Origin of the sequence: Chryseobacterium sp. CBSDS_008 (genome assembly GCF_049959325.1) — a bacterium.
Lineage (GTDB): Bacteria > Bacteroidota > Bacteroidia > Flavobacteriales > Weeksellaceae > Chryseobacterium.
This window is the reverse complement of record NZ_CP188202.1, coordinates 3,460,041-3,517,711: the sequence shown is the minus strand read 5'-3', so window position 1 is coordinate 3,517,711 and position 57,671 is coordinate 3,460,041. Positions and strand designations below refer to the sequence as shown.

At 37.9% G+C, this 57,671-nt stretch carries 49 protein-coding genes (2 of these 49 cut by a window edge); 22 read left to right on the top strand and 27 right to left on the bottom strand.

The window, feature by feature from the left end:
- The 3 genes from ACP3T3_RS15920 to ACP3T3_RS15910 all read left to right on the top strand — a co-directional run.
- Positions 1–665: the end of a S9 family peptidase gene (locus tag ACP3T3_RS15920; RefSeq protein WP_426476797.1), read on the top strand. Its footprint begins 1,381 nt before the window's first position; the window shows 665 of its 2,046 coding nt (coding positions 1,382–2,046); its start codon lies off the left edge, out of view; it ends in the stop codon at positions 663–665.
- 152 nt (positions 666–817) lie between these two features.
- A complete protein-coding gene (locus tag ACP3T3_RS15915; RefSeq protein WP_426476796.1) occupies positions 818–1,036 on the top strand; it encodes a four helix bundle protein in 219 nt (72 codons plus the stop codon).
- A 41-nt stretch (positions 1,037–1,077) separates the two neighbouring features.
- The gene (locus ACP3T3_RS15910) at positions 1,078–1,416 is read left to right on the top strand and encodes a hypothetical protein (protein ID WP_129038643.1); all 339 of its coding nucleotides are present in this window, start codon (positions 1,078–1,080) and stop codon (positions 1,414–1,416) included.
- 132 nt (positions 1,417–1,548) lie between these two features.
- Here the strand turns inward: ACP3T3_RS15910 and ACP3T3_RS15905 are convergent, their stop codons facing one another.
- Positions 1,549–2,040, bottom strand: a complete 492-nt coding sequence (locus ACP3T3_RS15905) for an SRPBCC family protein (protein WP_426476795.1) — start codon at positions 2,038–2,040, stop codon at positions 1,549–1,551.
- Positions 2,041–2,241: 201 nt separating this feature from the next.
- Between ACP3T3_RS15905 and ACP3T3_RS15900 the strand changes: the two genes are divergently transcribed.
- The 5 genes from ACP3T3_RS15900 to ACP3T3_RS15880 all read left to right on the top strand — a co-directional run bounded on the left by ACP3T3_RS15900 (position 2,242) and on the right by ACP3T3_RS15880 (position 8,514).
- Positions 2,242–3,786, top strand: a complete 1,545-nt coding sequence (locus tag ACP3T3_RS15900) for a sensor histidine kinase (protein WP_426476794.1) — start codon at positions 2,242–2,244, stop codon at positions 3,784–3,786.
- A 159-nt stretch (positions 3,787–3,945) separates the two neighbouring features.
- Positions 3,946–4,632, top strand: coding sequence for a response regulator transcription factor (locus ACP3T3_RS15895; RefSeq protein WP_002982671.1), 687 nt, complete (start codon positions 3,946–3,948; stop codon positions 4,630–4,632).
- A gap of 72 nt (positions 4,633–4,704) precedes the next feature.
- A complete protein-coding gene (locus ACP3T3_RS15890) occupies positions 4,705–5,358 on the top strand; it encodes a hypothetical protein (RefSeq protein ID WP_426476793.1) in 654 nt (217 codons plus the stop codon).
- A 19-nt stretch (positions 5,359–5,377) separates the two neighbouring features.
- Positions 5,378–5,740: a hypothetical protein gene (locus tag ACP3T3_RS15885; RefSeq protein ID WP_426476792.1), complete on the top strand. Its 363-nt coding sequence runs from the start codon at positions 5,378–5,380 to the stop codon at positions 5,738–5,740.
- 68 nt (positions 5,741–5,808) lie between these two features.
- Positions 5,809–8,514, top strand: a complete 2,706-nt coding sequence (locus ACP3T3_RS15880; RefSeq protein ID WP_426476791.1) for a TonB-dependent receptor domain-containing protein — start codon at positions 5,809–5,811, stop codon at positions 8,512–8,514.
- A 669-nt stretch (positions 8,515–9,183) separates the two neighbouring features.
- Here the strand turns inward: ACP3T3_RS15880 and ACP3T3_RS15875 are convergent.
- The 13 genes from ACP3T3_RS15875 to ACP3T3_RS15815 form a co-directional block, all read right to left on the bottom strand.
- Positions 9,184–9,681 (bottom strand): phosphoheptose isomerase, encoded by a 498-nt coding sequence (locus tag ACP3T3_RS15875; RefSeq protein WP_407848533.1) that lies wholly within the window; start codon positions 9,679–9,681, stop codon positions 9,184–9,186.
- A 25-nt stretch (positions 9,682–9,706) separates the two neighbouring features.
- Complete coding sequence (locus ACP3T3_RS15870; RefSeq protein WP_426476790.1) at positions 9,707–11,989, bottom strand: GH92 family glycosyl hydrolase; 2,283 nt, start codon at positions 11,987–11,989, stop codon at positions 9,707–9,709.
- Between the two features lie 16 nt (positions 11,990–12,005).
- Entirely contained in the window at positions 12,006–12,872 is an 867-nt protein-coding gene (locus ACP3T3_RS15865; RefSeq protein WP_426476789.1) for an ROK family protein, read from the bottom strand.
- Positions 12,873–13,003: 131 nt separating this feature from the next.
- A complete protein-coding gene (locus ACP3T3_RS15860; protein WP_426476788.1) occupies positions 13,004–14,773 on the bottom strand; it encodes a LamG-like jellyroll fold domain-containing protein in 1,770 nt (589 codons plus the stop codon).
- Complete coding sequence (locus tag ACP3T3_RS15855) at positions 14,746–15,411, bottom strand: glycosyl hydrolase family 18 protein (RefSeq protein ID WP_426476787.1); 666 nt, start codon at positions 15,409–15,411, stop codon at positions 14,746–14,748. Before ACP3T3_RS15855 ends, ACP3T3_RS15860 begins: the two co-directional genes overlap by 28 nt.
- Positions 15,412–15,466: 55 nt before the next feature.
- Positions 15,467–17,617, bottom strand: coding sequence for an endo-beta-N-acetylglucosaminidase H (locus tag ACP3T3_RS15850; RefSeq protein ID WP_426476786.1), 2,151 nt, complete (start codon positions 17,615–17,617; stop codon positions 15,467–15,469).
- Positions 17,618–17,726: 109 nt separating this feature from the next.
- Positions 17,727–19,154 (bottom strand): glycoside hydrolase family 125 protein, encoded by a 1,428-nt coding sequence (locus ACP3T3_RS15845; RefSeq protein ID WP_426476785.1) that lies wholly within the window; start codon positions 19,152–19,154, stop codon positions 17,727–17,729.
- 31 nt (positions 19,155–19,185) lie between these two features.
- Entirely contained in the window at positions 19,186–21,420 is a 2,235-nt protein-coding gene (locus ACP3T3_RS15840) for a GH92 family glycosyl hydrolase (protein WP_426476784.1), read from the bottom strand.
- A 128-nt stretch (positions 21,421–21,548) separates the two neighbouring features.
- On the bottom strand, positions 21,549–22,520 hold the full coding sequence (locus ACP3T3_RS15835) for a glycoside hydrolase family 130 protein (RefSeq protein WP_426476783.1): 972 nt from the start codon (positions 22,518–22,520) through the stop codon (positions 21,549–21,551).
- Between the two features lie 35 nt (positions 22,521–22,555).
- Positions 22,556–23,854, bottom strand: a complete 1,299-nt coding sequence (locus tag ACP3T3_RS15830; RefSeq protein ID WP_426476782.1) for an MFS transporter — start codon at positions 23,852–23,854, stop codon at positions 22,556–22,558.
- Between the two features lie 169 nt (positions 23,855–24,023).
- Positions 24,024–25,649 carry a SusD/RagB family nutrient-binding outer membrane lipoprotein gene (locus tag ACP3T3_RS15825; protein ID WP_426476781.1) on the bottom strand — a complete coding sequence of 542 codons (1,626 nt, stop codon included), beginning with the start codon at positions 25,647–25,649 and terminating at the stop codon, positions 24,024–24,026.
- A gap of 10 nt (positions 25,650–25,659) precedes the next feature.
- Positions 25,660–28,557: a SusC/RagA family TonB-linked outer membrane protein gene (locus ACP3T3_RS15820; protein WP_426476780.1), complete on the bottom strand. Its 2,898-nt coding sequence runs from the start codon at positions 28,555–28,557 to the stop codon at positions 25,660–25,662.
- A 379-nt stretch (positions 28,558–28,936) separates the two neighbouring features.
- Positions 28,937–29,815, bottom strand: a complete 879-nt coding sequence (locus ACP3T3_RS15815) for an AraC family transcriptional regulator (RefSeq protein ID WP_426476779.1) — start codon at positions 29,813–29,815, stop codon at positions 28,937–28,939.
- Between the two features lie 420 nt (positions 29,816–30,235).
- Here ACP3T3_RS15815 and ACP3T3_RS15810 point away from each other — a divergent pair, with 420 nt between their 5' ends.
- The 5 genes from ACP3T3_RS15810 to fabF all read left to right on the top strand — a co-directional run bounded on the left by ACP3T3_RS15810 (position 30,236) and on the right by fabF (position 34,392).
- Entirely contained in the window at positions 30,236–30,655 is a 420-nt protein-coding gene (locus ACP3T3_RS15810; RefSeq protein WP_047376298.1) for an OsmC family protein, read from the top strand.
- Positions 30,656–30,827: 172 nt separating this feature from the next.
- The gene (locus tag ACP3T3_RS15805) at positions 30,828–31,433 is read left to right on the top strand and encodes a TetR/AcrR family transcriptional regulator (protein WP_426476778.1); all 606 of its coding nucleotides are present in this window, start codon (positions 30,828–30,830) and stop codon (positions 31,431–31,433) included.
- Positions 31,434–31,443: 10 nt separating this feature from the next.
- Positions 31,444–32,712 (top strand): acetyl-CoA C-acetyltransferase, encoded by a 1,269-nt coding sequence (locus ACP3T3_RS15800; RefSeq protein ID WP_426476777.1) that lies wholly within the window; start codon positions 31,444–31,446, stop codon positions 32,710–32,712.
- Between the two features lie 10 nt (positions 32,713–32,722).
- Positions 32,723–33,148 carry a PaaI family thioesterase gene (locus ACP3T3_RS15795; RefSeq protein WP_426476776.1) on the top strand — a complete coding sequence of 142 codons (426 nt, stop codon included), beginning with the start codon at positions 32,723–32,725 and terminating at the stop codon, positions 33,146–33,148.
- Positions 33,149–33,150: 2 nt separating this feature from the next.
- Entirely contained in the window at positions 33,151–34,392 is a 1,242-nt protein-coding gene (gene fabF / locus ACP3T3_RS15790; protein ID WP_426476775.1) for a beta-ketoacyl-ACP synthase II, read from the top strand.
- Positions 34,393–34,462: 70 nt separating this feature from the next.
- Here the strand turns inward: fabF and ACP3T3_RS15785 are convergent, their stop codons facing one another.
- The 3 genes from ACP3T3_RS15785 to msrB form a co-directional block, all read right to left on the bottom strand.
- A complete protein-coding gene (locus ACP3T3_RS15785) occupies positions 34,463–34,894 on the bottom strand; it encodes a hypothetical protein (RefSeq protein WP_426476774.1) in 432 nt (143 codons plus the stop codon).
- Positions 34,895–35,002: 108 nt separating this feature from the next.
- Positions 35,003–35,758 carry a murein L,D-transpeptidase catalytic domain family protein gene (locus tag ACP3T3_RS15780; RefSeq protein WP_426476773.1) on the bottom strand — a complete coding sequence of 252 codons (756 nt, stop codon included), beginning with the start codon at positions 35,756–35,758 and terminating at the stop codon, positions 35,003–35,005.
- A gap of 127 nt (positions 35,759–35,885) precedes the next feature.
- Positions 35,886–36,332 carry a peptide-methionine (R)-S-oxide reductase MsrB gene (gene msrB, locus ACP3T3_RS15775; protein WP_426476772.1) on the bottom strand — a complete coding sequence of 149 codons (447 nt, stop codon included), beginning with the start codon at positions 36,330–36,332 and terminating at the stop codon, positions 35,886–35,888.
- Positions 36,333–36,508: 176 nt separating this feature from the next.
- Here msrB and ACP3T3_RS15770 point away from each other — a divergent pair, with 176 nt between their 5' ends.
- Together ACP3T3_RS15770 and ACP3T3_RS15765 are read left to right on the top strand one after the other, a co-directional pair.
- Positions 36,509–37,753, top strand: coding sequence for a DUF445 domain-containing protein (locus ACP3T3_RS15770; protein ID WP_426476771.1), 1,245 nt, complete (start codon positions 36,509–36,511; stop codon positions 37,751–37,753).
- A gap of 26 nt (positions 37,754–37,779) precedes the next feature.
- Positions 37,780–38,667 carry a hypothetical protein gene (locus ACP3T3_RS15765; RefSeq protein ID WP_426476770.1) on the top strand — a complete coding sequence of 296 codons (888 nt, stop codon included), beginning with the start codon at positions 37,780–37,782 and terminating at the stop codon, positions 38,665–38,667.
- A 40-nt stretch (positions 38,668–38,707) separates the two neighbouring features.
- Here the strand turns inward: ACP3T3_RS15765 and ACP3T3_RS15760 are convergent, their stop codons facing one another.
- The 3 genes from ACP3T3_RS15760 to ACP3T3_RS15750 all read right to left on the bottom strand — a co-directional run bounded on the left by ACP3T3_RS15760 (position 38,708) and on the right by ACP3T3_RS15750 (position 41,388).
- Positions 38,708–38,923, bottom strand: a complete 216-nt coding sequence (locus ACP3T3_RS15760; protein ID WP_426476769.1) for a hypothetical protein — start codon at positions 38,921–38,923, stop codon at positions 38,708–38,710.
- A gap of 1 nt (position 38,924) precedes the next feature.
- Positions 38,925–39,962, bottom strand: a complete 1,038-nt coding sequence (locus ACP3T3_RS15755) for a quinone-dependent dihydroorotate dehydrogenase (RefSeq protein ID WP_426476768.1) — start codon at positions 39,960–39,962, stop codon at positions 38,925–38,927.
- 730 nt (positions 39,963–40,692) lie between these two features.
- Positions 40,693–41,388: a pseudouridine synthase gene (locus tag ACP3T3_RS15750; protein WP_426476767.1), complete on the bottom strand. Its 696-nt coding sequence runs from the start codon at positions 41,386–41,388 to the stop codon at positions 40,693–40,695.
- Between the two features lie 296 nt (positions 41,389–41,684).
- Here ACP3T3_RS15750 and ACP3T3_RS15745 point away from each other — a divergent pair, with 296 nt between their 5' ends.
- Both ACP3T3_RS15745 and ACP3T3_RS15740 read left to right on the top strand, forming a co-directional pair.
- Positions 41,685–43,226, top strand: a complete 1,542-nt coding sequence (locus ACP3T3_RS15745; protein ID WP_426476766.1) for a glycine--tRNA ligase — start codon at positions 41,685–41,687, stop codon at positions 43,224–43,226.
- An 83-nt stretch (positions 43,227–43,309) separates the two neighbouring features.
- A complete protein-coding gene (locus ACP3T3_RS15740) occupies positions 43,310–44,839 on the top strand; it encodes a hypothetical protein (RefSeq protein WP_426476765.1) in 1,530 nt (509 codons plus the stop codon).
- 261 nt (positions 44,840–45,100) lie between these two features.
- Here the strand turns inward: ACP3T3_RS15740 and ACP3T3_RS15735 are convergent, their stop codons facing one another.
- Positions 45,101–46,429: a M48 family metalloprotease gene (locus ACP3T3_RS15735; protein ID WP_426476764.1), complete on the bottom strand. Its 1,329-nt coding sequence runs from the start codon at positions 46,427–46,429 to the stop codon at positions 45,101–45,103.
- Positions 46,430–46,528: 99 nt separating this feature from the next.
- Here ACP3T3_RS15735 and ACP3T3_RS15730 point away from each other — a divergent pair, with 99 nt between their 5' ends.
- The 3 genes from ACP3T3_RS15730 to ACP3T3_RS15720 are packed head-to-tail and all read left to right on the top strand — an operon-like array spanning position 46,529 to position 49,850.
- A complete protein-coding gene (locus ACP3T3_RS15730; RefSeq protein ID WP_426476763.1) occupies positions 46,529–47,662 on the top strand; it encodes a serine hydrolase domain-containing protein in 1,134 nt (377 codons plus the stop codon).
- 5 nt (positions 47,663–47,667) lie between these two features.
- Positions 47,668–48,279 (top strand): YdeI/OmpD-associated family protein, encoded by a 612-nt coding sequence (locus ACP3T3_RS15725; protein WP_426476762.1) that lies wholly within the window; start codon positions 47,668–47,670, stop codon positions 48,277–48,279.
- Between the two features lie 11 nt (positions 48,280–48,290).
- Positions 48,291–49,850 (top strand): helix-turn-helix domain-containing protein, encoded by a 1,560-nt coding sequence (locus tag ACP3T3_RS15720; RefSeq protein WP_426476761.1) that lies wholly within the window; start codon positions 48,291–48,293, stop codon positions 49,848–49,850.
- Here the strand turns inward: ACP3T3_RS15720 and ACP3T3_RS15715 are convergent, their stop codons facing one another.
- The 6 genes from ACP3T3_RS15715 to ACP3T3_RS15690 all read right to left on the bottom strand — a co-directional run bounded on the left by ACP3T3_RS15715 (position 49,851) and on the right by ACP3T3_RS15690 (position 55,729).
- Positions 49,851–50,765: a hypothetical protein gene (locus tag ACP3T3_RS15715; protein WP_426476760.1), complete on the bottom strand. Its 915-nt coding sequence runs from the start codon at positions 50,763–50,765 to the stop codon at positions 49,851–49,853.
- 8 nt (positions 50,766–50,773) lie between these two features.
- Positions 50,774–51,586: a hypothetical protein gene (locus ACP3T3_RS15710; protein WP_426476759.1), complete on the bottom strand. Its 813-nt coding sequence runs from the start codon at positions 51,584–51,586 to the stop codon at positions 50,774–50,776.
- An 11-nt stretch (positions 51,587–51,597) separates the two neighbouring features.
- Entirely contained in the window at positions 51,598–52,458 is an 861-nt protein-coding gene (locus ACP3T3_RS15705; RefSeq protein WP_426476758.1) for a hypothetical protein, read from the bottom strand.
- Positions 52,459–52,691: 233 nt separating this feature from the next.
- Positions 52,692–53,963, bottom strand: a complete 1,272-nt coding sequence (locus ACP3T3_RS15700; RefSeq protein WP_426476757.1) for a DUF4113 domain-containing protein — start codon at positions 53,961–53,963, stop codon at positions 52,692–52,694.
- Between the two features lie 183 nt (positions 53,964–54,146).
- The gene (locus tag ACP3T3_RS15695) at positions 54,147–54,515 is read right to left on the bottom strand and encodes a hypothetical protein (protein ID WP_426476756.1); all 369 of its coding nucleotides are present in this window, start codon (positions 54,513–54,515) and stop codon (positions 54,147–54,149) included.
- Entirely contained in the window at positions 54,503–55,729 is a 1,227-nt protein-coding gene (locus ACP3T3_RS15690; RefSeq protein ID WP_426476755.1) for a cation:proton antiporter, read from the bottom strand. Before ACP3T3_RS15690 ends, ACP3T3_RS15695 begins: the two co-directional genes overlap by 13 nt.
- A gap of 240 nt (positions 55,730–55,969) precedes the next feature.
- Between ACP3T3_RS15690 and ACP3T3_RS15685 the strand changes: the two genes are divergently transcribed.
- Positions 55,970–56,470 carry a M15 family metallopeptidase gene (locus tag ACP3T3_RS15685; RefSeq protein WP_426476754.1) on the top strand — a complete coding sequence of 167 codons (501 nt, stop codon included), beginning with the start codon at positions 55,970–55,972 and terminating at the stop codon, positions 56,468–56,470.
- Between the two features lie 189 nt (positions 56,471–56,659).
- Positions 56,660–57,671: the 5' portion of a patatin-like phospholipase family protein gene (locus ACP3T3_RS15680; protein ID WP_426476753.1), read on the top strand. 26 nt of this gene lie beyond the right edge of the window; only the first 1,012 of its 1,038 coding nucleotides appear in the window; its start codon is at positions 56,660–56,662; its stop codon lies off the right edge, out of view.

The window sequence follows — 57,671 nt, the reverse complement described above, 5'->3', positions numbered from 1 at the left end:
TAGATGCCAGCTTTTCAAATGTAAGGCTATCGATTCTGGACAGGGGATTTATTTATGCAATCGCTCATATCCGCGGTGGAGAATATCTGGGAAGGGAATGGTATGAAGACGGAAAAATGTTATTCAAGAAAAATACATTCTTCGATTTCATTGATGCCGGAAAATATTTAATCAAGGAAAATTATACTTCATCCAAACATATGTATGCGATGGGTGGAAGTGCCGGCGGACTGTTGGTGGGTGCTGTGGTTAATTACGAGCCTCAGTTATTCAACGGAATTGTAGCGCAGGTTCCTTTCGTGGATGTTGTTACAACGATGTTAGACGATACAATCCCGTTAACTACCGGAGAATATGACGAATGGGGAAATCCAAATGACGAGGAATATTATCATTATATGAAAGACTACTCTCCATATGATAATGTGGAAGCTAAAGATTATCCGCACATGTTGATCACTACAGGGTTTCATGATTCCCAGGTACAGTATTGGGAGCCAGCAAAATGGACCGCAAAACTGAGAGAATTAAAAACAGACGATAATATTTTAGTCTTCAAAACAGATATGAGCTCCGGACATGGAGGCGCAAGCGGAAGATTTGAATCCCTAAAAGAAGATGCGCTGGAATATGCGTTTCTTTTAAAGATAAATGATAATTCATAAATGATAAATGATGGATAGCCCGGATTATAATACAATTTTCGCTTTTAAAACAAAGCAGCTAGCCATCATGATCATTAAAGAATTTTCTAAACTTCCGCATAATGAAGCTTTTTCTGTAAATCAGAAAACAAATATTCCGGTCTTCTACTTCTATGGCTGCTAATTATAGAGCTATGTGCAGAGCAAGATCAAAAGCTGAACGATTTTCTAAAATATCTATCGTGATTGAAGAAACTGATGAAACTTTGTTTTGGCTTGAAATGTTAGAGGAACTGGAATATGTTCAAAAAGAAATTGTAACAGATATAAAAACAAAAACCGAAGAAATACTGAAAGTAACTTCTTCCTATAGAAAAATGCTAAAGAGCTAACTTTATCATTTATCAATTATCAATCATCATTTATCAATTATATGAACGAGTCCGAATACTGGAAAAAAATAGAACAGTTCTTCGAAGACAATTTTCAGACAGAGAAGAACCCGCCCATTGAGACCCTTTTATTCCTGATAGGGTTACAGGAGCTGGGAAGCGGCCAGCAAAAATATACGAAGGAAGACAAGGTAAACCTGATTCACATTGCAGTCTGCAGATTGCTGGAACCTTTTGGGTATTATAAATTTACCCACTATGAAGACGGATGGCCACAGTTTGAAAGCCTGGAAGAACTTCCAGAATTAAAACCTAATGAGCAGACTTTGCTGATGAAAAAGGCAATTATCCAGTACTTTCAGGAGGAAGAGCTTATATAGGCTGGAAGCAGGGAGATTGAGGCTGGAAGTCAATCACCGACGAGCTAATCTTCAATATGGAATAAAGAATCCAGATCTTTCCTTGGAAAGATCCGGATTCTTTTATTAATCGTTTATTTTATAATTTCAGATTTATCCAATGAGTTCCTCCAATTGGGTTAATCCCATTTTAAATCCTTCTTCAAATCCCATATCCATGAGCTTTTTCATCACTTCAGGAGAATGGTAATGGATATTAATGGTTACTTTTGTTCCCTCTTCTACTCCTGTAAAACCGATAAGCCATTTTGACCTTGGAAAATCTTCATTGATATTTCCATTTTCATCGCAGAAGCCACTCATCCATTCGAGACTTCTGTGTTCTGTAATTTCTCCATACTGAGTCTGGGCATACATAGGTCCTTTTTCACCGTTTGGGCCTACCATGGTATACATCCATATTCCTCCCTCCCTAAAATCCTGACTTATCGTTTCGCATTTCCATGGCTTGGGACCCCACCACTGATCCAATAACCCGGCCTGGGTAAAATGGTTCCACACTGTTGAAACATCAGCCTTATAAATCTTCATGACATATGTGCTGGGAGCGTCAAAATCTTTGTTGAAAATAATACTAGATTCCATATATATTTATTTTTAATAAAGTTAGCACTTTAATTTGTTGAAAGGACTTTTCATATGACAAGTAAAGGATAATTCATAAATAATTGTTAAAAAACACTCTTTTAAGATAAAAAAAACAATTTTTTGGCTCGTTTTTTGTTTATGAAGTCTTAAAACAATTAATTTTAACATTCATTTTTTCAAAACATATATAATTAAATAATGAATAACAAATTCATCCCAATAATTTCAGTGTTTATGACGATCTCACTGATTGTCTTCGTGACGCTCCAATTTTATTGGTTGAAAGGCTATTACGGTGTACTGGAACAGGATTTTTCTAATAAAGTATATGCTGTTTTGGAAAGTACTTCAAAAAGTATTGAAGAAATTGAGGCCGATAAATATCTGAACCAGGATTATAAGGATTTCAGAAAAAATATTATCGCCAACAGCAAGCAGCCGTCTTTAACTACGATTCAGCAGGTTGAGGACTCTGGTACCCAAAGACAGATTATTTATTCCAAAAACATTATTGAGAAGACACAGCTCCCGATTTCCCAAAAAGGAGATTCTATTAAGCTGACCACTTTATATACAGACGAGGCTGCTTATAAAATAAAAAGAGATACCACCAACCGTGAACTTCTTACCACAGACATTAATCAGGAGATTGAAACGGGAGATTACTCCATGAAAGAGTTTGTTAAAGTATATGGAAACAACCTTCCTATCACCAAAAGGGTGGATCCGAAAACGCTTGATTCTGTTATCGCCAAAGAACTTAAAATAAGAGGAATAACTGCCAAGTTCGGATATGGAGTTCTGGACAGAAATAACAAGCTTACAAGCATTGCCAATAAGGCTTACAAAGAAAAGAAAGACAGCAATACGTACAGCTTTCCTCTTTTTGCAGATAAGAAAAATACATTATACAGTCTTGCCCTTGTTTTCCCTAAAAAAGAATATTCTCTGGCGATGAATAACTGGCCGATGCTTTTAGGAACATTTCTTTCTCTGCTTACGATTCTTGGGATTTATATCATTTCCATCAATTATATGATGAGGCAGAAGAAACTTGCTGAAGTAAAAACAGACTTCATCAACAATATGTCCCATGAGTTTAAAACACCACTGGCAACCATTTCTGTAGCAACAGATTCATTGGCCAATGACAAAATTGCCACCAATCCGGATAAAGTAAAATATTATTCTGAACTGATAAAACAGGAGAATTTAAGGATGAAAAAGCAGGTGGAAAATGTTCTTAATATGTCTAAACTTGAAAGAAATGAGGTAGAACTGTTTTTAAGAGAAGCCAATGTAAGGGAATTAATCAAAAGAACTACAGAATCTTTCAACCTGATTGTACAGCAGAGAAACGGAACGCTTACGCAGAAGTTCAATGCTACCCATTATAATTTTAAGATAGACGAATTCCACATTTCGAATATGCTGGTCAATTTACTGGATAATGCGAATAAATATTCTCCTGAAGCACCGGAAATACATGTGGAAACAAGAAATGAAGGAAACTGGTATGTCATAGAAATTTCCGATAAAGGAATGGGAATGGATACCCAGAATAAAACCAAAATTTTCGAAAAATTCTTCAGGGAAGAAACCGGAAATATTCACAACGTAAAAGGACAGGGATTAGGCCTCTCCTACGTTAAGAAAATTGTAGAACTCCATAAAGGACAAATTATCGTAGATTCCCATAAAGGAACAGGAAGTACATTCACGATAAAACTCCCGATGGGCTAGAAAAATAAATGACAGATGATAAGTGATCAATGATAAAAAGATGTCTTTCAAATCAACTATCATTTATCATTCATCAATGATAAAGTTTAACCAAATATCAAAATAGAAGATAGAGTGAGGAAGTTCATTCTTAATTGTTAATTATTAATTATTAAAATTATGAGCAACAGAATATTATTAGTAGAGGACGATCAGAGTTTCGGGGCGGTGCTTAAAGATTATTTGACCATCAATAATTTTGAAGTAACTCTTGCCACTGACGGAGAGCAGGGACTTAAAGAATTTACAGAAAATGAATTTGACATCTGCATATTTGACGTAATGATGCCTAAAAAAGATGGATTTTCGTTAGCTGAAGATGTAAAAAAGATTGATAAAAATACACCGATCATATTTCTTACCGCAAGAAATATGAGAGAAGATATTTTGAAAGGATATCAGTTAGGAGCTGATGACTATATCACAAAACCATTTGATACTGAGCTGCTTTTATACAAAATCAAGGCTATTCTTCAGAGAAGTTCTACCTTGGAAAATGAAGAGCAGGAGCAGTTCAAGATCAGCAATATTTTCTTCGACTCTATGCTGAGACAGTTGAAAGTAGGAGATAAAGAATACAAACTTTCTCCTAAAGAAAATGAATTGTTAAAACTTCTTTGCATCCACAGAAATGATTTCATGCCGAGAGATCTTGCGTTAAGAAAGATCTGGAAAAAAGAAAATTACTTTACCGCAAGAAGTATGGACGTTTATATTGCGAAGCTTCGTAAGTTATTAAAAGACGACGAAGGATTGGAAATTATCAACGTTCACGGAGAAGGATTTAGACTTTTGGTAAAAAATTAATCCAAAAATCAAATTATAAGTATAAAATTAGCAAAACAATTGAAAATGTTTTGCTAATTTTGTTTCATACCCATGGATATGAAGAATACATTTATAGGTTTAATCACCGTATCACTATTAGCTGTATCCTGTAAAAAGGATGAAAGAGCGACTTATTTAAAAGAAGAAGCCAACGCCGGACAGCCCAACGTAGCCCTCAATACACCCTCAAAAACAGCACTGATGGACCAGGCAGGTATTCCATCTACCTCCACTCCTACTCCAATGGCAGCAGCTCCGGGAATGAATCCCCCACACGGACAACCGGGACACCGATGCGATATTCCCGTAGGACAACCTCTGAATGGCGCTGCTGCAACGGCAGCTACTCCTGCGTCACAAAATGTAAATGTGAGTGGAGGGAATACGATCCAGATTGATCCGAATGCCGTATCACCTGGGAAAATTACTCTTGACAACAATGGAAAACAGGTAAAAACAGCTCCGGGAATGAACCCTCCACACGGGCAGCCAGGACACCGATGCGATATTCCCGTAGGACAACCCTTAAACAGTAAGCCAGCTCCGGCATCACAGCCAGCACAAAATATAGTTCAGGCAACTCCAAGTCCTTCTCCTGCACCCGTTGCACAGAATCTGGCAATGGGAGAAAAGCCAAAGCTAAACCCGGCACATGGTGAACCCTGGCACAGCTGTTCTCTGAAAGTTGGTGATCCTTTACCATAAATTTTGTATTTTTGCAGATATGAAGCTGTTTCACCTACTTGCAATAGTGTTTTGCCTGGGAGTTTTTTTAATTCCCAAGGACAATTTCTATGGGCAGGTAATGCAGGAAACATGCTGCAAAGCAGAATCGTCCAAAAAAATGGACTGCTGTAAAAATCATTCTTCAAAAAAAGACAGCAAACATGATAACACAAAATCATGTAATGATGACTGCTGTTCATCATGTGCTGCCTGCTACACTTTTATTGAAACTCCTTTCTCAAAAAATCTACGCCTGGAACTGTCTTATTACAAAGCGAATAAGAATGCTCAGTTCCGATATTCAGATCCTTATCTTTCAGACCGTTTAAAGGAAATCTGGCAGCCGCCCAAGATAGGTTAATTAAAATACCCTGAGTTCATTATACTACGTAATGGACTGTTTTTTAATTAATTTAAACTTTTAAACAAATGAAATTACCTATTTCCAGGTTGATACTTGGTGCATTATTCCTATTTACACAATTTATATCTGCTCAAACACTTTCAAAAAACCAGTTCAAGGTAAAAGGGAACTGTGAAATGTGCAAAACAAGAATTGAAAGTGCCGCGAAAAAAGCTGGCGCAAAAACAGCAGTTTATTCTATTGATCTTCAAACACTAACCTTAGAAACAGACAAAGTATCTTCTGATGATATCCTGAAAAAGATTGCAGAAGCAGGTCATGATAATGAGAAGTTCAAAGCAACTGATACAACGTATGAAGGACTTCCGGGATGCTGTCATTACGACAGAGATGCAAAGACTTCACAAGCAGAAACCAATCATGAGCATCATGTAAGCGCTCCTACTTCTGCTAAAAAAGAAAATGAATTCTACGTAAGAGGAAACTGTGCTTCATGTAAAGCCAGAATTGAAAAAGCGTCAAAAGAAGCCGGTGCCAATACTGCAGAATGGAATGCAGAAAAACAAACGGTTACTTTAAATTTTGATCCTTCAAAAACCTCATCAGATAAGATTTTAAAGGCTATTGCTGATGCCGGACATGATAATGAAAAATATAAAGCAACAGATGCAGTTTACAATGGGCTTCCGGGATGCTGCCTCTATGACAGGGATTTTACTTTTGGCGAACCCAATCCAAAAGTACATTACGAAGAAGGAGCAAAGCATGAAGTCCATAAAGACAATGACATCTCTGTAACTAAAGAAAATCATTCCCAGCATGAAAAAAACATCGACGGAGTTGTTGTAACAGGTTCTAAGGCAGCAACAGCTTTAAGCAAAAAAGAAGCCGGACTTGTTTTTAATATTGACAAAAAAGAGCTGCTAAAGGCGGCTTGCTGTAATCTTTCTGAAAGTTTTGAAACCAATGCAACGGTAGATGTTTCCTTCAGCAATGCGGTTACAGGAACAAAACAGCTGAAAATGCTTGGTCTGGATCAGAAATATACCAGCTTAACGAAGGAACAGTTACCAGAAATCAGAGGGTTGGCTTCTGCTTATGGATTAAACTTTATTCCGGGAAGATGGATTGAAAGTATTCAGCTTACCAAAGGAGGAAGCACGGTAACAAATGGTTATGAAAGCATCACAGGACAGATCAATACTGAACTTTTGAAGAATGCAAAGACTCCTGAAACGTCACTGAACCTTTTTTCTGACTTTAATGGAAGAGCAGAAATAAATATTACCAATGTTTCTCCTATCAACGATAAATGGTCACAGACTTTCCTTCTTCACGGAAACGGAACGTTTGGAAACACAGATATGAACCATGACGGTTTTCTGGACAGACCGAAAGGAACACAAATTAATGCTGCTTATTTGTTGAATTATAACGACCTTGAAAAATCAGGATTTGGGTCTCACTTTGGAATTAATTTTATCCGAGATGAAAGAACGGCAGGACAGATTGGTTTTGATAAAAAACTGGGTCAGGATAAACAACCTTTTTATGGGGTAGGAATCGATATTTCAAGATTTCAGGTTTGGAATAAAACAGGGTACGTTTTTAAAGGAAAACCTTACCAGAGTATCGGATGGATGAACCAGTATGTGTATCACCAACAGGACAGCTTTTTCGGATTGAGAAATTATTCCGGGCAGCAGCATACGTATTATTCCAATTTAATTTTTGAAAGTATCATCGGAAATACCAACCACAAGTATAAGGCCGGTGCAAGTTTCTTATATGACGGTTATAAGGAAACCTATTTGCTGGATGATATGAGAAGAAACGAAATTGTACCTGGGATTTTTGCTGAATATACTTTAACAGGGTTAAAATATACTTTAGTAGCGGGTTCCAGAGTAGATTTCCACAATCTGGCAGGAACTCAGTTTACACCGAGACTTAATTTCAAGTATGATTTCACCCCTCAGACTATTTTAAGACTTTCTGCGGGAAGAGGATTCAGAACAGCAAATGTTTTTGCGGAAAGCCAGCAGTATTTTGCTTCCAACAGAGCGATTAATATTTTACCTAACGGAGGAAATATTTATGGATTAAGACCTGAAATTGCATGGAATTATGGAGCAAGTTTACAACAGGAATTCAAATTATTCGGAAGAAAATCGAGCATTATCGCTGATTTCTTCAGAACCGATTTCCAGAACCAGGTATTGGTAGATTTGGATAAGTCTCCTCAGCAGCTGACTTTCTATAATCTGGATGGAAAGTCTTTTGCGAATTCATTCCAGACCCAATGGGATTTTATGCCTGTCAAAAATCTTGAAGTAAGATTGGCTTATAAGTATTATGATGTACAGGCGGATTATATCGGTGGAAGAAGAGAAGTTCCTTTTATGGCGAAACACAGAGGGTTTGTGAACTTGGCTTATTCAACCAATAAAACAGATAAAGGAGGATTCTGGAGTTTTGACACCACTTTAAACTGGGTCGGAAAACAGAGACTTCCCGATACGTCAACGAATCCGGCGGAGTTTCAGTTACCGACTTATTCAGAATCTTATGCAGTTCTTAATGCTCAAATCTCAAGAAATTTCAATAAAAAGATCAGAGCTTATGTAGGGGGAGAAAACCTTACTTCTTACTATCAGAAAAATGCGATTGTAGATTTTAAAAATCCATTCGGAAATTATTTTGACGGCGGAATGGTATACGCTCCGATTATGAAGGCGAACTTTTATGTGGGACTGGATGTGACGTTTTAAAAGCTGGAAGCTGGAAGAATGAAGCTGGAGTGCTATTAGCCTATAAAGTTCTTATATGGGATAAACTACTGGTAAACTCTGAATAAGAGACAACGTTTTAAAGGCGGGAAGCTGGAAGAATGAAGCTGGGAGTGCTATTAGCCTATAAAGTTCTTATTATGGGATAAACTACTGGTAAACTCTGAATAAGAGACAACGTTTTAAAGGCGGGAAGCTGGAAGAATGAAGCTGGGAGCGCTATTAGCCTATAAAGTTCTTATATGGGATAAACCACTGGTAAACTCTGAATAAGAGACAACGTTTTAAAGGCGGGAAGCTGGAAGAATGAAGCTGGGAGTGCTATTAGCCTATAAAGTTCTTATATGGGATAAACTACTGGTAAACTCTGAATAAGAGACAACCTTTTAAGGCGGAAGCTGGAAGAATAAAGTTGAAAGTGCCTACAACTGAGTAAAATTTATCTTATTGAGGATAAAATCTGAATACCCAAAAACCTTATAGGTTTCAGAAACCTATAAGGTTTGATTTTTACCATAAGCAGGTAAATTCGCCACTCATAACGGAGGAAATCCAAGAGTTATGAAAACCTCAAGTAACTCCCATCTTCCAGCCTCAAGCTCCCTTACTTAATAAAAAAATCGGCTTTAATATTAAAGCCGATTTTTTTATTTATCTTCCAAAGTCATCCTGTACTCTTACAATATCATCTTCATCTGAAGGATTGGATGCATCGGTATGCTGCCAGATTTCAGCTACAATTCCCCAGCCTGCAAGACCAATTAATCTGTGTCTTTCTCCCTGTTGAAGTTTTACCTGATCTTTCGGACCGTATTCTCCCAATTCTCCTTCTTCATCGGTATTGCTTCTTTTGATTCCAACCGTTCCTTCCACTACCTGCCAGATTTCGGCTCTTCTGTGGTGGTACTGCCAGCTTAATCTTGCTTCCGGAGCTACGATAAGGATTTTCGGGCTTAGCTTTCCTCCTATTCTCAGATTATCTACATCAATACCATCAAAATACTGGTTGGCAAAATCCTGTGCCTGTGTTTCATCAATCACAAAGAAACCTCCCCATGGTCTTGTATCGTCTTTTGCTGCAATGTTAAAACCTTGTGTCTGCAGCATGCCTTCTACTCTATCGAATATTTCTTTTTTTTCTGTACTCATACAGCTTATATTTTTAATTTAAAAATTATTTATTTGATTCTTCTTTTGACATTGAATAAGGAAAATCTTTTTCCTGTGAGCCTCTTTCTTTGTTGGGTTTGCTGTCCATTTTAAAGTCTAAAACCGCTCCCTTCATCAGCTCTTTATGGCTCAGCCAGTTTTTGGAATAAGTCTGCTGGTTTACATTCAATGATTTTACATATAAATTTTCTGCATTGTTTTCCGGAGCTTTTATTTCAATTTTCTTACCATTCTCCAAATGGATGGTAGCTTCTTTAAACAACGGTGCTCCTAATACATACTGATCTGTTGCAGGCGTTACCGGATAAAAACCAAGGGCTGAAAAGATATACCACGCAGAAGTCTGCCCGTTATCTTCGTCACCACAATATCCGTCCGGAGTCGCATGATAAAGCTTGTCCATTACCTGTCTTGCCCAATATTGAGTTTTGTAAGGTGCTCCTGCATAATTATAAAGGTAAATCATGTGCTGAATAGGCTGGTTTCCGTGGGCGTACTGGCCCATGTTCATGATCTGCATTTCTCTGATCTCGTGAATTACTCCGCCATAATAGCTGTCGTCAAAAACCGGTGGCAATGAGAATACCTCATCTAATTTTGCTTCAAATTTCTTCTTTCCTCCCATCAGTTCTGCTAGACCGTCAATATCCTGGAAAACAGACCATGTGTAATGCCAGCTGTTTCCTTCTGTAAACGCATCTCCCCATTTGAAAGGATTGAACGGTTTCTGAAAGTTACCATCTTTATTTTTACCACGCATTAAACCTGTTTCCTTGTCAAATACATTTTTGTAATTGTAGGCTCTTTTCTTATAAATATCAATTTCAGAAGCAGGTTTCCCCAAGGCTTTTCCTAACTGATAAATTGAAAAATCGTCATAAGCGTACTCCAATGTTCTTGCTGCATTTTCATTGATTTTTACATCGTAAGGAACATAACCTAATCTATTGTAATATTCTACGCCTGCACGGCCTACCGCTTCTATAGGACCTTCATTATTTGCTCCATGTTTTACGGCCTGCCAAAGAGCTTCCGTATCATATCCGCGAAGTCCTTTGATGTAAGCATCTGCCACTACAGATGCGGAGTTGTTTCCAATCATAATATCAGAATATCCCGGACTGCTCCACTCTGGTAAGAAACCTCCTTCTTTGTAAGCATTGGCCAGCCCTTCCTGCATTTCCACATTGATACTAGGGTAAACAAGATTCAGGAAAGGATATAGAGCACGGAAGGTATCCCAGAAACCGGTTCCTGCAAACATTCTTCCGTCAACAATTTTACCATTGTAAGGACTCCAGTGTTTTATTTTATTCTGAGCATCCACTTCATATAATTTCTGTGGAAAGAATAAAGTTCTGTACAAAGAGGAATAAAAGGTTCTCATCTGCTGATCTGTTCCTCCTTTTACGTCTAATTTTCCTAATGTTTTGTTCCAGATATTTTTAGCATCGGTTTTTACCTGTTCAAAGTTTCTGGTTCCTATTTCTCTTTTCAGATTCAGTTCTGCCTGTTCAAAGCTGATGAATGAAGAGGCTACTTTTGCATACACCGTTTCTTTATTTTTAAGTTTAAAACCTACGACAGCTCCTGTATGATCGCTGGTAATTTCTAATTGGTCATTAACCAGTTTATCATCTTTCCAGGTTTTTGTCAGTTCAAAATCTTTATCAAACTGAACGACGAAATAGTTTTTAAAATTATCATATTTCCCGGTAGAGTATTTTGTGGTATACCCAATAATTTTTCTTTCTTTTGGTAAAATTTTGATGTAAGAACCTTTATTCAGAGCATCAACCACTATGTAAGCGCTGTCTGTTTTGGGAAAATCAAATTTAAAATAAGAAGCTCTTTCTGTAGGCGTAAATTCTGTTGTTACATTGATGTCGGCCAGATAAACACTATAGAAATAAGGGGTAGATACCTCAGCTTTATGGCTGAACCAGCTTGCTCTTTCGTCTTCTTTAAACTTTACTTTTCCTACTCCCGGCATGATGGCAAATGCGCCGTAATCATTCATCCACGGAGATGGTTGGTGTGTTTGTTTGAATCCTTTTATTTTATCTGCATCGTAGGTATAAGCCCATCCATCGCCCATTTTACCAGTTTGTGGTGTCCAGATATTCATTCCCCATGGAAGCCCTACTGCGGGATAAGTATTTCCATTGGATAATGAAGGTTTGGACTGTGTTCCCATCAAAGGATTCACGTAATCTACGGGAGATATGTTCTGCCCCAATGCCCAGGCCTGTAACAACAGTAAGCAAGTAGAAAATATAAACTTCATTGTATCTTTTCGTTTGTTAATTTATATACGCTTTTTTTAATGCATAACTGGCAGCTCCAAGAATGGCCGCATCTTCAAATATAGCCGAAATTTTAACCTGCAAGTTAATATTATTCTTTGTTAAATTCTGAATAAGTTGTTGTTCAAAATAAGGATATGCTTTGGCAATATTTCCTCCTATAACTAAAACTTCCGGTTTGTAATGATCTACATATCTGACAATAAATTCTGAGAATGAGTCTGCATATTCATCAAACATTCTGGTTTGTATTTCTGTGGGTTTGTCCAACAAATCTTTGGTTCCTGAGATTTCTTCTCCGGTGAGTTCTTTATAACGATTTACAAACCATCGTGTTGCCAGATAATCTTCACAGATAGAATCTCTGAATGGAGAATCCCATAAATCTTCATCAGCGGCAAATTCCCCGTTAAAGAAAGTCGTTCCTAATCCGGTACCGAGAGTCACTCCAAAAATCCTGCTGAATCCCTTGGCACAGCCTCCGAATACTTCTCCTTCCATGAAGGCTGCGGCATCATTCACAAAATGAATCTGATCCTGGGAAATATCCAGTCTTTTTGCCAGTTCTTCTTTAATATTTACCTGATAGATATCAATAAATTTTCCCTGCTGCATAAGGGATATTCCATTTTCATAATCGAAAGGACCCGGCATTGCGATACCGATTAAAAGGTCTTCTTTCACAAGATCATGAGCCACTTTTTCAATGGCGAAAACCCAAGCACTGAAAATAACTTCTTTATTTTCGAATGCATCTACATGCTCTCTTACATAGGTTGATGAAATGATTTCACGTTTTTCCGGATCTACCTGAGCCAACGTAATGTGTGAACCTCCGATATCGATTCCTACTATATTCTGCATTATTTTTTATTTTAAATTCAAGACCTCCTGTGACTGAAAAAACAGACAAACAGAAATAAGCTCCTGTCTGTCTGCTTTATATTTCAGACTTTATTTTATTGTTTTCCGATAACTATTTCATTATCTGAAATTTACTTCACGATAATTTTACCGGTTGATATTACTTTCCCGTTCGCAGATGTAATCTTGTAAATATAAGTACCACTGATTAAATCCTGCGTATTCACTGCATTATTATTTTGATTAATATTCTGTTTTTTGAACAGTTTTCCTGAAGCATCATACAATGCCACTTCACTGACAGAGCTGTCGCTGATGGCAAAATGAATGTCATTTCCTCTTTTCACAGGGTTCGGGTAAACTGCACTGTTGTCTTTTACGGATTCTATATCTTTTACGGCAAGAGATGCTGCACAGGCAACGTCTGTTCTCCAGTTCGCATCTGTCATATTGACCAGCGTGGCAAAATGAGTATTTGCCGTAGCATCTAATGCTCCTACACCGCTTCCTTCATCCATTTTCCAGTTGGCTTCAAGACCAGTAGAATTGGCAGGAACATTACAGCTGTTGCTCAATATTTCCTGTGGTGTCAACGCTTTTTTCCATACTCTGAATTCATCAAGAAAACCATTGATTGTACGGGAATTGTCATAATTTCTTCCCAGATAAAGAATTCCGTTTGCTGTAAAGTTACCCGTTACTGCAAAAGTAGCATCAAGATTACCATTGACATAAATTTTCATGGCTGCTCCATCATAAGTAGCCGCAATATGATACCATGTATTGGTATTGAATGCTGTATTGGTATTCAATTTCACCTGTGATGAACCGAAGCTCAATATAAACTGAAGTTTGTTATTCGCCAGGTTTCCGTCTCCGAAGCGAAGCATTGCCGAGTTATTATCTCCCACTTCAATACCCATCACTGATGAAATGTAAGGGAAAGCGGTTTTAAATGAGTTTACTTTTACCCATCCTTCAAAGCTCATTGCATTTCCGCTCAGGTTAAATTGGCCTGCGTTAAGATAGTGCGTGCTTCCATTGAAAGCAAGAGATCTTGCACCCGGACTTGTAACCGGAGCAAAACCGCTGTTGAATGTTCCTTCTCCGGAATAGGTACTTGTAGTTCCTCCCGCACATGAAGCCTGTACTTTCCATACATAGTTTGTATTCGGAGTCAGGTTTTGTAGTGAATAGGAATTGGTTGTAATGTTCGGGATTTCAGACCATGTTGTTGCTGCGGTAGTTTTATACTGTAGTGTATATGAAGTGGCGTTGCCTGCATCCCATGACAGCTGAGTGGTATTACCAAGGAAACTTCCGGAAGTCAATCCTGATGGCGTAGTGCAGCCACTTCCGGAGTTGAACCTTGGTGCAAAAATATAAGTACTTGTTAATGTCGGTGAGCAGTTAGACTGTATTCTCCAATCATAATCTGTATTCAGGGTAAGGTTATTGATGACAATATTATTTCCTGAATAATTATTGGCCACATTTGTCCAAACTGTTGAATTGGCTGGTTTGTAATCAATATTATAAGACTGTGAAGCATTGGAAGTCCAGTTCAGTTTTGCTGAAGTTCCTGTCACATTGGAAACATCAAGTCCCAATGGCGGATCGCAGGTTTGTCCCTGAGACCAGGAATATAATTGTCCGCTTAACAATGTATTTTCATTATAAAGAATATTCGACCCTGTACTCAAGTAGCTGGCTACATTGGTTCCTGCCAGATCATACCACATGAATACACCATATTGATCATTCATTGTGCTGGTCGCTAAGCTTGCCAGTGTAGTGGCAGACGTTGAACTTGGATTTGAGTTTTGAATCCATGTAGCAGCTGCTGAGATTTTGGATTTATTAAGAGGAGGAACTACAGGAGCATTGTATGTACTGTACATCGCATTCCAGGTGTAGTCGATATAATTCCCGGCCAGATCTCCATTATAAGTCTGTCTTGTAGAGCGGGTCCGTAATAATAGAATGTAATCAGTTTATCCGGCATTGCTGCTTTCAATTCCTGCAAAAGCATGACAAAAGAGCTGTTATTAGGCTGCCCTGTTCCGTTGTTTCCGTATCCTGCATATTCGTCATCAAGGTCTACTCCATCCAGACCGTAGGTGTAAACGGTATGAGCAACCTGCAGAGCGAAATCTTTTGCAGCCTCACGGTTAGGAAAATTAGAAATTCCGGCTCCCTGGTGGTTTCCTAAAAGATCGAGTAATACTTTTATTCCTTTTTGCTGTAAGGGTTTTACGTAGGTATTAACATCATTCAGAACTTTAGTAACGTTGTTATTGTTTGAAATATAAGCACGGCTCTTAGAAACATCGTAGTTGATATTCGCTGCAAAAATAATGGCTACATCAAAAAGCTGTCTGTTGGTATTCTGCAAAGTATATGAACCCGCATTCAACGGATTATTGTTATTCACTTCCACATAGCAGACTCCCAAAGGATTAAGCTGCTGCGCTTTGAGCAATGGGGCTGCCTGAAGCATCAGGGCCATTAAGGGAATAAAAAAGGATTTTTTTCTCATAGTATATTAATTTGTAGTAGAAAATCATTGGGCCGAAGCCCAATGACTGGTTTTGTTATTTTACAATTAGTTTTTCGGATTGTTTTAAACTTCCATCATGAGATTCAAACTGGACGATATAGTTCCCTGCAGGAATTCTATTTAATTCGTATTGATTGTCTCCAGAGTTCAGTGATTTTGTGTCTACAATTCTTCCGTTAAAATCATAAACCGTTAATTTTCCTTTGCTGTATTCATCCGGAACAGAAACTGTCAGTGATGAAGATTTGCTTACCGGATTAGGATATAATTTTATTTGAGTTTTAATGCTTGTCTCTCCCGCATTGATCGCCTTTTGGCCCGCAGTTCTTGCTAATGCTGAACTTCCTGTTGTACATGGTACATCTGTTCCCCAATTGGAAGCATCAACACCCGTTAACGTTAAAGTCACTCCGTTTCCTGAAGTATCCTGAACGGTAGAGCCGCTGCCTTCGTTAAATTTCCAATAAGCGGCCAATGAAGTTGCCGGAACGGATACATTACACATATTCTGACTGATTTCTGTCTGACTCAATGCACGTTTCCAAACTCTTACCTCATCTATTTTTCCATTGAAATTTCTAGAAGTATTATATAAATATCCTACGTTGAATGCGCCTGTTGAATTCACACTTCCGGTTTGTGCTTTGGTTGCATCCAGAGTACCATTGATATAAATTTTCATATTGGCACCATCGTAAGTAGCTGCTACATGATACCAGGTATTGGCATTCAGAGCCGTTGCAGAAGCCAGTTTTTGCTGAACGTTATTGATACTTACCACAAACTGAAGTTTATTATTCGCCAGACCGGCATCTCCCAATCGTAAGAATGCAGAATTGCTGTCGCTTACTTCCGTACCCATGATGGAGGAAATATTTGGAGACGCTGATTTGAATGACGAAGGTTTGATCCATCCTTCAAAAGATAGGGCAGAACCGCTTAGATTCATACTTCCGGCCGCTCCTGATTCAGTGCTTCCATCCAAAGACAGAGCATAAGAACCTGTAGGTATTGTTCCTGAAGTACTTGTAAATCTTGGCGCAAACATGTAGGCGCTTTTCACGCTGCAGTTGGTTCTGATTCTCCAGTCATATTCGGTATTGGCTGTTAATCCGGAAACAGTTACTGAAGTGGAGCTTGTTGCAGATACTGCGTTCGTCCAGGTTGTTGAAGAAGCTGGTTTATAATCAACATCATAAGTGTTTGTTCCTACGGCTGACCAGTTGAGTTTGGCACTTGTTCCTGTAAGATTGCTTGTGTACAGCCCGATAGGTGCGTCACAATTGGTTCCCTGTGTCCAGGATTGTAAAGTACCGCTTAAAACAGTCGGTTCTCCATATAATGTTTGAGTTCCTGCTGAAAGCTGTGATGTTTCATTAGTTCCATGCAAATCATACCACATGAATACTCCGTAACCCCCATTTTTAGTTTGGGTAGCCAGGCTTGTTGTTGTAGAATTGGAAGTATTTCCCATCCAAACGGCAGCCGGAGAGATTTGTGCTTTGGTAAGAGGTGGTACATTTGGGGCAGAGAATGTGCCGTACATAGCATTCCAGCTGTAATTGACATTGTCTCCTACTCTGGCTCCATTCCAGGAAAGTCTGGAAGCGGCAGGACCATAATAATAGAATGAAATAATTTTATTCGGTAATAATGCTCTGAGTTCCTGAACAAGCATGACAAAAGAGCTGTCATTGGGCTGGCCTGTTCCGTTGTTTCCATATTCTGAATATTCATCATCAAAATCAATTCCATCAAGACCATAGGTGTTCACTGTATTGGCAAGCTGTAGTGCAAAATCTTTCGCCGCTTCACGGGTAGGAAAATTACAGATTCCTGCACCCTGGTGATTTCCCAAAATAGTCAGAACCACCTTCATCCCTTTTTGCTGAAGTGGCTTTATGTAAGTATCTGCATTCGTAAGAACCTTGGTAACGTTGTTATTGGAATACAGATAAGCTCTTCCACGGCTGGTATCATAATTAATATTGGCCGCAAAAATATTCACCACATTAAACAGATAGCTGTTTGATGTCTGCAGTTTGTACGCTCCTGCGTTCAGGAGGTTGTTGTTATTCACTTCCACATAGCATATTCCTGTAGGACTAAGCTGCTGTGCATTAATCAGAGAACCAGCCTGAAGCATCATGGCAATCAGTGCGGTAAAGATGGATTTTTTTTTCATTGTATAATTTTTTTAAGGTGTTTTGGTGTCTGAATTTTGTATAGCATTCCCCTGACACCTTCTTTTTTGGGAAGGAATCTCAGATGAAAAAGCCATATAAAAGGGGGTGCTATGTCAGTAGCTCTGGGCTTTCGTTAAAGGTTTTCCATAACAATTCTCCAAACAGGGTATTGGCCCATGCAAACCATTCTCTGGTGAACTTTTTAGAGTCGTCTTTATGGAAGGATTCATGCATAAAGCCTGTTCCTCCGTGCGTTTTCTGTAAGGTATCTATACACCATCTGATCTCACTTTTATCTTTGGTAGTGAGTGCCTTCATTATGATACTCATTGGCCAGATCATGTCAAGTCCGATATGCGGACCTCCTATTCCTTCTGCCAGCTTACCTTTAAAGAAGAACGGGTTGTTTTCTGACCAAACAAATTTTCTTGTATTCAAATAAACAGGGTCATCAGCTTTTACCGCATCCAGATAAGGCAGTCCCAGCAAACTTGGACAGTTTGCATCATCCATCAGATTGTAACTTCCGAAGCCATTTACTTCAAAAGCATAGATTTTTCCAAATTCAGGATGATTGTAAATTCCGTATTTTTTGATGGCTGCATCTACCTCCTCAGCCAGGCTGTTCAACTGTTGAGCCAACGTTTTTTCATTTTTAATCTGAGAAACCATTTCCGCTGCCTGACGTAAGCTTACTACTGCAAATAAGTTAGACGGAATCAGGAATCCATAAATAGTAGCATCATCACTTGGACGGAACATAGAGCTGATAAGACCAACCGGTTTTGTTGGATAACCATATCCTCCCATAGGAACTCCATCTGTTGCCCAGGCTGTTGTACGCTCGAATTTGTAAGGTCCCAGATCATGTTTTCTCTGCTGTTCTGTGAAAGTCTGTAGGGTAAGTTGAATTCCTTTCAGCCAGTTAGCATCAAAAGGTTTTGTATCTCCTGTTGTTTTCCAGAAGTGGTAGGCCAGACGGATAGGATAACAAAGCGAGTCAATTTCCCATTTTCTTTCATGGGTTCCCGGCTTCATATCGGTGTGGTCATATTCTTTCCATTTGCTGATCTTCTGATCATCATTATAGAAAGCATTGGCATAAGGATCTTTAAGGATGAATGTCGTCTGTTTATGGATTACTCCTGAGATCAGCTTATGTAGTTTTTCATCTTTTTTCGAGAACTGCAGATAAGGAAAAACCTGTGCGGAACTGTCACGAAGCCACATGGCATCAATATCCCCAGTGATCACATAGGTATCCGGTGTTCCGCCGGTTTCTGTATAGTAAACAGTAGTATCTAATGTATTCGGGAAGCAGTTTTCAAAAAGCCAGCTCAGCTCTTTGTTTTTTACTTTCTTTTTAAACGCTGCTATAGCACTTTCTACGGATTCGCTGGTAAAATGTCTTTTATCTTTGGGAACACGGACAACAGGAAAATCATCCAGCACTAAATTTTTAGCAAAAACATTTTGAGTAAACAGCAATCCGGCTCCTGCCAGTGCACTTGTTTTAATAAAATTTCTCCTTTCCATTGATACTTTGTTTCGTTTATTTTTATGAGTCTTATTTTACAGGTTTGCTTCCCATTACGAATCTCAGCTCGCCACCGTTCATGATATCGCTGTGGTTCAGTTCCCAGCTTTTGTATTCTTTTCTATTCAGGAACATTTTCTGTACATAGATATTCTTATCAGATATTTTGTCTGCAATTACGGTGAATGTTTTTCCATTCTCCAGTTTTAAAGAAGCTTTCGGGAATTGTGGTGCTCCGATGGCATAAACAGGTTTCCCAGGTGTTACAGGATAGAATCCTAATGATGAGAAGATATACCATGCTGACATTTGCCCGCAGTCTTCGTTATTAACGATACCATCAGGTTTAGCTGCATACATATTGTCGCGGATATATTTTACCATTTTCTGAGTTTTGTAAGGACTTCCTGTATAATTGTACAGGTAGGGAACGTGATGCCCCGGCTCATCCCCGAATCCTAAAGACCCTATGAATCCTGAGATATCAACATGCTGTTCTCCTTCCATATGAAGAGCCTCTGTAAAGGTTTTATCCAATTTTTCTTCAAATCCTTTTTTACCTCCGTAAAGATTCATCATTTCATCAATCTGATGCGGAACAAAGAAGTCATAGGCCCAGATATTTCCGGAAACCCAATGTGGCTGCAGTTTTTTCCAGTCGTTAAGGGTAAAATCTGCTAAGAATTTCCCGTCTTTCTGCCTTGGCCAGAAGTGGTTGTTTTCTTTATTGAAGGTATTCAGAAAGTTCATAGAACGTTTTTTATACACTTCTGATTCTTCTTTTTTGCCTAATTTTTCAGCAAGCTGATGAATACACCAGTCATCATATGAATATTCCAGTGTTGCCGAAACAGAAGCTCCGTTTTCTGATGGGGTATAGCCTAATTTGATATAATCATTAAGACCTCCACCGCCATCACTGCTGCTCATTTTATCTGTTAAAGAGGCATCTTTCATTGCGGCAAATGCTTTTTCAGCATCAATACCCGGAACTCCTTTTGAAATAGCATCCCAGATTACCGAAGCACTGTGATAGCCCAACATACAGAAGTTATCATATCCACAAAGCTCCCAGATCGGCATATGGTCTTTACGATCCGTATACCGGCTGATCAGAGAATTCGCAAATTCTTTTGTATGTTTCTGATCCATTATGGTCAATAGCGGGTGTGTCGCTCTGAATCCGTCCCAGTATGAATAAGTACTGTAGTTGGTAAACCATTTGGTATTCATGTTTTCCTGAGCGGCAACATAATCTCCATTCACGTCCATGTATAAATTGGGTGCAATGAAGGTATGGTAAACTCCCGTATAGAAAATTTTTCTCTGGCTGTCGGTTCCTCCTGTTACCTGGAATCTTCCGATAAGATCTCTCCAGGTCTTTTGAGCGGTTTCTTTCGCTTTTGCAAAGTCGACATTTGTTGCTTCTGTATCGAAATTTTCCTGTGCGTTTTCTGTACTCACCGGAGATAAAGATACTTTTACTTCAATGCTTTCCTGATCTTCTGTTGAAAATCTTACAAAAGCTTTAGCATCTTTGGCAAGGGCAATTTTTTCATCATTTTTGATTTTTCCGTCAGCATAAACGCCGTAAGACTTAAACGGTTTGGAAAACTCCATTACGAAGTAAGCAAATCGTTTACCTCCCCAGCCATTGCTGTAGCAGTACCCTTTGATTTTATTATTGCCTTCTACACTTACTAAAGTATGGTAGATATTTCCGAAGATTTTGTTGGTAGGATCAATAATGATGTTAGATTCATCACTTTTCGGGAAAGTATATTTATGAAACCCCACTCTTGGGGAAGCGGTCAGTTCAGCTTTGATTCCATAGCTGTCCAGCATTACGGAATAATATCCCGGAGATGCCACTTCTTTATCGTGTGTAAATTTTGAACGGTAACCGGTTTCCGGTTTATCTTCTGATCCCGGAACCATTTTTACTTGTCCTACCGTTGGCATTATCAGAATATCTCCAAGGTCTGCCCAACCTGTTCCGCTAAGATGGTTATGACTGAACCCCATGATCGTTTTGCTGCTGTAGTGGTATCCGGAACACCAATCCCAGTCGCCGCTTTTCGTATTCTGATCCGGACTCAACTGTATCATCCCGAATGGCGTAGTAGCTCCGGGAAACGTATGCCCATGTCCTCCTGTGCCTATAAAAGGATCTACCCAGGATAAAACATCGTTTTTATTTTGCTGGGCACTGCTGGCTACAGAAATCAGGGTGGTAAAAAAGCAGATTAACAGTTCTTTTTTCATGATAAGAGAGGTATCGGAGATTTTTTTGTTTAAAAGTTGGTTTAAAAATAGGAAAACCATTATAAAATTCCCAGAAAAAGGGAAAATTAAGATGATTAACCTATTTTCCTAAACTTTATATTACTGTATTAAATTGAATTCTTTTTCATAAAATCAATAATTTCTGAGATATATCCAAAGGCAATCGCAACTACGGTATCAGCAGCACCGTAATATACTGTTACTTTGTCTCCCTCGGTCAATGCTGCACAAGGGAAAACCACATTCGGCACATCTCCTGTCAGTTCATACAATTCAGCCGGAGCCAACAGATAGGGCTTCGTTCTGTACAATACTTTTGTAGGATCTTCAAGATCAAGCAAAGCTGCTCCCATTGAATATCTGAATCCTCTGCAGGTATTGATCACTCCATGATAGAAAAGCAGCCATCCTTCTTCTGTTTTGATAGGAACCGGCCCGCCTCCGATTTTTGTACACTGCCACGCACTGTCTTCAAAAGGAGTTACTTTCATCACGCAGCGGTGTTCTCCCCAGTATTTCATATCAGGGCTGTAACTAATATAAATATCACCGAAAGGCGTATGCCCGTTATCACTCGGACGGCTCAACATGGCATATTTACCATTGATTTTTTCAGGGAACAAAACTCCGTTTCTGTTGAAGGGAAGAAAGGCATTTTCGCACTGAAAAAATTCTTTAAAATCAAAAGTATATCCAATTCCGATGGTAGGACCGTTGTATCCGTTGCACCATGTGATCCAGTAGCGGTCTTCTATGAAGGTTACGCGGGGATCATATTTGTAATCGGATTCAATCATATCCGTATTTCCTGCCTGCATTTCAATAGGGTCAGGGTTGATGTCCCAATTGATTCCATCTTTACTGAAACCCGCAAAAATATTCATCTGTACGGCCTTGTTATCACAACGGAAGACTCCGGCAAATCCATCCTCAAAAGGGATCACCGCACTGTTGAATATACTGTTGGATGTTGGTATCGCGTATCTGTTAATGATCGGGTTTTCGGAAAACCTCCACATGATATCATTACAACCTTCCGGGCGATCCTGCCAGGGGATCATTACTGATTGAGCTGTCATAAAGTATTTTTTACTTTTTATTTAAAATTTGTTTATTAATTGATTTCTTGTCCTTTCTGATTTTCCGGATAAGGAAAAGGAACAAATAAGGTGGCTAAAAATGCAGGAATGGTAGCGATCAATACCCAGATAAAGAACATTTTGTACCCGATCCAGTCACTGATCATTCCGCTGAACATTCCGGGAATCATTACGCCAAGGTTCATAATACCTGTGGCAAATGCGTAATGAGCCGTTTTGTGTTTTCCGGGTGCAATCTGCTGCATCATGTAGAGCATTAACCCTACGAAACCAAATCCATATCCGAAATACTCCACTACTACGGCAATTCCTACCGGTAAAAGAGTATCTGGCTGATAATGCGCTAGTAATGCATACACCACAAATGGAATATTGAATGCACAGCACAGCCATATCAAAGATCTTTTCAATCCGCGGGCGGAGATAAAATATCCTGCCAGTACGGATCCTAAGATGAATGCTGCAGAACCGTACGTTCCATAAATAAGCCCGATATCTGAAGTGGACAGTCCTAATCCTCCTGAAGTTCTTGGAGCTTTAAAAAATAAAGGAGCGATTTTGATGGCAAACCCTTCTGCAAAACGGTACAGAATAATGAAGAGTATACACCATAAAATTCTCTTTTTGGTAAAGAAAGAGGTAATGACTTCTAATAGTTCCTGACGAACATTTCCAGCTGTTTTTTCTTCCTTTTGTTCTTCTCTGTCTTCTTTCGGCAGAATAAAATAATGGTAAATAGCCAACACAAAAAACAGTAATGCATAGATCACCATAATGATCATCCATGCATGCGTAACGCCTTTTGTTTTTTCTAAAACACCAGCGAAATAAACCAATGCGCCGCTGCTGATGATCTTAGCCAGATTGTAAAATGCACCCTGCCAGCCAATGTATTTTGCCTGCTCTTTATTGGTTAAAAAGCCAATATACGTTCCGTCTGCTACCACATCATGGGTAGCCCCACAAAATGCCACTACTGCAAAAAGAGCAATACTGTATTTAAAAAAATCATGTAAAGGCAGACTTAATGCAATGAGGGCAAACAGAATTCCTATCACAAACTGAGTAAAAACAACAAAGAATTTTTTTGTTTTATAAATCTCCAGGAACGGGCTCCAAAGCGGTTTTAATGTCCAGGAGAAAAGGATAAGGGCTGTCCAGAACGTAATCTGCGCATCCGAAACACCCATATCTTTATACATGATTCCTGAAACCGCATTAATGGTTACAAAGGGCACACCCATTGCAAAATATAATGTAGAAATCCAGAGAATTGGCTGAATCCGACGGGTTCCGGAGTTGTTTTTTCCCATATTTAAAAATAGATTCTAAAAAAGAGAACATCTCAAAGATTCATTCAGGCTAAAAACGAAACTATAAATTTTTTGGAGATTCTACTCTATTCTCCCGCCTCAATGAATGTTTCAGATAAAAATCTGATGTTGAGATGTCTCTTTATTAATGAGTAATTCTGAGTATTTATTATTTTTTATCCCACCAAAGCTTAGTACCTCCGGTATCAGGGCCTCCAAGATACTGAACAGCTTGGGAATAGTTAAGTGTGTTATTGCGGTATTTTATTGGGATAGGAATCCTTCTGATCATAACATCTGTGTTAATAGCACCTTGACTATCGTTTAGAACATTTTTGAAAATAATCGGATAATGAGTTCTTCGTTGTTCAGCCCATGCTTCAGAACCGTCAGGATAAATAGCAATCCATTTTTGCGTCATGATTCTTTCTAATTTCCTTTCGAAAGAGTCTGTTTCATTCCATTTTATGGTGATTGTACTCAACATGGGACTTCCAGATAAAATACTGTTTGATGAATTTTTAGGGTCAATATAAGGGGCTTCCGTTGAAGTTGCATCTGCAACATACGTGGCATACTCAGTACTTTTTCCCCATTCTGCAAATGACATCTCAATACCTTTATTGTAGTTTGTCCCAGCATCTCCGGCTCCTGCATATCCTCTAATAGCAGCTTCAGCTTTCAGGAACCATATTTCTGATGCAGTTATGATTTTGTTTTTACCGTTAGAATTTGAAAAATAGTCACCGGTTGCTGAGATTGCTGCCGGTTGAGAAAAATTTCCATATCTATCTTTACTTCCTCCTAAATCAGCTCCTAGTCTTACTCCAATATATTTTCCGTTTACAGTAGGGTCCACTGCGGGCTTTGCATAAGATGAAATTCTGGGATCATTAAATCCATTCATATATGCCATTAATGGAGCTCCAATTTTACAGTCTCCCCAGGAATAAATAATATTATATAAAGGAGAGGCTCCTCCATAACTCACTAATGCATTAGTAGTATTGGTATCAATTAAACCAGCAGGAGAATTTAATGCTTCTTCCGCATATTGTTTTGATTTTGCTGGATCTGCATAGCTTATTCTCATGGCCAGTCTCAGTTTCAATGAATTTGCAAGACGAGCCCAATTAGCTGCATTCCCCGCAAAGACAAGGTCTCCTTTTTTCAGGACAGACTGATCTTCAACACTCATATTTTTCTGGAGTGCTGAAATTGCAGCTGTAAGATCTGTTATAAAATAATTATATGCATCCTGCTGACTGTCAACATCAGTAATTCCATTTGCATTTGGTGTAAGGTATTTACTATATATTATTGGACCATGCGCATCAGAAACCTTTTGGGACGCAATTACCCTTAATATCTGTAAGACAGCTAATGAATGAGAGAAATCTATCCCTGGATAGTTCTTTTCGGTAACAGTAGTAAAATTTTTAATTTGCTGAAATACATCTTCTAACTGAGTCATCATTATTCTTTCGTTCCATCCATCCATCATAAAATAAGTTGTATTATTCTTACCTCCATTATATGGTGTTGCGGTACTGAAAAGTCCACTGTACATATCTGCATTTAAATTAGTCTGCAGCTGATACACCCAATCAGTAGGGTGGGCAAGATTTCTCTGCATCTGTTTTAAAGGATTTACCAACTGTACAAAATCAGCATTTAGTTGTTCACTACCGAGACCTGAATATTGAGAATTAATATCGTCAAAATTACTTGTACAGCTTAAAACTGAAGCTGCTACACTACCTCCTATTAGTATTATTTTTATTATATTTTTCATTGTTATAAAATTAGAAAGTTGCTTTTAATGAAACACCTAAAGATCTTGTAATCGGCATACCAAACATATCAACACCTACTCCGCCCGGATTTACACCCGATACTTGCTCTGGATCAAATGGCGCTTTTTTGTACAAGAAAAAAAGATTGGAGCCAGTTACCCCCACAGTTGCATTCTGTAAAAATTTTGACTTCATATTAAATGTATACGAAATTGAAGCTTGTCGTAACCTGATAGCTGTTCCACTATACATATATGCCTCTTCTACATTGGACACGGCTTCATAATATGCTTTAGCATCTGTCTTGGCTGTATAAGTCTGTCCATTTTCTGTAACAGCATTATTAATGGAAACTCCACCGTTATCTCTAGCATCAGCAGTTATTTTACTTACCCCATATCTGTCATTCATCATTTGTGTATAGCCCAATACTTTTCCACCAAATCTGCCATCTATCAAGAAATCAACATTAAGTTTACCAATAGTAAATGAATTATTAAGGCCAAGCATAAATTTAGGATTCGGATTTCCTAAATATTCTACAGCTCCAGTATCAAATAGTGGAACCCCTTGATTATTCACAACAATTCTTCCCTGATCATCTCTTTTAAAAGTTCTTCCATAAATATCTCCGAAAGATCCTCCTAATTTTAACTTATTATATCCTCCACCCAAAAGTGTAAAAAGTTTTTCATCTGAATCATTGAAATATTTTGAAGGGAAAAGCTCAACAATTTTATTTTTATTTGTTGAAAAGTTAACTGTTGAAGTCCAGGAAAATTTTTCTTTTTTAATTACATCTACAGCTAAAGATGATTCCAACCCAGTATTTCTTATCTTTCCGGCATTAATATCTAATTTCCCTCCAAAAGTAACCGAAAGGTCTGAAGACGCTTCGATACCTTGAAGATACTGATGAGAATTATTAGAGTTATAGTAAGTAAAATCAAAACGAAGCCTATTCTTAAACAGTCTCAGATCTGTTCCCACTTCAAAGGTCTTATTTTCTTCAGGCCTTGGGAAGAGAGATTCATACCCACTACGCACTACCGGATAAGCACTATATGTACCTACAATACTACCTGCATTAAAAATCAGCTGGGGCATTGTAAATGTAGGATCTAATGCATTACCTACAATGGCATAAGAACCTCTTAATTTCCAGAAGCTGAAAAAGTCTGGTAACTTCAAAATATCTGAAAGAATTGCATTTAAACCTACAGATTCATAATCAAAAGAAACATTTCCTAATCCTGCTAAAGTAGAAGACCAATCATTCCTAAAAGTTAGGTCCAGATACAATTTATTCTTGAATCCGATATTAGCACTTGCAAAAACAGATTGATCCTGTCTCCTGGTATTGGTAATCGTATAGTTTTGACCATTCCCATTTTGGCCTGTCCATTGCAAATTGTTTAAAGTAAACAAGTTAGGCACCACCAATAGGTTATTTTCGATTGTTGTTACTGATGCTCTCTTATCACTAATACTCGCTCCTACAGTAAAATCTAAAGTAAAATTGTCGCTTATATGTGGATTTCCACTTAATAAAACATCACCGTAAGTGGATCGGTTATCATATAAATTTTTGTAAATCTTACCATTATTGTTCCCCCCCATTACAACAGGCAGAGAAAATACAGCGACATCTCGCTGAGTATCAGAATCAAAATAACTATAATTCCCTCTTACTTTAGCAATTAACCAAGGATTAATTGCATAGCTTAACGCGGCAGATCCATAAAAATTCTTATTCTTAGTGGTTACAGCATTCCTGTTTAATATCCAATATGGATTTTGAGATTCAACACCAAAACTTCCATCAGGAGCAATAGCCCACCAGTTTTGTGCTGGCAGATATCTTTCCTTATTAAAATAAGTGTAATTATCACCACTAAAGTTGTCAAAATTTACACCCCTCGGAAGCCAATACAAATTTGTTAGCGGAGAAAAGTAAGAGCCTGGGGTAAGTCTGTTTTTAGTATTCTGCATGGATGCCATTACATTTACATCCAATGTTAATTTATTCTCTAAGAACTTACTTGAATTTCTAAAATTAAGATTGTACTGGTCAAATGAAGAAGTAGGAATCACTCCTTTATTGGTGGTATTACCAAAAGAGAATAAATTAGTACTTTTTTCATTACCGGACTGGAAGCTAAGACTGTTGATCCAGGTGGCTCCTGTTTTGAAAAAATCTTTTGTATAGTCTTTAGAATTTCCTTTTGCTCCCCAGCTTTGCTGAGAACCAGTTTGTCCTGATGCCGGATCATAAGGAATTGTCTGTAGGTAGCTATTCTGCAATTCAGGTAAAGCATATACTTTATCCATGGTTAGACTGGTAGAATAAGTTAAGCTGCTTTTCCCTGCTTTTCCTTTCTTTGTGGTGATCAGTACAGCTCCATTACTTCCTTGAGAACCATATAAGGCAGATGCTGATGCCCCTTTAAGAAAATTGATACTTTCAATATCCTCAGGATTTATTGTACTCAATATATCTCCGACATCAGGCATAGATGCATAAAAGTCCACGTTTGGCCCTCCAACACCATTAGTGATTGGAATTCCATCAATAACATATAATGGCTGACTGTTTCGTGTAGATTTATCCCCACGCATCACAACTCTCACAGATCCGCCAACACCTCCATTCGTTCTGTTGATCTGTACGTTGGAAACTTTTCCATTGATCGAATTTAATAGATTGGGAGTTTTCACTTCTGTAAGCTCATCCCCGCCAATCTGCTGACTGGAATACGTCAAAGAGCGGGCCTGCCTTTTTATCCCCAAAGAGGTGACTACGACCTCCTCAATACTGTTTGTCTTCGTAGTGTCGGCTGATTTTTTCTCCTGTGCATTCGCAGAAATTGAAAAAACGAACAGAACGGGTATAACTGCTTTTCTCATAAGGTATAGATTCGTTAGATTAATTGAGAATCAATTACATTGCTTTATTTTTCAATACAAAAACATTATTGTTTTTTCAACAAAATTTTGCCGTTTATGTATTAAATTATTTAAAGTTTTGTTAAGATTTAATTCACATTCACAAATCTAAATTTTGTAGCCAGTCTGATATAATACTATTTTATCATAAAACGATATTATTTTTTCAGCAATTTTATTTAAACCCGATTAAACCTCTAAATACCAATAAAATACGCCTGATTAAATTCTATCAAAAAAAGAGGATTTATCTTCATTTTATCAAAAATAAAACCGGATTATGTCCGGTTATGTCTTTTATTTTGAGCTGATCATGTAAAAAAGTAAATTCTAAAATGAATTACTCGATTTTTTTAACTCCTTTAAACTGTTCTTTAAATTCTGTGGGAGTTGTTTTTTTGATAGACTTAAATACTTTGTTGAAGTTGGCAATATTATTAAATCCAGCTTCAAAAGCGATCTCAAAAACAGTAAGATTTTTTTCCATCAGCCAGCGTGCAGCATAGCTGATTCTTATCTCATTCAGATAGTTAATGAATGTTTTTCCCGTTCTTTTTTTGATAAATCTGTTGAACGTCACATTGCTCATATTCACCAATGAGGCTGCTTTATCCAGCGTTATTTTATTCTCAAAATTCTTATGGACAAAATCATGGACAACCTTCATTTTATCATTATCAGCAAAAGTCTCGAGTTCAATACTATAGGATGATAAAAGTATTTTATTTTCTGCTACAGCCAATTCGTTCAGAATCTTCATTATTTCTATAAAAGACTCAAAGCTGTTCATCTTGGACAGGTTGAGAAACGAATCTTTTAGTTTCTCAGCAGTTTCGGAAGAAAAAAGAACTCCTCTGATGGAGTCTTTCATCAGATTGTTGATGGGCTTCAGGATATTTTTCTCCATGAGCGACTGTTGAAAGAAATCCTGATTGAACTGTATGGTGATTTCGTGGGTTTTTCTGTTTTTGCATCTGTAATTGGCCCAGCAGTGCGGCAGATTGGGGCCTACCAATACCAACTCTATATTTCCAATTTCTCCGGTATGATCTCCAACCATTCGGCGATACCCTTTTCCTTTGTAGATAAAATTGATTTCAATTTCCGGATGATAATGATATGGAAAGTCGAAAGACGCTTTGATCCTGTCAAACACGAGAAAACTATCCTCAGGAGACAGTGGAGTTATTTCTCTCAGAATATTTTCTAATTCGCTCATACAGGCAGTTATGAAAAAAGATTAAATAATATAGGTTGTGATACAAATCTTTGTAAAAATGATAAAATAATATCAATGTAAAAACTTATTTTCGATTTATTTTATTCCAATCCTGTATGCCAGGCACCAGAATTTTGGGTTTCAATAATTTAATACGGCTTACATCATGCTTTTTTGTATCTTTAGACTAAAGTTAAAGAATGCCACAACAATTTATTGTCGATCTGGAGCATGAAGATCCTGCCTATTTCAACTGGCTTTTCACCAGAAATGAGAAGTATACCCACTAATTTCAAGAAAATTCCTCTTCGGAGAAAAAAGTGCAATATTTAATACCTTTTATCCATTGAATACACCCGAACACAGACCTACCTTTGTAACATCAAAATCAAACAATATTAAATACAAAAAACAAACATTATGAGACGTAACGCAACAGCCGTTTGGAACGGTACCATCAAAGAAGGAAAAGGACATTTAACAACTCAGAGTACAACTTTAAACCAGACTCAATATTCTTTCAACAGCCGTTTTGCGGATGGTGTAGGGACAAACCCTGAAGAATTACTGGCAGCAGCTCACGCCGGATGCTTCACCATGAAACTGGATGCGGAATTATCACAGGCAGGCTACAATCCTGAAGAATTAAAAACAACTTCTGTCATCACCCTTGATCCCAATATCGGAAAGATTACAAAATCTGAACTGACGCTGACTGCTAAAGTTCCGGGAATCTCAGAAGAAGAATTCCAGAAATTTGCCAAGATTGCTGAAGAAGGATGTCCTGTAAGTGCCGCATTCAACTTTGAAATTACATTGAGTGCTACACTAGAGAATTAAGATTCAAAGCATTTATATCAATAGGAACGGGCTTTAGCCCGTTTTTCTATTTTAAAAACAAACCTATTGGCTTTAGCCAAACTTAAACCCATCAATATTTACATCAATTAATTTTATTAATAAAATATACCGAATGGTATATTTTTGTATATTTGCCTATAATTAAGAACCAATGTCGAAGGCAGAAAAAACAAAACAGCATATCATCGAAAAAACAGCAACTCTTTTTAATACAAAGGGTTATATTTCTACATCGCTGTCCGACATAACCCAGGCAACCGGATTGACGAAAGGCAGTATCTATGGAAATTTTGAAAATAAGGATGAAGTAGCTATTGAAGTTTATAAATACAATGCCGGACTGCTCGGAAAAACGCTCAGCCGTTCTTTTGGTGATGAATATCCTACTTCTTTGGATAAACTTCATGCCTTTGTAGATTTTTACCGGAAAAACTGGACGATAGTTTTTGCCAACGGCGGATGCCCGATAATGAATGCGGCCACTGAAGCTGATGATTCTTTTCCTGCACTGAAAACCCAGGTGAGAAGATCTTTCGGGCAGTGGATGAACAAAATATCAGATGCCATTGCTGAAGGACAAAGTAAGGGTGAAATTGACACAAACATCGATGCCGGGCATTACGCTTCCCTATTCATTATGCTGATTGAAGGCGGAATCCTGCTTTCAAAAACTATGGGTGACCAAAGCTTTTTACACCATGCTTTAGACAGAATCACCAGCATGATTGATCATGAACTCAATATTCTTCCATCATAAATAATACAACATGGAAACAAAAAAAGTGGCTATTGTAGGATACAACAGAATTCCTTTTGCCAGAATGAATACCGCTTATTCGGAGCAGGGGAACCAGGATCTCCTGCTTGCTTCATTGAACGGATTGATAGACCGTTATCACTTAAAAGGAAAACGACTCGGAGAAGTTGCCGGCGGTGCAGTAATTAAGCATATCTCAGAAAGCAACCTCATCAGAGAAACCGTTATGAATACGACTCTTGACCCTGCAACTCCCGCATGTGATCTTCAGCAGGCATGTGATACAGGTATTGAAGCCGCTATTTATATTGGAAATAAAATTGCATTAGGACAGATAGAATCCGGTATTGCCTGCGGAGTGGAAGCCATGAGCAACATCCCGTTTGAGTCTTCACCAAGATTAAGAAAAGCCCTGTTAAAAGCCAATAAAGAAAAATCAGCATTCGGAAAATTAAAACAACTGTTAAGCCCAAAACTGAAAGACTGGATGCCGATTCCTTACAAAGGACAGGAACCCAAAACAGGGCTGGTAATGGGAGAGCACACAGAAATTACTGCAAAATATTACAATATTCCAAGAAAAGAACAGGACGAACTGGCTTTAAAAAGTCATCAGAATATGGCAAAAGCGTATGATGAAGGATTCTTTGATGATATGATCACTCCGGCTTTTGGCTTAGATAAAGATAACAACCTGAGACGTGACAGCAGCATTGAAAAGCTTTCACAACTAAAACCTGCTTTTGATAAGCAGAATGGAAGTTTAACGGCAGGAAATTCAACGCCATTTACGGATGGTGCTTCAGCAATTTTACTAGCCAGCGAAGAATGGGCAAAAGCCAATAACCTTCCCATTTTAGCTTATATCAGTTTTTCAGAATTGGCAGGAATAGAATACGTAGAAAATAAACAGGATCTGCTTCTTGCTCCTGTTTTTGCCGCAGAAAGAATGCTTAAAAAAGCAGGGATGAATTTATCTGATTTTGATTATTACGAAATTCACGAAGCATTTGCAGCACAGGTTTTAGCCACCATAAAAATCTGGGAAAATGAGGAACTTGCGCAAAAAATCGGACTGGAAAAAGCTCTGGGAAAAATAGACAGAAGCAAACTGAATGTAAAAGGAGGAAGCCTTGCAGCGGCCCATCCATTTGCAGCAACAGGAGGAAGAATTATCGCAACCTTGGCCAAATTACTTCAGGAAAAAGGCAGCGGAAAGGGATTTATATCCATCTGTGCAGCCCGCGGACAGGGAGTAACCATGATTGTAGAAAAATAAAAACTCAAGTATGGATAGATTAGCACAATTAAAACAATTCATTGGAAAAGAATTTGACCAGTCACCATCTCCTTTTATGAAATGGCTCAATCCCATCGTTCTTTCTGCAGATGAAGGACAATTGGCATTTCAGTATACGGTAAGACCGGAATGGCTGAATCCCATAGGAAACCTTCATGGCGGAGTTACAGCTGCCATAGTAGACGACATCATTGGTGCAACCATGTTTTCATTAAATGAAAATTCTTTCATAACCACTATAAATAATGTCATTGATTATTTTTCAACTGCAAAAGAAAATGATAATATTGTAGCTGAAACTAAAATCATTAAAAGGGGAAAGCAGTTTGTAAACACGCAGTGCGAAATATGGAATGCAGATAAAACCCGCCTAATAGCGAGAGGAACCTCGAATTTATTCAAAATCAATAACTAAGTATGAAAAGAGTTGTCATTACAGGTCTTGGCGCAGTGACGCCTTTGGGAAATAATGTCGAAGAATTTTGGCAAAACAGTATCAATGGAGTGAGTGGAGCAAATAAAATTACTCATTTCGACACAGAAAAATTTAAAGTTCATTTTGCTTGTGAGGTTAAAGGTTTTGATCCAAAAGTTCATTTAACACATAATGAAATCAAGAGAAGTGATTTATTTTCACAATATGCCATGTACTCCACTGCGGAGGCACTCAAAGATTCCGGTCTTGAACTGGAAAATATGGATCCATTTGATGTAGGTGTCATCTGGGGAACAGGACAAGGGGGAATGTGGACATTCGAAAGTGAGGTCATGAATTTTGCAGCTGGGGACGGAACTCCAAGATTCAATCCTTTCTTTGTACCGAAATTTATTGCCAACATGGCATCGGGAATGATCTCCATGAAATATGGTCTTCAGGGGATCAATTATACCACTGTTTCTGCTTGTGCAACAGGAAATACGGCATTAATGGATGCATTCAATTATATCCGTCTTGGAAAAGCAAAAGTAATTGTGAGCGGCGGTTCTGAAGCGGCAATTTCTCCGGCTTCAATCGGAGGATTTTCCATTATGAAAGCCATGTCAACAAGAAATGACGATTTTGCAACCGCCAGCCGTCCTTACGATGCAGAAAGAGATGGTTTTGTGATGGGTGAAGGTTCCGGGACTTTAATTCTGGAAGAATATGAACACGCCAAAGCAAGAGGAGCAAAAATCTATGCAGAATTGGTAGGTGCAGCAATGACAGCGGATGCCTATCACATGACGGCACCTCATCCTGACGGTGTTGGAGCAATCAAAGCAATGCAGCTGGCTCTTAACGAAGCGGGGATCAATGTGGATGATATTGATTATATTAATCCTCATGCCACCTCTACTCCTCTTGGGGATCTGGTTGAGCTGAACGGAATTAATAAATTATTTAAAGGAAGTAAGAATCTTGACATCAGTGCTACAAAATCTATGACCGGCCACCTGTTAGGAGCTGCGGGAGCTGTGGAAGCCATTCTTTCTATTAAAGCGATTCAAAACGGAATTATTCCGCCAACAATTAATCTTCATTCTATTGATGAGAATATTCCGCAGGATATCAATATTGTATTTGGAGAAGCGAAAGAAAAAGATATTACCTATGCTTTAAGTAATGCTTTTGGATTTGGAGGACACAATGCGACTTTAATTTTCAAGAAATTCATATAATTTGAATTAAAATAATTGAAAAATCCCTGTATGGAAATCATGCAGGGATTTTCATATCTTATCTTAATTATTATATAAAATCCGCATCAGGAATGAAAAAGTCATCCTCATGTTCTGAAATCGGGATATAAAGCCTCTCCCATTTTTTACCTTTCACTATATCCCAACTGTGCCCCATACCTTTAAGATCTTCAGCTAAAAGGATGATTCCTGGTTTAATAATAAACGTAGTACCATCTGTTACTTTAAATCTTATATTGCCTTTGATCGTAATAACATATTGCCTTCTGGGTGCCGGATGGCTATTTTTTTCCCATTCTTCCGTTTCATTACTTATCCAGAAACCCTTTGCATTGATATGTTTAAGAGTGGGCATTTTACCTTTCTCAAAAGTACATGAGCCATCAGGATTATTAATCAGTCTTATGGCTGAAATGAATCGTGTAGACATTTCCAGAGCTACACTTATATTTTTGTGATTTTCATCTTGTCCATTCATCATTCTATTACTTTAAGGGTAAAAGGGTTATATAAATGTAATTGTTATTTTCGAATTGCAGGACTATTTTAAAAGAAAAAGAGCAGCCAAATCTGACTGCTCTTTTTTTCTTTATGCTTTCAACCATTCTGAGGAAGAAAGATAATTCTGATCAGGATAATAGATGAACAGACAGTTTTTTCCTTTAATCGTATTGATTATAGACTGCGTCAGTTCTCTTGGGACGGCAGGGCATCCCCAGCTTCTTCCAATTCTTTTGTGCATCGAAGCAAATGCATCACTCACATAATCCGCACCATGCATTACAATTGCTCTTCTGTATGCAGCATCATTAAAGCCCTTATCCATTCCCAATAATTTAAGAGAGTATCCGTTATCACCCTGATATGTTGCATCCGTGATATAAAATCCCAGACTGCTCTGCAGCGAACTTTCCTTGTTAGAAAAATTCGTCGCAAATTCTTCGCCTGTATTTTTTCCGTGTGCCACCAATGAGTTAAACAAAACTTTCTTCTCTTCCAGGTCAATGATCCAAAGTCTTTTTGTGTTAGAAGACATAGAAAAATCGCAGATAGTCAATAAGTGCGAATCCTGGGTAAGCAATCCTGCTTTTTTTAAATTTTCATAGCCAGTCAATGCTTTTGAGAACACTTCATAGTTCAGTTCATGTTCAGGGTCAAATGCAATAGATTGGTACAGTGCTTCTGATGAAGACACAGCTGTTGTGTTCTTCTCAGATTTCGTTTCAGCTACTTTTTCAGTTTTCGTTGTTGTTACATTCTCACTTTTCGCCGCTACTCTTGGGGAAATGTAGAATGAAGTCGTCACCATGTAAACAAGGCCTAATACGCTATAAAATCCTTTCATCCAATACTATATAAATCCAAATTAGTGGGGCAAAATTATAAAAACATAATTACCAAGGGGGTATAACTCTAAAAAGTTTAACGCTATTTAAGAAACTTTAACGTCCTGATTCTGTGAAATAAAGCACTTATTTTTGCGAATCCGGAACAAATTTCAGGCTCACAGAATTCATACAATATCTCAGCCCTGTAGGTTTCGGGCCATCATCGAAAACATGTCCCAGATGGGAATCACATCTTTTGCAGAGCACCTCTACACGGTCCATCCCATAAGACTGATCTCTTACATAATAGACTCCTTCTTTATCCGCTTCAAAGAAACTTGGCCAGCCACAGCTGCTGGAAAATTTTGATGTAGAACGGAACAGATGGTTTCCGCACACCGCACAATAATACTCTCCTATCTCATCAAATTCGTTATATTTTCCTGTAAAAGCTCTTTCTGTTGCAGCTTCTCTGGCAATTGCATATAAATCCGGTGCAAGGATTTTTTTCCATTCATCATTGGAAACATTGAGTTTTGTAGTATCTGTTCTGGAATAGTATGGATTGTTTTTTGCTTCTGTATTTTCCATAGGAGGGGTTTTAAGAGGTTCGTATTTCTGCGTACATGCCTGCAGAAAAAATAATAAGGTGACTGAAACTAAAAATTTCATCGTAAATTTCATTCTTTAACCGCAACAATTTTGAGGTTTAAAAGCTTTTATTAAGATTAAACGGTTTCATAACCAAATTTAGTAAATTTGAGAATATGAATGACGAAGCAAAAAGAAAACAACTCAGAAAATATAAAGCATTTGCCACAGGATTATTTGTACTGATGGCTATTATTTTCATTGTTACCACTATTTTACAGAAGTCTGATAACTCTCATTGGATCGGCTATGTACGGGCATTTGCTGAGGCTGCTATGGTAGGGGCACTTGCTGACTGGTTTGCAGTAACCGCATTATTCCGTCATCCTCTGGGACTTCCTATTCCCCATACCAATCTGATTGAGAACAGTAAACAGAGACTGGGAGACAATCTTGGGAGCTTTGTGGTGGGCAATTTCCTTTCTCCTCAGAATATCCGTCCTTATATCCAAAAACTTAAAGTTTCTAATTTTGTAGGGGAATGGCTGGGGAAGGAAAAGAGCCAGGAGATTCTGATTAAAAACCTTTCAGATATTGTTCTTGATATTCTTAATAGGCTTGATGATTCTACGGTAAGCCAGTTTATCAGTAAGAAGGTTGCTGAAATGACGGATGATATTAAGCTTAATAAAGTGGTTGGAAACGGAATTGGCTATATTCTTGAAAAAAATGACCACCAGAGAATTATCACCAATCTTTCTAAACAGATCAAAGAATACATCATTGAAAACGATGCAATGATTCAGGAACGGGTAAAAAAAGGAAGCTATTCTTTCATTCCATCATTTGTAGACACTAAAATTGCCGATAAAATTGCTGACGGACTTTCTGATTTTTTTAAAGAAATAGAAGAAAACCCCGAGCATGAAGTAAGAGGATTGATTACCCAGAAAATTCATGAATTCTCTGTTGATCTGAAAGAAGATCCGAAATGGGATGAGGAATTTAAAACCATTAAAAACGGACTTCTGAAAAATGATAAACTGGATGAATATTCCAATGATATATGGGTTTCCATTAAAAAAACGCTGATGAAAGAACTTCAGGAAGAAAATTCTTCATTGAAAAACTATCTTTCTAAAAACCTGAATGAGTTTGCTCAAAATTTAAAGACCGACGAAAACCTTCAGAACAAAATTGATCATTGGGTTCGGGTGACGGCTTATAAATATATTCTGAAAAACACCCATCAATTCGGGAACCTCATCAGTACAACTGTTGGGAACTGGCAAGGGAAAGAACTGAGTGAAAAGCTGGAGCTGGAAGTAGGAAAAGATCTTCAGTTTATCCGGGTCAACGGAACGCTGGTTGGAGGGCTGGTCGGACTGATTATCTACACCATCGCTCACTTTTTCATTTAAAGAACTAAAACCACGATCGCTCAGCCATGAAAAAAATTTTCACTGTATTCTTTTTCTTTTCCCTCTCATTTTTTCTCTGCCAGAAGGTTGAATTAAAGAAGGTAACAGATTCTTCCCAAATTTTCAAAGGAGAAATTGCGGGCGTTCCCATTACTATGCAGCTTCATTTTGCAGGAATTGCTGACTGTAGCCTTTATCAGTATTTTGTAGACGGATGGTATTATTATGATAAGTATCAGAAGAAAATTACGGTTACAGGAGTTTATGATTACGGCAAATTGTCATTATACAACTATGGTACTAAGCAAAAAAAGAATTCAAAAATATTAAAAGAACGAATCACATCGCCACAAAGCGTAGAAAAAGCAAATGAAACAGCACAATCATTAGTTCCCAAAGAATATATTATTTTTAATCAAAATGATACTAAAGAAAATATAATCCGGGGGAATTTTTATCCGGATAAAAAAACGCAGCCGGCAAAGCTTTTTACCGGCAATGATATGATTTACCGCTACAATAATTATCTGATATTACCCGATCATAAAAAGATCAATACTTTTGATTTTATTAATCAGCATGGAGGAAATGAATTGATTTCCTATACATCCGGTGAAAGTAGAAACCGGATATTGCTCTATTTTGAACATTCTTCAAATCTCAATGCCTGTGGGAGATGTGGAGCCAGTGAAGGTGAGAAAGGCTACAGGGTTCTTTATTTCACGAAAGACTGGAATTATAAGAATTATGAAGAATTCCTGATAGAAAGCTGCCTTGAAAACATCTATGATGCTGTCAAAACAAAATCCAGAGACGGGCAGACAATACAATATAAAATAAAGAAGTCTGACAGTGTTCCTACCCATATGCTTACCGTAGATATTAAAAATGCATCAGTAGTAAAGTCAAAATAAAAAAGAGAGTCCTGTAAGCTCTCTTTTTATATACTGCATATTATTTCCTTTTAAATTTCTTCAAAAGATTAGAATAAAATTCATCTGTTCCTATTCCTAGTTTCTTTGTTTCAGGAAAAAGAATTTTAACAAGCGGCACTGAAAAGATCAATAAAAAGATTAATTTCATAAGATTACTGCTTTCCCCGTCTTTATCAAAGAAGAACATGATTACAATTCCTATTGCTAAGGCTATAAATGTAAAGATTCTCTTCATGCTATCTCGGTAATCTGCCTGCTCTTTTCAGAATTTCCTTATTGATTTCGTTGATCAGTTCCGGACCTTCATAAATAAATCCTGTGTACAGCTGAACCAATGTTGCTCCTGCATCCAGCTTCTCTATAGCATCTTTTGCAGAATGAATTCCTCCCACCCCAATGATTGGAAATGCTCTGTTACTTTTTTCAGAAAGGTATTTGATCATTTTTGTACTTCTCTCACGGATCGGCTTCCCGCTTAATCCTCCGTTTCCTATCTGCTTCAAAACTTCCGGAGAGGTTTTCAGACCTTCTCTATTGACAGAAGTATTGGAAACTACGATACCATCAATCTTTGTTTCTGCAATCAGGTCAATGATTTCGTCTAACTGATTGTTGTTAAGATCGGGAGCAATTTTAAGCAATATAGGTTTCTGTACAGATTTTGACTGGTTTATTTTCTTTACTTCTGTAATCAGCTCTCTCAGATATTCTACATCTTCAAGTTTGGCGTGGCTTCCTACATTCGGGCAGCTTACATTCAGTACAAAGTAATCTACATGAGGATGAAGGCCTTCGAAACAATCCAGGTAATCCTGGGTATAGTTTTCCAGGCTTGTATCTGTATTTTTTCCAATGTTTCCACCGATGATTATTTTTCCTTTATTGGATTTCAGTTTTTCAATAGCTGCTTCAAGACCATCATTGTTGAATCCCATTCTGTTGATGATTCCGCCGTCTTCAATGAGACGGAACAATCTTTTCTTAGGATTTCCGGCCTGAGCTCTTGGGGTTACCGTTCCGATTTCTACAAATCCAAAACCAAGATCTCCCAATTCATTAAACAAAACAGCATTTTTATCAAAACCGGCAGCCAGTCCTACTGGATTTTTAAATTTTAATCCAAAAACTTCTCTTTCCAGACGTTTGTCTTCAATAGGTTTCGGAAAAAATAATTGAGTGAGAAATCCAAAATTCTTAAGCATTGAAAATGTAAAGTGATGAACATCTTCAGGATCGAAATTGAAAAGAATCGGACGAATGAGCGATTTGTACATTGAAAAAAAGTTTTACAAAATTACTCATTTTAAAATTAATCTTTAATTACCCTGTGATATTTTATCAAAATGTTTGATATATAGTATCTATAAGTTGGAAACGAGAAAGCTATTTTAACGCTATGATCGCTAAGAATTATGAAAATCCTGAAAAAATTTTTGTTCGCAAGGGCGTTTCACTAAGCGAAGTACGCGCTATGAGTCTTTGCTGAACGAAATGCCCTTGCAACCGGAAAGAAACCATTTTTCAATAAACTTTGTGAACATTAAACAATAGCTACGATCTGTCTATGCCGCAAACGAGTAAGCTATTTTAATGCTACAATCGCAAAGAAAGATGACAATTCTGAAAACATTTTCGTTCTCAAAGGCTTTTCATTAGGCGAAGTGTGCGCTATGAGTCTTTGCTGAACGAAGTGCCCCTGCGAACGGAAAGAAACCATTTTTCAATAAACTTTGTGAACATTAAACAATAGCTACGATCTGTCTATGCCGCAACCGAGTAGCTATTTAATGCTACAATCGCAAAGAAAGATGACAATTCTGAAAACATTTTCGTTCGCAAAGGTTTTTTATTAAGTGAAGTACGCACTATCAGTCTTTGCTGAACGAAGTGCCTCAGTGATCGGAAATAAAAATCATGTGTTAGTTAAACTTTGCGAACATTGCGTTAAAAAACCATTACCTGCTGAATGGAGTGAGATTAGTAGATTTGATAGCTTATTTTTAATTAAGAGTACGCACTCAGATCTAGTTTCAGGAGATCTCCTACTCTTTTGAACTCTTCATCTATAGTTGCATTTATTGTAATTCGTTCATTAGAAACAGGATGGTTGAAAATCAATTGATGGGCGTGAAGCGTCATTTTACTGATCTCAAAAGTTTGAAGCCACAATTTATTCTGTTTATTACAGCCGTGCTTTCGGCAGCCTAAAATAGGATGCAGAATATGTTTAAAATGCTTTCTCAACTGATGAAATCTTCCCGTTTCGGGAATAGCTTCTACCAAACAATATCTTGAAGTCTGATGCTTTAAAAAAGGCAAATCTATTTCCGATGTCTGCAAACGGCGGTAGTACGTAACTGCATTTTGCTTCACTTCATTTTCATTGACTAAATCATAATCAATCGTTTCTTCTTCTTTTGCCCAGCCACGAAGGACAGCCAGATATTTCTTCTCCACTTCTCGTGATGCAAACTGTTCGCTCATGACTCTAAGGGTATCTTTATCTAAGGTAAACAGCAGAACACCCGAAGTTTTTCGGTCTAACCGATGTACAGGAAACACTTTTTGGCCGATCTGTTTCTTCAGCTCCTGAATAGCATAAGTATCAGCCTCTCCCGCATAGAAAGATTTATGAACTAATAATCCGCTGGGTTTGTTGATGGCAATAATATGCTCGTCGCGATAAAGAATTTCTAACATGGTACAAAAGTAGAAATTTTCGATTGATATTATATGCTGCCATAACCTAACAGGTTTTGAAAACCTGTTAGGCTTTACAAATTCGTTTATCAATAGCCCCGATCTAAGAGAAAATCCCGCAGTGAGGCGGCGGAGCGAAGCAGAGCCGCCGAGCGAGGAATTGCAACGGAGAGCGGGTTCCCGGCTCCTGAAAAATTAAATTGTCAATATTTGTCTGTTTATTAACTGCTTTTTTTATTGAATCTCATGATTTTGGATCCAAATTGCTATTTTTGCATTTCAGACGTAAAAAAATTATGGCAAAGCAAGAAGATGTTTTCAAGAAAGTGATTTCTCACGCTAAAGAATATGGTTTTATTTTCCCATCGAGTGAGATCTATGATGGTTTATCCGCTGTTTATGATTATGGACAGAACGGTGCCGAACTTAAAAATAATATCAAACAATATTGGTGGAAAGCGATGGTACAGCTTAACGAGAATATTGTGGGTATTGATTCGGCGATCCTAATGCACCCAACGACATGGAAGGCATCAGGCCACGTAGACGCTTTCAACGATCCATTGATTGATAATAAAGATTCTAAGAAGCGTTTCAGAGCAGACGTTTTGGTGGAAGACTATTGTGCTAAAATTGAAGATAAAGAGAACAAAGAAATCGAAAAGGCAGCGAAAAGATTCGGTGATGCTTTCGATAAAGATCAGTTTGTAGCTACGAATCCAAAGATTCTGGAATACAGAGCAAAAAGAGAGGCTATTCTTTCAAGACTGGCAAAATCTCTGGAAAATGAAGACCTTGCTGATGTAAAAGCGTTGATTGAAGAGCTTGAAATTGCAGATCCTGATACAGGTTCTAAAAACTGGACAGAGGTAAGACAGTTCAACCTGATGTTCGGAACAAAGCTGGGAGCTTCTGCTGACAGCGCAATGGATCTTTATCTGAGACCTGAAACCGCTCAGGGTATCTTCGTTAACTTCCTGAATGTACAGAAAACTTCGCGTCATAAGCTTCCTTTCGGTATTGCACAGATTGGTAAGGCGTTCAGAAACGAGATTGTTGCAAGACAGTTTATTTTCAGAATGCGTGAATTCGAACAGATGGAAATGCAGTTTTTTGTAGCTCCGGGAACAGAACTTGAATTCTACGAGCAGTGGAAACAAAAACGTCTGAACTGGCACTTAGCTTTAGGTTTGGGAGACGAGAACTACAGATTCCATGATCATGAGAAACTGGCTCACTATGCAAATGCTGCGGCTGATATTGAATTTAATTTCCCATTTGGATTTAAAGAATTGGAAGGTATTCACTCAAGAACGGATTTCGACTTAAAAGCGCATGAAGAATTTTCAGGAAGAAAGCTTCAGTTCTTTGATCCTGAAAGAAACGAAAACTATGTTCCTTATGTAGTGGAAACTTCAGTAGGTTTAGACAGATTATTCCTTTCTATATTCTCACACTGTTTAAGAGACGAAGTATTGGAAGATGGTTCTGAAAGAACAGTTTTATCTTTACCTCCGGCATTAGCGCCAATTAAAGCCGCTATTCTTCCATTGATGAAGAAAGACGGTTTAGCAGAATATGCAGAAAAGATCTTCAATGATCTGAAATATGATTTCAACTTATTCTATGAGGAGAAAGATGCCATCGGAAAACGGTACAGAAGACAGGATGCCATCGGTACTCCTTACTGTATCACGGTTGATCACGATTCTTTAACGGACCATACCGTAACCATCAGAGACAGAGACACGATGCAGCAGGAAAGAGTTCCTGTTTCAGAGTTGAGAAGGATCATTGATGAGAAAACGAACTTCAGAAATTTACTTTCTAAAATATAGTTGAAAAGCCCTGGTTTCAGGGCTTTTTTTATTTTTAGCAACATATGCGTTAATTTATTACTTTTATCCCTCAAATTTTAACCATGAAAAAAATAACGCTGATCATGTTTGGACTGCTCCAGACATTTGTATTTTCCCAAACCCAGGATTTGACAACACTGGCTGCCGGGGACCATGTGGGAATGAATGCCCTATTCGATGACAAAGACAATCTTTACGGTTACGTTTCTCTATATTCTTACGGAAAATCCGGTGATAAAACCAAAAAGTTTGAATACGTTATACTGGATAAAAACCTCAACCCTGTTGCCAATAAAGAGTTTGAAGGAGATATCACAGCAGCATCCTATTTAGGATATGTTGATTTTAAAGGACAGATTATTCTAAAACCTTCTATGATAGATTATTCCCTCGTAAAAAGCAAAGAGGTATTCACACCTGTTTCTATGGTGATTAATCCGAAAACAAATTCTATTACCAGAAAAATATATTATGACTATCTGGAAGACGGTACTTTCAAAGAGATCAACGAGCCGAAAAGCTGGAAAGAACAGCGTAAGGAAAACCGTGATGAGAAAAAAGAGAAAGGCTATAACTACATTTCTGCCGTAGGAGAACTGAAAGAAGGAGGTTATTTTGCTGTTGAATACAAAGATTACGGAAAGTACGAAAACAGCAACAGCCTTATGAAATTTGATGAAAACAAAAAAGAGGTATGGAGATATAAATACAACACGGATGGAAGCAAAAAGTCTTACACAATTTTATCTGTGCTGGAACGAGACGAGAATTATATGTACTGCATCATGAAAAGAGTGAGTGACAAACAGAAAACATTCAGTCTCATGGTTCTTGATATGAAAACCGGAAAAGAAAAGTCCAACAAACCGGTTACCGGATTATCTGATGATACAATAGACAATATTGAATCCTTCTATTCTAATTACAGAAAGATTGACAATGATAAAACCTTTGATGATAAAGTGGTTCTGCTGGGAAGAAATTATGACAACTTGGAATCGGTAGGATTTGCCAGAATGATCCTCAACAAATCTGATTTTTCAGTAGATACCAAAGTCATCAATTATGAGCCCAATATCGCTGCTTTTCTTCCAAAAGTCAATAAATACGGTATGGTAGAAAGCGGTTATATGCTTCAGACCAAAGATATGTACTTCATGAACGACGGAAGTGTCGGTATTTTATCAGAAAAATATAAACCGGCAGGTCAATATAACGCTCCGAAGACTACTGATCTTGTGTATATCTATACCGATAAAGATTTCAAAGTGAAAAATGTACAGGTTTTTGAAAAAGAAAAATCAAAATGGGTAAACAGTGATTATCTGTTCTCACAGTACCTCAACGGTGGAAAAGACGTGGTATTTTTCTACCGCGATTATCAAAAAGATGAAGTCACCAAACAGAAAAGATGGAACCTGTTTATCAATACTATTATTGATGGAAAATTCAAACAGGAGATTATTCCTATTTCTGAAAAAGACAATTATGCCGTGACTCCGTATGTGGGAAAAGAAGGCTATATTTTGCTTCGGGAGTATAATGAGAAAGAAAAATTCAATAAGATCCGTTTGGAGAAATTAAATTACTAAAAAGGAAGAGCCTGTCTCAAAAGTGTCATTCTGAATACAGACTGAAGTCTGCGAACGCAGTTCAGAAGTGTAATAAAGAATCTCATACTTCTGGTTATCAATGAGATTCCTCCTTCGCCAGAATGACAAAAGCCAAATTATTTGATTTTTGAGACAGCCTCTTTTTATTTTAAGTTTTGGCTAAAGCCAGTGGAATTTTATATTATTTCAAAAACGGGCTAAAGCCCGTTTCTATTGATGTTTTAACTATTTATATCAAGATCAGTTTACCTTTGCTATAGTTTCATTTGCCTGATAAAAGTCTGCAATATTTTTTATTTCATCAAGGCTTAAGTTCCACATAAAATTCAGGAACTGCTGGTAGCTTTCACTTTGATTTTTGGGTTCTATTCTATCCAGATACCGGTTCAGGTTATAGTTTTTTCTCGCTTCATATATTTTAGAGAAGCATCTTCCCAACCAGCTTTTATAATACTTTTCTTCCTCATCATCCTGCAAAAACTGCATGGCCGTATAAATTCCCAGGCCATAATCCTCTGAATGAAAATAGTTGGGCAGAATTTCCATTCTGGCTGTTTTCTTTAATGTTACAAACAGATCCGAAGGTTTTTCAGGAACAGCTGGTGTTTTAAGCTCTGCAAAAGTCTTTTTGAGCATTTCAATCCTTCTGGATACTTCAGGATGTGACGCCAGAGAATCTATATTCAGTTTTTCTTTGTAGAAATTATAATTGTACAGAGAGAAATCTTCCTTTTTCATCCACTTTTCATTGAAAGCCTGCTTGGGAAGATTAAAGAGCTTTTTATAAGTCTCCACCTTCAGCTCCCTGGGTGAAATGGTATCAAAATCCTGCAGTCTTTGAAGAGCATTTACGAATTCCGTTTTCCTGAAATCACTGTTTTTGAAAATAACATAGCCCAGAGAGTCTGCCTGCATTTCACTTTGTCTTCTTTCTACTCCTTTTTTATAGACCGTATTTTTAAAAATGTCAAAAGCCTTCTGATTCCGGCTCTGACTTCTGCTTTCTGTTGTTGATTTTATACCTTGAACCAGAACTTTATCCTGCTTATCCTGTTCAATAATTTTTAAAAAAGTTTTCAGGGAATGTTCTTCTAGTTTGTGTCCCAGCTCATGAGAAATTACAGCAGCAATCTGCTCTTCATTGTGCAGCCAGCTGTAAAGACCCATATTAATTACAAAAGTGCCGTCAGCAAGGCAATAGGCATTGGGAGTATTGTCCTTGGCAATCAGAATTTTCAGGTCCTGAGGTATTTTAGGATTATTCTTTTTAAGACGCTGAATCATAGACTGTATACTGGCTTCAAATTCAGATTTAAAGATAAAATCCTTATTCTTCACCTGCTTTTCAAATTCAGTTCCGAATTCTTTATAAATTTTGGATAATTCTGAACCTGTTTTCCCGGAATACCGGGCCTTTAACCTCTTTACAGCTTCCTCATTATTCCCTTCAAAATTCTTTAAAAATGCCTTTCTCTGTGTATAATCTGCAGTATCTATCGGTTTATAAATCTGTGCTATTGCCATCATCGACAATAGTAAATACCCTAATACAATTAATTTTCTGGTCATAGTTTTCATCAATAAGAGCAAAAATAATGTATTTGATGATTGATTTTAATTTTTATAGCCAAATTATTCTAAATTTGTTAAAGACCCATTCATGAAAAAATGAGAATACTAAAGTATATGATAGGCGGAGCTGTAGCAGGTGCTGCAGCAGCTTATTTTCTGGGATATGATTATTTATTTAGTGGTATTTCCAAAACCTATCTTAAAGGAAGATCAAGCGCACATATTGATGATGGAAATCTTTTCCCAAGTAATCCTATTGCGACAGAAGAACCCCTACTCTGGGAAGAAGATCCGGACTACAATAAAAAGGAATTACCTAAACATTTTGTTGAAAACTTAAAACACTCCAAAACAGCCGCTTTTGTAGTGATCAGAAATGGGAAGATTCTTCATGAGCAGTATTGGGACGGCTATAATCAGCTTTCACAGACCAATTCTTTTTCGATGGCAAAAGCAGTAACAGTCATGCTATTGGGAAAAGCGCTGGAAGAAGGCGTTATTCCGACTATTGATGAAAGGCTTTCTGATTTTTATCCTGAATTTAAAAATAAATCTTTCGGAAATCAGGTTACTCTTAAAAACTTAGCCCAAATGGAAGCCGGACTGGACTGGGATGAAAATTACAATAATCCGTTTCTTCCCAATGCCAGAGCTTATTATGGAAAAAGCCTTGTAAAAGCTGTGTTTTCGAGAAAATTTAAAGAAGAACCGGGAATCAGGTTCGAATATCAAAGCGGTTCTACACAACTTCTTGGTTTTGCACTCCGAAAAGCACTGGATAAACCGTTGGCAAGCTATTTATCAGAGAAATTCTGGGTTCCTCTGGGAATGGAACAGAATGCTAAATGGAGCACGGACGATTACGGCATGGAAAAAACCTATTGCTGTATTCATTCCAATGCAAGAGATTTTGCCAAGCTGGGACAGTTATTTCTGGATGACGGAAAAGCAGGGGATCTGCAGATCCTCAATGCAGAATTTATTGAGCAGATGAGAACTCCTACAGAAAAGTCTGAAAACATTTATGGAATGGGACTTTGGATCAATCATGACAACCCGATCAAACATTATTATTTCCTGGGATTGCAGGGACAATATATAATTATGGTTCCCGAACACAATATCGTTATTGTAAAAACCGGAAGCTATTTTAACAACCCTAAAAATGACAGAGGAAGACCTGACCAGGTAAAATTCCTTGTTAATGAAATTGTACAATTATTCCAATAAATACTATGGAAAAATACAGCGTAAAAGTTGATGAATACCTTGAAAAATCTCCGGGTTTTGCACAACCGATCTTACAATATCTCCGTGAAATCATTCATGAAACATGCCCCGATGCAGAAGAAGCTATCAAATGGAAATTCCCAACTTTTATGTATAAAGGGAAAATCCTGTGTTCTATCACCGCTTTCAAGCAGTATTGCAGCCTGGGATTCTGGCTTCATCAGGAAATGAAAACTTTACAGGAAATAGAAACAACAGCCGAAAAAAATTCACTATTCAGTTTAGGAAAAATAACCTGCATTGAAGATCTTCCATCCCGGGCTCAGCTGAAAATCGCTATCCAAGAAGCCATGGAACTTACAGACATGGGATTTACTATGAAAAAGGCTCCTCCATCCAAAGTAGAAATGGAAGTTCCGGATTATTTTCAGTCAGCATTAAATGCCCGGCCAAAAGCAAAAGAAATTTTTGAAAAAGCGTCACCTTCTTTCAGAAAAGAGTATATTGCATGGGTTACAGAAGCCAAAACAGAAACTACCCGAAATAAAAGATTGTTCCAATCTTTGGAATGGATAGCCGAAGGTAAAGGCCGGAACTGGAAATACCAGAAAAAATAAAAACACACACAATGAAGAAAAAAAATATTCTCTTTTTCTTCCTTATTATTTCAATTTTTACATTTGCTCAGACATTTGATTTTGAGTGGCAGTATAAGTATGCCCGAACGCTTTCATCAAAAAATCCGGACAGCTCAGAAATTGTTCTGAATAAGATTATAGATTCTGCTCAGAAAAGGAATCTCCCGGAATTTCTTGCAAAGGCTTATTATTTAAAGTCTTTCAACAGCTATTTGAAATCGGATGCTGAAAAGAGCCTTGATTTTGCTGATAAAGCACTGAAAATATCTACTCAAAGCAATTACAGCATTGGGAAGGCACTGGCGTACAGAATGCAGGGAACTCAATATGCAAAACTCGGACTGCTTAAGGAATCTTCCACAAGCCTTCGAAATGCTCTGACGGAAGTAAAAAATAATAATACGGAAGAGGGACATGAGCTGAAAGGAATGATCTTTAATTCTTTTTTAATCCTTCTCAATAAGGACCAGTATAAAGAGAAAGAGTACTATTCTAAAAGTGCAATTCAGGAATTTCAGAAGCTTAACAATGCAGCCAGACGGAATGAACTGCTGATTTCCGCTTATACCAATATGGGATACAATTTATCTGAGGTAAAAAAATTCAAGGAAGCCAAATATTATTTTGTAAACGCTCTTTCATTGGTAGGAGAAAACAATTATTATCTTCGGGCCAACATTCTTAATGATATCGGATTTTCGTTTTCCAAACAGAATAAGCCGGACAGTGCAGTCCTGTATTACCGGAAATCTCTGGCCATTACAGATCAGTATGGTTTTAATGAAAAAAAAATTGAGGTTACCAAAAATCTTGAAGAAGCCTATACCCAGCTTCACGACCGCCCCAATACCGAGAAATATAAGCTTGAGAATCTCAAATTAAAAGACAGCATCGCCTACAACAAGGCCATGGCCGTTAACACAACATTATCAAAAAAAGAGGAGAACTTTCATCAGCAACTCACAGAAAGCTACAGCATTTCAAAAGGACTTATTATAGCATGCCTTGCTTTGATGACTGTTTTAGGAGCGGCGATTTTCAATACCATCCGTCTCCGTAAAAAACATAAAGAAGCGGTTGCCAAAATTTACAGAGAAGGGATTTCTCCTGTTGTGTATGAGGAAGATCCACAGGAAGCTTCTGAAGATATTCAGACAAAAAATGCCTCTACTCCGGCAGAAATAAAAATTTCGTCTGAAGTAGAGGAACATATTTTAAACGGATTAAAAATATTTGAGGAGAGCCTTGAATTTAACAACAAAAACATTTCACGGTACAATCTCGCAAACACCCTGAATATCAACACCAAGTACCTTTCAACAGTTATTAAGAAACATAAAAAATTTAATTTCAATCAATACATTAATCATCTGAGGATCAATTATATTGTCAATCAGCTGAAAAACGAACCTCAATACAGAAAGTATAAGATCAATCACCTTGCTGAAATCACAGGATATTCATCTCACAGTGCTTTTTCTCTTGAGTTCAAGAAGATCACAGGACTGCATCCGTCTGCCTTTATTAAAACCCTTGATGAGATCTCCTGATTACTGTTCTGCTATGGTCAGATTATTATAACCTCCCGTATTATTAAGCGAAAAATTCGCAACATTTGAATTATTTAAATTAAACCAGATATAAGGCATCAGCCTCTGCCCTGCCGTCATATAGAACGAAGCCGTGCAGTTACTTCCTGCATCAATATTTCCTACACTGTTTGAGGACATCGTATTGGCACATTTTACGGTGTTGACAATATTGGTAGCAGCCAATCCTGTTGTATTATCATAAAGCTGCCAGATCGCTTCTATCTGAATAGGATTTAGAGGATCAGCAGTATAATTAATAGCCAACGGAGCCAGATCCGTAGTGAAAGTAGCAACATACATTCCGTTCCTGGGGGCTGTAAAGATTCCTGTAGCGGCATTGAAGCTCGTCCCGGAATTACTTTCAAAGGTCTTGCTCCAGTCTACAAGATAATTACTGGCTCTGTTCTGCAAACCTGCGGTTATAGTTGGTGTAGAAGGAGTTGCCAGCTTTACGTTATTCGTCGTTTTAGCCGCAATAACAATTACTTTATTGCTAACCGGCTGCGCCGTCAGCAAAGGAAGCCATTCATTTCCGTTGGAATATTCCACTCCACTGTTATAGCGTACTGCACCTTCATCTGCCACAACCGCTGTAAGTGTGGAAGCTCCAAAGCCGATCGCTCCGTTTCCGGAATTTCTGGCATCCACCTTTACCGCCGGATTGAGAGTTCCCACGCCTACTTTTCCCGAACTGCTCACAATAATATCATTGCTCTGCTGAGCCGGAGTAAATGTAGATCCTGATGAAGGATTATCTTTTTGCCCATCAATATGCAGAATGCCCTGTGGGTTTGGGGTATTGATTCCAACCTGTGAAAATGCATATTGGAAGCTTAAAGTCATTAAAATCAGTAAACAATTCTTTTTCATCATTTATTTTTTTATAATCCGAAAATACTTAAAGAAGTAAGTGTAGAATCCGTGTCCAGTGTTTTTGAACTTCCCAGTTTTTGATTCAGGCTTACGGTAATATTATCTCCCTGGTTCAGGTTAAAAATTCCGGAGCAGTTCCCTGCAACGCGGTTTCCGATCGTATTATTTCCAGGATAGCTTCCTACACATTTGAAAACCTTACCGGTTGCAGAAGAGGTAGAATTGGTTTGAATTAATGTTTCATATCTTGAATCGTCCGCAATACTTCCGGAAGCCAGTGAAAAGGTAAAGGACGCGATATATACTCCCGTTTTTGAAGCGGTAAAAGTTCCTGTACCTGCATTAAAACTGCTATTTACATCGGTTTTTTTAGTCCAGCCGGTAACAGTAGTCGGAATCCCGTTACTGAAACTTTGTATGGAAGCATTTTCGGCATCCACAAAATCATTGGCCGCCTTATGAGCCAATACTACCCAGGCCGTTCCGTTAGAAAAACTTAAATCCTGAGTTCCGGAATTATACCTCATCGCTCCGGCCTTTGCTGCAGAAGCAGATTGTGAGGTCCCTCCGATTCCCATTGCATTTAAACGTTCGCCTGATCTGAGATCCAGCCTTATTTTCGGAGATTTTGTTCCTACCCCTACATTTCCTGAAGGGGTAATCACTACGTCATCATAATACCCGGAAGGTATTGAAACATTTGTATTTTTCTGGCTGTCAATGTGTACTGTTCCTTCCGGAGAAGACATATTGATTCCTACCTGGGCTTTTACCCCTATGCCAAAGCAAATGAGTAAAGCCAGTCCTAATTTTTTTCGCATATCAGAATGTGTTATTGTTCTACAATAGAAAGATTTACAAAGCCATATTCATTGCTTGCAGAAGATGTATCTGTTCTCAGGCTCAGGCTGCCGTTATAAACCGACTGGTAGATATAGGGCTGCAGAGTATCGCCTTTATTCAGCTGAACTCCGGCTACGCAAGAGCCTGCTACCTGTGCCTGTTTTGAAATATTTGAATAAGATTTTACGCATTTTTTTACGGCATTGCTTCCGTTTACAACATATCTTGCTTCTGAAAAATAGCCCGAAACTATCGGGATTCTTACAAAATCATACGTAAAAGAAACAAGATACACTCCGGTTCTTGGGGCTGTAAAAACGCCTGTTCCGGGAGTAAAATTTCCTGTGGGATCAGAAACTTCCGTCCATCCTGCAATACCTGTAGAAACCTGATAGGGAATTTTAACCGCAAAGTTCGCTTCCTGAAGATTGGCTACTACTACGGCTTTGGTAGGGGAAGAAATAAGGTCCTGCCATACCACACCGTCTGAATACTGCAACTTACCTCCATTCAGCGGGTTATATCTCACTGCACCTCCACCCGCCGCTGAGGCGGTCTGACTTGTCTCTCCTATTCCGATAGAGTTGTCTGTATTTGCTACTGAACGTGTATCTATCTTAACGGCTGGCGTTAGGGTCCCGATTCCTATTTCTCCGGCAGAAGTGATGGCAACATCATTGGCAATTTGTGCAGAAGATGGAACTCCGGATGAGGGATTATCTTTTGCCCCATCCACATGAAAAGTGGTTTGGGGATTTGAGGTATTAATACCTACTTGAGCTTTTGAGTAGCTTATGGTAAAGCACAGAGGAATCAGGATCCCCTTCATCAAAATACTTTGATTTTTCATGTAATTTGTGGTTTTTAAATCGTGTACAATTCTTGGCCAAAGATACATGTAAAAGCACGTCTTATACAATAGCTCTATTTACCCGAAAACACATAAAATACTGATTAACAACAAAATAACATATAACTTTACATTATCAAAATACGGAATTTTACTATTTAAATAAAACTCATATGCTATTTTATTGGAAATTTTTGAAGAATTTTTGTTTTTTCAAAGAAAAAATTTTAGTCTCAATGGAACCTAAAGTTCGCTTCCGGCAATGTATTCTTTTTCAGGAAGGCTTCATATTCGGGGGATAGTTGTGCACGGCCAAATGTATTTTCCCCGCTCATGCTTCCGAGACGCACTTTATCCTTTCCATATTTTCGGTTCATGGCGTCCATGGCTTTCATCACGGGAAGATGCTGGTTTTGAATATCTTCCTCAAAAAGGCCAATCTGTCTCTGATCTTCGGGAACAAAATCATTCACCATGACCCCTGCCCTTTTATAGTGAAAGCCATCTCTGTAAACGGCCTCAAAAAGTTCATTCACTACTCTTCCGATTAAGATCGACGAATTGGTAGGATTAGAAAGAATCCTGGTCATTGCATTTTTGTACTCGGGAAGATCTTTTCTAAAACGGTTGGTCTGTACAAAAACAGTAATCATTTTGCAGCAGGTATTCTGCTTTCTCAGCCTTTCTGAGCAATACATTCCAAAAGTTTCTACCCTTTCTCTTACTTCTTCTTTATTGGTAAGCATCTGCATGAAACTTCGGGTAACGGCTATGGATTTTTTGGGCGAAGGCGCATCCAGTTCCAGCTGACGGATTCCCTTCAGCTCATTGATCATTCTTACTCCATGAATTCCCATTACTTTCCTGACCCACATTTCAGGTTTCTGAAGAAGATCCCAGGCTTTATATACACCACTGTCATTCATTTTGGCGGCGAGCCTTCTTCCTATTCCCCATACATCTCCTATGTTGAGCCATTTCAAAGCTTTTTCAATTTTTTCAGGAGTATCCATGATATACACTCCTTTAAAATTATCCGGAAATTCTTTTACGATTCTGTTGGCTACCTTACATAAGGTTTTGGTAGGAGCAATTCCTATACTTACCGGAATATTTTCTTTCTCATCAATCTCTTTTTTGATTTTAAGACAATATGTGTAAATATCAATGTATTTGAATCCCGTTAAATCAAGGAAAAGCTCATCGATACTGTAGACTTCATGATCCAGAACATAGGATTTGGCAATATTGATGACCTGCTGGCTTTTATAATTATAGAGTTCGAATTTTGCGGAAAAACTTTTAACATCATGTTTCTGAAAAAGCTCTTTGTACTTGAATGCAGGAGCTGCCATAGGAATTCCCAGGTCTTTTGCTTCTTTACTTCTGGACACAACGCACCCATCGTTGTTGGAAAGAACCACAACGGGTTTGCCTTCAAGATCAGGATCCAAAGTCCTTTCACACGAAACAAAAAAATTGTTACAATCTACCAGAGCGTACATGACAATTGTATAGTAAATATCTATGCAAAATTATAGTTTTTAAAGAATAAAATAACCTTTTAGACTATAATTAACATCATATTTAACAATCTGAAAAACAAACATATAAAATTTTCAAATACGACATCTTTTGTCGCATTAGCATTTTACTTTTGTTTTCAAAAAACATTATCCTGATGCAGATTAAATCATTCTCAAACGTTCTTCCTCAAGGTCAATCTGATAAAGCTGATGACGGATAATCTCTTCATTCACGGATATATCTTTATTGAGCTCTGAAAGAAATTGTCTCTGGCTTTCCAGCATTTCAAAAAAGATATCTTTTGTCTTTTCATTCATCCATTCTGCATCATTGGCCTGTATTTTTTCTTCCCAGTGTTTCAGCATTTTTTCCAATCCGGCATGACTGTTCAGTTCACTATCATGCTTGTTTTTAAGAAAATGATAAACATGCTGTTTCAGTTTGTGCTTTATTTCTTCCCGGGCTTGTTTGTCTTTCTCTTCATCCGTAAAATCATCGAATATATGTCCGTACTTTATCAGGTAAGGCAATGTAAGCCCCTGTACAAGTAATGTAAGCAGAAGTACAACGAACGTAATGAACAGGATAAGGTTTCTGTTGGGAAAGGAAGTCCGTTTTCAAGGGTAATCGGAATGGCCAGTGCCGCAGCTAATGAAACAACACCTCTCATTCCCGTCCATCCAAGCATCAGGGGCAGCAGCAGACTTCTTCTTGTGGAAGAGGTGCGGGGTGCTACACTTGGACGAAAAATCAAAGTAGCCAGCATTGCGGCGTACGAACTTATGATTCTGGCAGCAATCAAAATAGCGGTCACCAATACTCCATATTGAATGGCTGTACTCAAAGGAATTCCTTCCCACCGCAGTCCGCCAACAATTTCAGGTAGCTCAAGGCCTATAATTAAGAATACGATGCCATTCAGGATAAAAACAAAGCTTTCCCATACGCTATAGCCTCTTATGCGGCTGGTACTGTTTAAAAATATCATCCTTTTACCTGACATATAAAGCCCTCCACAAACAACGGCTAAAACTCCGGAGCAATGGAACTGTTCTGCAATCCAATACATCAGGTAAGGCTCAATAAGTGTCAGTGCAATATCCGAAGAGGCATCTGTAGGAAGCCGTTTGTGAGCCTGTACAAAAATCCATGCCAGTAAAAGGCCGGTTCCTATGCCTCCGATCACCATCCATAAAAAGTCTAATGAAGCTTCCTGCCATACAAATTGGCCGGTTCCCACCGCAATCAGGGCAAAACGGAATATAATCAATGAAGAGGCATCATTCAACAAACTTTCTCCTTCCAGAATAGCGGATGTAGTGGATGGTATTTTTACAAATTTCATGATCGCTCCGGTACTTACAGCATCAGGCGGAGATACAATGCCTCCGAGTAAAAACCCAAGTGCAAGGGTAAATCCGGGAATAAAATAATTAGCTGCCACCGCCACTGCCAGCGCCGTGAAAAAGACAACCAAAAAGGCAAAACTTCCAATAATACGCCACCATCTTTTCATTTCTTTAAAGGAAATAGACCATGCGGCTTCAAATAGCAGAGGAGGTAAAAAAATAAAAAAGATAAGGTCAGGATTAATCTTTACCACAGGCAATCCTGGCACAAAGCTAACGAGGAGCCCGAATACAACAAGTAAAATAGGGTAGGCAATTTTTAACTTAGCAGCCCACATATTCAGCAGCACAATGGCTGCAACCATAGCCAATAAAAAGGGTAAAATGGTATGCATTTAATATTGTGTTTTTTATTCCGTCATATTTACTACTTCTATTTGATTTTAAAAAATTTAAGAACAATTTTTTCTTATATTATATGTTTACAGATTAATTTTAACCTTATACCCTTGTTCATGCATTATGTTTTCCGCCTCGTATTGGATGTTATAGAATTTTAATCAAATTTCAAATAAAACACGTCACGTTTCGTCGCTTTCGCGCTATACTTTTGTCCTATAGCAAAATAAGAAAATATGGACAAAGTAACCTTAGAACGAATTCAGAAACTTCACCCGTTGATAAGAGATGAAGTAAAGCAAATTATACAGGAATGTGACGAAGCACTTACCGGAAGAGCTAAAATACGGATCACCCAGGGATTAAGATCTTTTGAAGAGCAGGAAAAATTGTATGCAATCGGAAGAATTACTTCAGGAAAAAAAGTAACCAATGCCAAGGCAGGACAAAGCATTCACAATTATGGTCTTGCCGTAGACATCTGCCTGATGATTGACGGAAAAACAGCAAGCTGGGACACTGTAAAAGACTGGGATAATGACACTGTTGCCGACTGGTACGAGTGTGTAAAAATTTTCGCCCGCCACGGATGGGACTGGGGTGGAAACTGGAAAACATTTAAGGATCTTCCCCACTTCGAAAAAAAGAATATTCCGTCTAAAAAAGGCCCTGTAAAAACCAGTTGGAGAGTGCTTTTGAAGTTACCAAGAGATAAGCAGAATTACGTTATCTTTTAGTGTTATTTATTTGAAAATAAATAAAATACGACACGTTCTGTCGCTTCCCCAGCCTACCTTTGCTTTACAAGAAAACAACGAAAAAGCAATGAATCTCAATATGGAACTTAAAGATTTTTCTGACAAATTAACAGGTTCTGTAGATTTAAGATTGCATGTGTCCTTTTAACAAACCATTAAAAACATCACATGAAAAAGACAACCATTCTTTCTTTAGACGGAGGTGGAATAAGGGGAATCGTCACCTGCATTATTCTGCGTTACATAGAAGAACAGCTCCAGTATTATGATAAGCCGACAGCCAAGCTCGGAGATTATTTTGATCTGGTAGCAGGCAGCAGCACCGGAGGTCTGATTGCTTCTATTATTTTATCTCCTGACGGAGCCCGAAAAGCAAAATATTCTATTCAAAAAGGATTGGAATTATATGCTGAAAAGGGCGGCGACATCTTCCAGGTTTCTTTCTGGGAAAAACTGGTCAATCCATTTGGATTATTGAATGAAAGAATTTCTCAGGAAGCTCTTGAAAAAAACTTAAATGACTTTTTTGGAAATTTAGAATTAAAAGAATTAATAAAACCATGTTTAATAACGAGTTATGATATTGAGAACAGAAGAGCAAAGCTTTTCAACTCATGGAAAGCCAACCTCAGCACGGACAATTTCTATGTAAAAGATATCTGCAGAGCAACTTCAGCTGCTCCCACCTATTTCAGTCCTGTTCAGATTAAATCAATGTATGGACAAATTTTCAGCCTGATTGATGGTGGTATGTTTGCCAATAATCCAGCACTGTGCGCTTATGCAGAAGCAAGGAAGATTCCGTTTGCTGAAGTTTTAAAAAACCATCAGAAAGCCAATCATCCGGGTGTAAATGATATGATTATTGTTTCTATAGGAACAGGAATTGAAGCCAGGCCTTATTCTTTCAAAAGATTGGAAAAAGCAGGAAAAATTGGGTGGGTAAAGCCAATCGTTGATATTTTAATGTCTGCCAACGCAGAAACGGTAGATTATCAGCTGGGACAGATGTTTCAGACATTAGGCTTAAGAAATCAAAAAAATTATTACCGTTTGAATCCATCATTGAAAAATGCTTCTACGGCAATGGAAAATGTAAGAAGATCCAATATTGAGAATTTGATCCAGGCCGGACTAAGCTATATTGATGACAACAGAGAAACGTTGAACGAAATTGTTC

What these genes read in the sequence shown, in the direction of transcription:
- ACP3T3_RS15745 (WP_426476766.1), top strand. Translation starts at nt 41,685, where the DNA reads ATGGCAAAGCAAGAAGATGTTTTCAAGAAAGTGATTTCTCACGCTAAA.
- msrB (WP_426476772.1), bottom strand. Translation starts at nt 36,332, where the DNA reads ATGGAAAATACAGAAGCAAAAAACAATCCATACTATTCCAGAACAGAT.
- ACP3T3_RS15825 (WP_426476781.1), bottom strand. Translation starts at nt 25,649, where the DNA reads ATGAAAAATATAATAAAAATAATACTAATAGGAGGTAGTGTAGCAGCT.
- ACP3T3_RS15705 (WP_426476758.1), bottom strand. Translation starts at nt 52,458, where the DNA reads ATGAAAAATCAAAGTATTTTGATGAAGGGGATCCTGATTCCTCTGTGC.
- ACP3T3_RS15850 (WP_426476786.1), bottom strand. Translation starts at nt 17,617, where the DNA reads ATGAAAAAAAAATCCATCTTTACCGCACTGATTGCCATGATGCTTCAG.
- ACP3T3_RS15685 (WP_426476754.1), top strand. Translation starts at nt 55,970, where the DNA reads ATGGACAAAGTAACCTTAGAACGAATTCAGAAACTTCACCCGTTGATA.
- ACP3T3_RS15865 (WP_426476789.1), bottom strand. Translation starts at nt 12,872, where the DNA reads ATGCAGAATATAGTAGGAATCGATATCGGAGGTTCACACATTACGTTG.
- ACP3T3_RS15720 (WP_426476761.1), top strand. Translation starts at nt 48,291, where the DNA reads ATGAAGAAAAAAAATATTCTCTTTTTCTTCCTTATTATTTCAATTTTT.
- ACP3T3_RS15755 (WP_426476768.1), bottom strand. Translation starts at nt 39,962, where the DNA reads ATGTACAAATCGCTCATTCGTCCGATTCTTTTCAATTTCGATCCTGAA.
- ACP3T3_RS15765 (WP_426476770.1), top strand. Translation starts at nt 37,780, where the DNA reads ATGAAAAAAATTTTCACTGTATTCTTTTTCTTTTCCCTCTCATTTTTT.
- ACP3T3_RS15830 (WP_426476782.1), bottom strand. Translation starts at nt 23,854, where the DNA reads ATGGGAAAAAACAACTCCGGAACCCGTCGGATTCAGCCAATTCTCTGG.
- ACP3T3_RS15725 (WP_426476762.1), top strand. Translation starts at nt 47,668, where the DNA reads ATGGAAAAATACAGCGTAAAAGTTGATGAATACCTTGAAAAATCTCCG.
- ACP3T3_RS15845 (WP_426476785.1), bottom strand. Translation starts at nt 19,154, where the DNA reads ATGGAAAGGAGAAATTTTATTAAAACAAGTGCACTGGCAGGAGCCGGA.
- ACP3T3_RS15910 (WP_129038643.1), top strand. Translation starts at nt 1,078, where the DNA reads ATGAACGAGTCCGAATACTGGAAAAAAATAGAACAGTTCTTCGAAGAC.
- ACP3T3_RS15735 (WP_426476764.1), bottom strand. Translation starts at nt 46,429, where the DNA reads ATGACCAGAAAATTAATTGTATTAGGGTATTTACTATTGTCGATGATG.
- ACP3T3_RS15760 (WP_426476769.1), bottom strand. Translation starts at nt 38,923, where the DNA reads ATGAAGAGAATCTTTACATTTATAGCCTTAGCAATAGGAATTGTAATC.
- ACP3T3_RS15915 (WP_426476796.1), top strand. Translation starts at nt 818, where the DNA reads ATGGCTGCTAATTATAGAGCTATGTGCAGAGCAAGATCAAAAGCTGAA.
- ACP3T3_RS15770 (WP_426476771.1), top strand. Translation starts at nt 36,509, where the DNA reads ATGAATGACGAAGCAAAAAGAAAACAACTCAGAAAATATAAAGCATTT.
- ACP3T3_RS15900 (WP_426476794.1), top strand. Translation starts at nt 2,242, where the DNA reads ATGAATAACAAATTCATCCCAATAATTTCAGTGTTTATGACGATCTCA.
- ACP3T3_RS15870 (WP_426476790.1), bottom strand. Translation starts at nt 11,989, where the DNA reads ATGAAGTTTATATTTTCTACTTGCTTACTGTTGTTACAGGCCTGGGCA.
- ACP3T3_RS15835 (WP_426476783.1), bottom strand. Translation starts at nt 22,520, where the DNA reads ATGACAGCTCAATCAGTAATGATCCCCTGGCAGGATCGCCCGGAAGGT.
- ACP3T3_RS15810 (WP_047376298.1), top strand. Translation starts at nt 30,236, where the DNA reads ATGAGACGTAACGCAACAGCCGTTTGGAACGGTACCATCAAAGAAGGA.
- ACP3T3_RS15800 (WP_426476777.1), top strand. Translation starts at nt 31,444, where the DNA reads ATGGAAACAAAAAAAGTGGCTATTGTAGGATACAACAGAATTCCTTTT.
- ACP3T3_RS15715 (WP_426476760.1), bottom strand. Translation starts at nt 50,765, where the DNA reads ATGATGAAAAAGAATTGTTTACTGATTTTAATGACTTTAAGCTTCCAA.
- ACP3T3_RS15855 (WP_426476787.1), bottom strand. Translation starts at nt 15,411, where the DNA reads ATGAGAAAAAAATCCTTTTTTATTCCCTTAATGGCCCTGATGCTTCAG.
- ACP3T3_RS15820 (WP_426476780.1), bottom strand. Translation starts at nt 28,557, where the DNA reads ATGAGAAAAGCAGTTATACCCGTTCTGTTCGTTTTTTCAATTTCTGCG.
- ACP3T3_RS15710 (WP_426476759.1), bottom strand. Translation starts at nt 51,586, where the DNA reads ATGCGAAAAAAATTAGGACTGGCTTTACTCATTTGCTTTGGCATAGGG.
- ACP3T3_RS15750 (WP_426476767.1), bottom strand. Translation starts at nt 41,388, where the DNA reads ATGTTAGAAATTCTTTATCGCGACGAGCATATTATTGCCATCAACAAA.
- ACP3T3_RS15890 (WP_426476793.1), top strand. Translation starts at nt 4,705, where the DNA reads ATGGATATGAAGAATACATTTATAGGTTTAATCACCGTATCACTATTA.
- ACP3T3_RS15875 (WP_407848533.1), bottom strand. Translation starts at nt 9,681, where the DNA reads ATGAGTACAGAAAAAAAAGAAATATTCGATAGAGTAGAAGGCATGCTG.
- ACP3T3_RS15795 (WP_426476776.1), top strand. Translation starts at nt 32,723, where the DNA reads ATGGATAGATTAGCACAATTAAAACAATTCATTGGAAAAGAATTTGAC.
- ACP3T3_RS15730 (WP_426476763.1), top strand. Translation starts at nt 46,529, where the DNA reads ATGAGAATACTAAAGTATATGATAGGCGGAGCTGTAGCAGGTGCTGCA.
- ACP3T3_RS15690 (WP_426476755.1), bottom strand. Translation starts at nt 55,729, where the DNA reads ATGCATACCATTTTACCCTTTTTATTGGCTATGGTTGCAGCCATTGTG.
- ACP3T3_RS15880 (WP_426476791.1), top strand. Translation starts at nt 5,809, where the DNA reads ATGAAATTACCTATTTCCAGGTTGATACTTGGTGCATTATTCCTATTT.
- ACP3T3_RS15885 (WP_426476792.1), top strand. Translation starts at nt 5,378, where the DNA reads ATGAAGCTGTTTCACCTACTTGCAATAGTGTTTTGCCTGGGAGTTTTT.
- ACP3T3_RS15895 (WP_002982671.1), top strand. Translation starts at nt 3,946, where the DNA reads ATGAGCAACAGAATATTATTAGTAGAGGACGATCAGAGTTTCGGGGCG.
- ACP3T3_RS15700 (WP_426476757.1), bottom strand. Translation starts at nt 53,963, where the DNA reads ATGTACGCTCTGGTAGATTGTAACAATTTTTTTGTTTCGTGTGAAAGG.
- ACP3T3_RS15860 (WP_426476788.1), bottom strand. Translation starts at nt 14,773, where the DNA reads ATGTACAGTACATACAATGCTCCTGTAGTTCCTCCTCTTAATAAATCC.
- ACP3T3_RS15785 (WP_426476774.1), bottom strand. Translation starts at nt 34,894, where the DNA reads ATGATGAATGGACAAGATGAAAATCACAAAAATATAAGTGTAGCTCTG.
- ACP3T3_RS15780 (WP_426476773.1), bottom strand. Translation starts at nt 35,758, where the DNA reads ATGAAAGGATTTTATAGCGTATTAGGCCTTGTTTACATGGTGACGACT.
- ACP3T3_RS15815 (WP_426476779.1), bottom strand. Translation starts at nt 29,815, where the DNA reads ATGAGCGAATTAGAAAATATTCTGAGAGAAATAACTCCACTGTCTCCT.
- ACP3T3_RS15740 (WP_426476765.1), top strand. Translation starts at nt 43,310, where the DNA reads ATGAAAAAAATAACGCTGATCATGTTTGGACTGCTCCAGACATTTGTA.
- ACP3T3_RS15905 (WP_426476795.1), bottom strand. Translation starts at nt 2,040, where the DNA reads ATGGAATCTAGTATTATTTTCAACAAAGATTTTGACGCTCCCAGCACA.
- ACP3T3_RS15840 (WP_426476784.1), bottom strand. Translation starts at nt 21,420, where the DNA reads ATGAAAAAAGAACTGTTAATCTGCTTTTTTACCACCCTGATTTCTGTA.
- ACP3T3_RS15805 (WP_426476778.1), top strand. Translation starts at nt 30,828, where the DNA reads ATGTCGAAGGCAGAAAAAACAAAACAGCATATCATCGAAAAAACAGCA.
- fabF (WP_426476775.1), top strand. Translation starts at nt 33,151, where the DNA reads ATGAAAAGAGTTGTCATTACAGGTCTTGGCGCAGTGACGCCTTTGGGA.